Origin of the sequence: Streptomyces sp. SID13726, from assembly GCF_010548375.1 — a bacterium.
In the GTDB taxonomy this organism is placed as follows: domain Bacteria; phylum Actinomycetota; class Actinomycetes; order Streptomycetales; family Streptomycetaceae; genus Streptomyces.
In genome coordinates this window covers 343,016-398,097 of record NZ_JAAGLY010000004.1, presented here as the reverse complement: position 1 = coordinate 398,097, position 55,082 = coordinate 343,016, and the positions used below count along the sequence as shown (strand labels likewise).

General features: G+C 70.4%; 57 protein-coding genes (1 of these 57 cut by a window edge). 47 read left to right on the top strand and 10 right to left on the bottom strand.

Features of this window, described 5'->3' with window-relative positions:
- The 21 genes from rplR to G3I78_RS12935 all read left to right on the top strand — a co-directional run.
- Window positions 1-99: the end of a 50S ribosomal protein L18 gene (rplR, locus tag G3I78_RS13035; RefSeq protein WP_164423745.1), read on the top strand. Its footprint begins 285 nt before the window's first position; 99 of the gene's 384 nt are visible here — the last part of the coding sequence; its start codon lies off the left edge, out of view; it ends in the stop codon at window positions 97-99.
- A 36-nt stretch (window positions 100-135) separates the two neighbouring features.
- Window positions 136-741 (top strand): 30S ribosomal protein S5, encoded by a 606-nt coding sequence (gene rpsE / locus G3I78_RS13030; protein ID WP_164423743.1) that lies wholly within the window; start codon window positions 136-138, stop codon window positions 739-741.
- A 2-nt stretch (window positions 742-743) separates the two neighbouring features.
- On the top strand, window positions 744-926 hold the full coding sequence (rpmD, locus tag G3I78_RS13025; RefSeq protein ID WP_006140898.1) for a 50S ribosomal protein L30: 183 nt from the start codon (window positions 744-746) through the stop codon (window positions 924-926).
- 2 nt (window positions 927-928) lie between these two features.
- The gene (gene rplO, locus G3I78_RS13020; protein ID WP_003974249.1) at window positions 929-1,384 is read left to right on the top strand and encodes a 50S ribosomal protein L15; all 456 of its coding nucleotides are present in this window, start codon (window positions 929-931) and stop codon (window positions 1,382-1,384) included.
- Between the two features lie 176 nt (window positions 1,385-1,560).
- A complete protein-coding gene (secY, locus tag G3I78_RS13015; protein WP_164423741.1) occupies window positions 1,561-2,874 on the top strand; it encodes a preprotein translocase subunit SecY in 1,314 nt (437 codons plus the stop codon).
- Window positions 2,874-3,536 (top strand): adenylate kinase, encoded by a 663-nt coding sequence (locus G3I78_RS13010; protein ID WP_164423739.1) that lies wholly within the window; start codon window positions 2,874-2,876, stop codon window positions 3,534-3,536. The genes secY and G3I78_RS13010 overlap by 1 nt, the downstream gene beginning before the upstream one ends.
- 141 nt (window positions 3,537-3,677) lie before the next feature.
- Window positions 3,678-4,514, top strand: a complete 837-nt coding sequence (gene map, locus G3I78_RS13005; RefSeq protein ID WP_164423737.1) for a type I methionyl aminopeptidase — start codon at window positions 3,678-3,680, stop codon at window positions 4,512-4,514.
- Between the two features lie 188 nt (window positions 4,515-4,702).
- Window positions 4,703-4,924: a translation initiation factor IF-1 gene (infA, locus tag G3I78_RS13000; protein WP_003948620.1), complete on the top strand. Its 222-nt coding sequence runs from the start codon at window positions 4,703-4,705 to the stop codon at window positions 4,922-4,924.
- A 29-nt stretch (window positions 4,925-4,953) separates the two neighbouring features.
- Window positions 4,954-5,067, top strand: coding sequence for a 50S ribosomal protein L36 (gene rpmJ / locus G3I78_RS12995; protein WP_003998809.1), 114 nt, complete (start codon window positions 4,954-4,956; stop codon window positions 5,065-5,067).
- Between the two features lie 223 nt (window positions 5,068-5,290).
- Window positions 5,291-5,671 (top strand): 30S ribosomal protein S13, encoded by a 381-nt coding sequence (gene rpsM, locus G3I78_RS12990; RefSeq protein WP_164423735.1) that lies wholly within the window; start codon window positions 5,291-5,293, stop codon window positions 5,669-5,671.
- Window positions 5,672-5,740: 69 nt separating this feature from the next.
- Window positions 5,741-6,145, top strand: a complete 405-nt coding sequence (rpsK, locus tag G3I78_RS12985) for a 30S ribosomal protein S11 (RefSeq protein WP_003956432.1) — start codon at window positions 5,741-5,743, stop codon at window positions 6,143-6,145.
- 123 nt (window positions 6,146-6,268) lie between these two features.
- A complete protein-coding gene (locus G3I78_RS12980) occupies window positions 6,269-7,291 on the top strand; it encodes a DNA-directed RNA polymerase subunit alpha (RefSeq protein ID WP_003966937.1) in 1,023 nt (340 codons plus the stop codon).
- An 86-nt stretch (window positions 7,292-7,377) separates the two neighbouring features.
- Window positions 7,378-7,887, top strand: coding sequence for a 50S ribosomal protein L17 (gene rplQ, locus G3I78_RS12975; protein ID WP_164423733.1), 510 nt, complete (start codon window positions 7,378-7,380; stop codon window positions 7,885-7,887).
- Between the two features lie 160 nt (window positions 7,888-8,047).
- Window positions 8,048-9,466 (top strand): hypothetical protein, encoded by a 1,419-nt coding sequence (locus G3I78_RS12970; RefSeq protein ID WP_164423731.1) that lies wholly within the window; start codon window positions 8,048-8,050, stop codon window positions 9,464-9,466.
- 64 nt (window positions 9,467-9,530) lie between these two features.
- The gene (gene truA / locus G3I78_RS12965; RefSeq protein ID WP_164423729.1) at window positions 9,531-10,397 is read left to right on the top strand and encodes a tRNA pseudouridine(38-40) synthase TruA; all 867 of its coding nucleotides are present in this window, start codon (window positions 9,531-9,533) and stop codon (window positions 10,395-10,397) included.
- 354 nt (window positions 10,398-10,751) lie between these two features.
- Window positions 10,752-12,167 carry a glycosyltransferase family 2 protein gene (locus G3I78_RS12960; protein ID WP_164424184.1) on the top strand — a complete coding sequence of 472 codons (1,416 nt, stop codon included), beginning with the start codon at window positions 10,752-10,754 and terminating at the stop codon, window positions 12,165-12,167.
- Complete coding sequence (locus tag G3I78_RS12955; RefSeq protein ID WP_164423727.1) at window positions 12,167-13,180, top strand: glycosyl hydrolase; 1,014 nt, start codon at window positions 12,167-12,169, stop codon at window positions 13,178-13,180. The genes G3I78_RS12960 and G3I78_RS12955 overlap by 1 nt, the downstream gene beginning before the upstream one ends.
- Window positions 13,180-14,985: a glycosyltransferase family 39 protein gene (locus G3I78_RS12950; protein WP_164423725.1), complete on the top strand. Its 1,806-nt coding sequence runs from the start codon at window positions 13,180-13,182 to the stop codon at window positions 14,983-14,985. Before G3I78_RS12955 ends, G3I78_RS12950 begins: the two co-directional genes overlap by 1 nt.
- A gap of 53 nt (window positions 14,986-15,038) precedes the next feature.
- Entirely contained in the window at window positions 15,039-16,379 is a 1,341-nt protein-coding gene (locus G3I78_RS12945; protein ID WP_164423723.1) for a UDP-glucose/GDP-mannose dehydrogenase family protein, read from the top strand.
- Window positions 16,376-17,134, top strand: coding sequence for a polyprenol monophosphomannose synthase (locus tag G3I78_RS12940; RefSeq protein ID WP_164423721.1), 759 nt, complete (start codon window positions 16,376-16,378; stop codon window positions 17,132-17,134). Before G3I78_RS12945 ends, G3I78_RS12940 begins: the two co-directional genes overlap by 4 nt.
- 8 nt (window positions 17,135-17,142) lie before the next feature.
- Window positions 17,143-17,652, top strand: a complete 510-nt coding sequence (locus tag G3I78_RS12935; protein ID WP_164423719.1) for a GtrA family protein — start codon at window positions 17,143-17,145, stop codon at window positions 17,650-17,652.
- Between the two features lie 31 nt (window positions 17,653-17,683).
- Here the strand turns inward: G3I78_RS12935 and G3I78_RS12930 are convergent, their stop codons facing one another.
- Window positions 17,684-18,577 carry a hypothetical protein gene (locus G3I78_RS12930; RefSeq protein ID WP_164423717.1) on the bottom strand — a complete coding sequence of 298 codons (894 nt, stop codon included), beginning with the start codon at window positions 18,575-18,577 and terminating at the stop codon, window positions 17,684-17,686.
- Window positions 18,578-18,924: 347 nt separating this feature from the next.
- Between G3I78_RS12930 and rplM the strand changes: the two genes are divergently transcribed.
- The 3 genes from rplM (at window position 18,925) to glmM (ending at window position 21,476) form a co-directional block, all read left to right on the top strand.
- Complete coding sequence (gene rplM, locus G3I78_RS12925; RefSeq protein WP_164423715.1) at window positions 18,925-19,368, top strand: 50S ribosomal protein L13; 444 nt, start codon at window positions 18,925-18,927, stop codon at window positions 19,366-19,368.
- Between the two features lie 41 nt (window positions 19,369-19,409).
- Entirely contained in the window at window positions 19,410-19,931 is a 522-nt protein-coding gene (rpsI, locus tag G3I78_RS12920; protein WP_007384094.1) for a 30S ribosomal protein S9, read from the top strand.
- Window positions 19,932-20,117: 186 nt separating this feature from the next.
- Window positions 20,118-21,476, top strand: coding sequence for a phosphoglucosamine mutase (gene glmM / locus G3I78_RS12915; RefSeq protein ID WP_164423713.1), 1,359 nt, complete (start codon window positions 20,118-20,120; stop codon window positions 21,474-21,476).
- 24 nt (window positions 21,477-21,500) lie between these two features.
- Here glmM and G3I78_RS12910 read toward each other — a convergent pair whose 3' ends face one another.
- From G3I78_RS12910 to G3I78_RS12895, 4 genes are all read right to left on the bottom strand, one after another.
- Window positions 21,501-22,421, bottom strand: coding sequence for a DUF389 domain-containing protein (locus G3I78_RS12910; RefSeq protein WP_164423711.1), 921 nt, complete (start codon window positions 22,419-22,421; stop codon window positions 21,501-21,503).
- A 26-nt stretch (window positions 22,422-22,447) separates the two neighbouring features.
- Window positions 22,448-23,416 (bottom strand): type I pantothenate kinase, encoded by a 969-nt coding sequence (gene coaA / locus G3I78_RS12905; protein ID WP_164423709.1) that lies wholly within the window; start codon window positions 23,414-23,416, stop codon window positions 22,448-22,450.
- 213 nt (window positions 23,417-23,629) lie between these two features.
- Window positions 23,630-24,079, bottom strand: coding sequence for a hypothetical protein (locus G3I78_RS12900; RefSeq protein WP_164423706.1), 450 nt, complete (start codon window positions 24,077-24,079; stop codon window positions 23,630-23,632).
- A gap of 63 nt (window positions 24,080-24,142) precedes the next feature.
- Window positions 24,143-24,655, bottom strand: coding sequence for a hypothetical protein (locus G3I78_RS12895; protein WP_239157786.1), 513 nt, complete (start codon window positions 24,653-24,655; stop codon window positions 24,143-24,145).
- Window positions 24,656-24,762: 107 nt separating this feature from the next.
- Here G3I78_RS12895 and glmS point away from each other — a divergent pair, with 107 nt between their 5' ends.
- The 3 genes from glmS (at window position 24,763) to G3I78_RS12880 (ending at window position 27,650) form a co-directional block, all read left to right on the top strand.
- Window positions 24,763-26,610: a glutamine--fructose-6-phosphate transaminase (isomerizing) gene (gene glmS / locus G3I78_RS12890; protein ID WP_164423704.1), complete on the top strand. Its 1,848-nt coding sequence runs from the start codon at window positions 24,763-24,765 to the stop codon at window positions 26,608-26,610.
- 305 nt (window positions 26,611-26,915) lie between these two features.
- Complete coding sequence (locus G3I78_RS12885) at window positions 26,916-27,269, top strand: hypothetical protein (RefSeq protein ID WP_164423130.1); 354 nt, start codon at window positions 26,916-26,918, stop codon at window positions 27,267-27,269.
- A gap of 9 nt (window positions 27,270-27,278) precedes the next feature.
- Complete coding sequence (locus tag G3I78_RS12880) at window positions 27,279-27,650, top strand: holo-ACP synthase (RefSeq protein WP_164423702.1); 372 nt, start codon at window positions 27,279-27,281, stop codon at window positions 27,648-27,650.
- 69 nt (window positions 27,651-27,719) lie between these two features.
- Here the strand turns inward: G3I78_RS12880 and G3I78_RS12875 are convergent, their stop codons facing one another.
- A complete protein-coding gene (locus G3I78_RS12875; protein WP_164423700.1) occupies window positions 27,720-29,171 on the bottom strand; it encodes an FAD-binding protein in 1,452 nt (483 codons plus the stop codon).
- Between the two features lie 190 nt (window positions 29,172-29,361).
- Between G3I78_RS12875 and G3I78_RS12870 the strand changes: the two genes are divergently transcribed.
- The 6 genes from G3I78_RS12870 (at window position 29,362) to G3I78_RS51170 (ending at window position 35,027) form a co-directional block, all read left to right on the top strand.
- Window positions 29,362-30,915 carry an NAD(P)H-hydrate dehydratase gene (locus G3I78_RS12870; protein ID WP_164423698.1) on the top strand — a complete coding sequence of 518 codons (1,554 nt, stop codon included), beginning with the start codon at window positions 29,362-29,364 and terminating at the stop codon, window positions 30,913-30,915.
- A 68-nt stretch (window positions 30,916-30,983) separates the two neighbouring features.
- Complete coding sequence (locus G3I78_RS12865; RefSeq protein ID WP_164423696.1) at window positions 30,984-31,670, top strand: M23 family metallopeptidase; 687 nt, start codon at window positions 30,984-30,986, stop codon at window positions 31,668-31,670.
- Between the two features lie 74 nt (window positions 31,671-31,744).
- Window positions 31,745-32,914 carry an alanine racemase gene (gene alr / locus G3I78_RS12860; protein WP_164423695.1) on the top strand — a complete coding sequence of 390 codons (1,170 nt, stop codon included), beginning with the start codon at window positions 31,745-31,747 and terminating at the stop codon, window positions 32,912-32,914.
- A gap of 73 nt (window positions 32,915-32,987) precedes the next feature.
- Window positions 32,988-34,238, top strand: coding sequence for an alpha/beta hydrolase (locus tag G3I78_RS12855; RefSeq protein WP_164423693.1), 1,251 nt, complete (start codon window positions 32,988-32,990; stop codon window positions 34,236-34,238).
- On the top strand, window positions 34,210-34,716 hold the full coding sequence (tsaE, locus tag G3I78_RS12850; RefSeq protein ID WP_164423691.1) for a tRNA (adenosine(37)-N6)-threonylcarbamoyltransferase complex ATPase subunit type 1 TsaE: 507 nt from the start codon (window positions 34,210-34,212) through the stop codon (window positions 34,714-34,716). Before G3I78_RS12855 ends, tsaE begins: the two co-directional genes overlap by 29 nt.
- A gap of 140 nt (window positions 34,717-34,856) precedes the next feature.
- Window positions 34,857-35,027 (top strand): hypothetical protein, encoded by a 171-nt coding sequence (locus G3I78_RS51170; protein WP_203614866.1) that lies wholly within the window; start codon window positions 34,857-34,859, stop codon window positions 35,025-35,027.
- Between the two features lie 9 nt (window positions 35,028-35,036).
- Here the strand turns inward: G3I78_RS51170 and G3I78_RS12845 are convergent, their stop codons facing one another.
- A complete protein-coding gene (locus G3I78_RS12845; protein ID WP_164423689.1) occupies window positions 35,037-35,594 on the bottom strand; it encodes a hypothetical protein in 558 nt (185 codons plus the stop codon).
- 175 nt (window positions 35,595-35,769) lie between these two features.
- Here G3I78_RS12845 and tsaB point away from each other — a divergent pair, with 175 nt between their 5' ends.
- From tsaB to G3I78_RS12825, 4 genes are read left to right on the top strand one after another with little or no spacing between them, the layout of a single operon-like run.
- Window positions 35,770-36,426, top strand: coding sequence for a tRNA (adenosine(37)-N6)-threonylcarbamoyltransferase complex dimerization subunit type 1 TsaB (gene tsaB / locus G3I78_RS12840; protein ID WP_164423687.1), 657 nt, complete (start codon window positions 35,770-35,772; stop codon window positions 36,424-36,426).
- Window positions 36,423-36,929 carry a ribosomal protein S18-alanine N-acetyltransferase gene (rimI, locus tag G3I78_RS12835; protein ID WP_164423685.1) on the top strand — a complete coding sequence of 169 codons (507 nt, stop codon included), beginning with the start codon at window positions 36,423-36,425 and terminating at the stop codon, window positions 36,927-36,929. The genes tsaB and rimI overlap by 4 nt, the downstream gene beginning before the upstream one ends.
- Window positions 36,922-38,007 carry a tRNA (adenosine(37)-N6)-threonylcarbamoyltransferase complex transferase subunit TsaD gene (tsaD, locus tag G3I78_RS12830; RefSeq protein ID WP_164423683.1) on the top strand — a complete coding sequence of 362 codons (1,086 nt, stop codon included), beginning with the start codon at window positions 36,922-36,924 and terminating at the stop codon, window positions 38,005-38,007. Before rimI ends, tsaD begins: the two co-directional genes overlap by 8 nt.
- Window positions 38,004-38,261: a hypothetical protein gene (locus G3I78_RS12825; RefSeq protein ID WP_164423682.1), complete on the top strand. Its 258-nt coding sequence runs from the start codon at window positions 38,004-38,006 to the stop codon at window positions 38,259-38,261. Before tsaD ends, G3I78_RS12825 begins: the two co-directional genes overlap by 4 nt.
- 28 nt (window positions 38,262-38,289) lie before the next feature.
- Here G3I78_RS12825 and G3I78_RS12820 read toward each other — a convergent pair whose 3' ends face one another.
- Complete coding sequence (locus tag G3I78_RS12820) at window positions 38,290-40,605, bottom strand: glycoside hydrolase family 3 N-terminal domain-containing protein (protein ID WP_164423680.1); 2,316 nt, start codon at window positions 40,603-40,605, stop codon at window positions 38,290-38,292.
- 143 nt (window positions 40,606-40,748) lie between these two features.
- On the opposite strand from G3I78_RS12820, the gene G3I78_RS12815 reads away from it, so the two are divergent.
- The 6 genes from G3I78_RS12815 to G3I78_RS12790 all read left to right on the top strand — a co-directional run bounded on the left by G3I78_RS12815 (window position 40,749) and on the right by G3I78_RS12790 (window position 48,494).
- On the top strand, window positions 40,749-41,786 hold the full coding sequence (locus tag G3I78_RS12815; protein WP_164423678.1) for a LacI family DNA-binding transcriptional regulator: 1,038 nt from the start codon (window positions 40,749-40,751) through the stop codon (window positions 41,784-41,786).
- Between the two features lie 173 nt (window positions 41,787-41,959).
- Window positions 41,960-43,294, top strand: coding sequence for an endo-1,4-beta-xylanase (locus tag G3I78_RS12810; protein WP_164423676.1), 1,335 nt, complete (start codon window positions 41,960-41,962; stop codon window positions 43,292-43,294).
- A gap of 62 nt (window positions 43,295-43,356) precedes the next feature.
- Window positions 43,357-44,418: an LCP family protein gene (locus G3I78_RS12805; protein ID WP_164423674.1), complete on the top strand. Its 1,062-nt coding sequence runs from the start codon at window positions 43,357-43,359 to the stop codon at window positions 44,416-44,418.
- A 148-nt stretch (window positions 44,419-44,566) separates the two neighbouring features.
- Entirely contained in the window at window positions 44,567-44,923 is a 357-nt protein-coding gene (locus G3I78_RS12800; protein WP_164423672.1) for a YciI family protein, read from the top strand.
- 182 nt (window positions 44,924-45,105) lie between these two features.
- Window positions 45,106-46,314 (top strand): RNA polymerase sigma factor, encoded by a 1,209-nt coding sequence (locus G3I78_RS12795; protein ID WP_203614940.1) that lies wholly within the window; start codon window positions 45,106-45,108, stop codon window positions 46,312-46,314.
- A 137-nt stretch (window positions 46,315-46,451) separates the two neighbouring features.
- A complete protein-coding gene (locus G3I78_RS12790) occupies window positions 46,452-48,494 on the top strand; it encodes a cell wall-binding repeat-containing protein (protein ID WP_239157785.1) in 2,043 nt (680 codons plus the stop codon).
- Here G3I78_RS12790 and G3I78_RS12785 read toward each other — a convergent pair.
- On the bottom strand, window positions 48,472-49,662 hold the full coding sequence (locus G3I78_RS12785) for a class I SAM-dependent methyltransferase (protein ID WP_164423665.1): 1,191 nt from the start codon (window positions 49,660-49,662) through the stop codon (window positions 48,472-48,474). The genes G3I78_RS12790 and G3I78_RS12785 overlap by 23 nt on opposite strands.
- Window positions 49,663-49,753: 91 nt before the next feature.
- Here G3I78_RS12785 and G3I78_RS12780 point away from each other — a divergent pair, with 91 nt between their 5' ends.
- Together G3I78_RS12780 and G3I78_RS12775 are read left to right on the top strand one after the other, a co-directional pair.
- Complete coding sequence (locus G3I78_RS12780) at window positions 49,754-50,773, top strand: polysaccharide deacetylase family protein (RefSeq protein ID WP_203614865.1); 1,020 nt, start codon at window positions 49,754-49,756, stop codon at window positions 50,771-50,773.
- The gene (locus G3I78_RS12775) at window positions 50,770-51,594 is read left to right on the top strand and encodes a polysaccharide deacetylase family protein (protein ID WP_164423663.1); all 825 of its coding nucleotides are present in this window, start codon (window positions 50,770-50,772) and stop codon (window positions 51,592-51,594) included. The genes G3I78_RS12780 and G3I78_RS12775 overlap by 4 nt, the downstream gene beginning before the upstream one ends.
- On the opposite strand, the gene G3I78_RS12770 is transcribed toward G3I78_RS12775, so the two are convergent.
- The gene (locus tag G3I78_RS12770; protein ID WP_239157784.1) at window positions 51,585-51,878 is read right to left on the bottom strand and encodes a hypothetical protein; all 294 of its coding nucleotides are present in this window, start codon (window positions 51,876-51,878) and stop codon (window positions 51,585-51,587) included. The two genes, G3I78_RS12775 and G3I78_RS12770, sit on opposite strands and share 10 nt — an antisense overlap.
- 1,034 nt (window positions 51,879-52,912) lie before the next feature.
- Here G3I78_RS12770 and groES point away from each other — a divergent pair.
- On the top strand, window positions 52,913-53,221 hold the full coding sequence (gene groES, locus G3I78_RS12765) for a co-chaperone GroES (protein ID WP_031477499.1): 309 nt from the start codon (window positions 52,913-52,915) through the stop codon (window positions 53,219-53,221).
- A 113-nt stretch (window positions 53,222-53,334) separates the two neighbouring features.
- On the top strand, window positions 53,335-54,960 hold the full coding sequence (gene groL / locus G3I78_RS12760) for a chaperonin GroEL (protein ID WP_164423661.1): 1,626 nt from the start codon (window positions 53,335-53,337) through the stop codon (window positions 54,958-54,960).
- Window positions 54,961-55,082: the final 122 nt, after the last annotated feature.

Here is a 55,082-nt window from a genome sequence, read left to right as displayed (position 1 = left end):
GGTGTCGAGGCCGTCGTATTCGACCGTGGTGGCAACCAGTACGCCGGGCGCATCGCCGCCCTGGCGGACGCCGCCCGCGAAGCCGGGCTCAAGTTCTGAGCCGCTCGTAGCTAGCGGAAAGAGAGAGGTAATCCAATGGCTGGACCCCAGCGCCGCGGAAGCGGTGCCGGTGGCGGCGAGCGGCGGGACCGTAAGGGCCGTGACGGTGGCGCTGCTGCCGCCGAGAAGACCGCTTACGTTGAGCGTGTCGTCGCGATCAACCGTGTCGCCAAGGTTGTGAAGGGTGGTCGTCGCTTCAGCTTCACCGCGCTGGTCGTGGTGGGCGACGGTGACGGCACCGTGGGTGTCGGTTACGGCAAGGCCAAGGAGGTGCCGGCCGCCATCGCCAAGGGTGTTGAGGAGGCCAAGAAGCACTTCTTCAAGGTCCCCCGTATCCAGGGCACCATCCCGCACCCGATCACGGGTGAGAAGGCTGCCGGCGTCGTTCTGCTCAAGCCCGCGTCCCCCGGTACCGGTGTTATCGCCGGTGGCCCGGTGCGTGCCGTGCTCGAGTGCGCCGGTATCCACGACGTGCTGTCGAAGTCGCTCGGCTCGTCGAACGCGATCAACATCGTGCACGCGACCGTGGAGGCCCTGAAGGGCCTGCAGCGTCCCGAGGAGATCGCGGCCCGCCGTGGTCTGCCCCTTGAGGACGTCGCTCCCGCGGCTCTTCTCCGTGCGCGTGCCGGGGCGGGTGCGTAATCATGGCGCAGCTCAAGATTACGCAGGTCAAGTCCTACATCGGCAGCAAGCAGAACCACCGTGACACCCTGCGTTCCCTTGGTCTCAAGGGCATCAACACGCAGGTCGTCAAGGAGGACCGCCCCGAGTTCCGCGGAATGGTGCACACCGTCCGCCACCTCGTGTCGGTCGAGGAGGTCGACTGATCATGGCGGAGAACAACCCGCTCAAGATCCACAACCTCCGTCCCGCCCCGGGCGCCAAGACCGCCAAGACCCGTGTGGGTCGTGGTGAGGCGTCGAAGGGTAAGACGGCCGGTCGTGGTACCAAGGGCACGAAGGCCCGTTACCAGGTTCCGGAGCGCTTCGAGGGTGGCCAGATGCCCCTCCACATGCGTCTCCCGAAGCTGAAGGGCTTCAAGAACCCGTTCAAGACCGAGTTCCAGGTCGTGAACCTCGACAAGCTGGCCGCGCTCTACCCCGAGGGTGGCGAGGTCACCGTCGAGGGTCTGGTGGCCAAGGGTGCCGTTCGCAAGAACAGCCTCGTCAAGGTCCTCGGCCAGGGTGAGATCTCGGTGGCGCTGCAGGTGACGGTGGACGCCGTCTCCGGCTCCGCCAAGGAGAAGATCACCGCCGCCGGCGGCACGGTCACCGAGCTCGTCTGAGCGCGATGACGTAAAGCAGTACCCACCGGGGATACCTCACAACGGGGTATCCCCGGTTGGTCGTTCCACGGGGGGCAGTGTCGCCGGTAAGGTGGCCTGCACTGCTTTCTCTCATATTCGTCGAACCTCAAGACCGTCACCCTTGACGCAGTAGCGCGGGGGTCGCAGGAGGCACCGTGCTCACCGCGTTCGCCCGGGCGTTCAGGACGCCCGACCTGCGCAAGAAGCTGCTCTTCACGCTCGCCATCATCGTGGTGTACCGCGTGGGTACCCACATTCCGATCCCTGGCGTGGACTACAAGTCCGTCCAGGAGTGCGTGGACCAGGCGTCCGGAAACCAGGGACTCTTCGGTCTGGTCAACATGTTCAGCGGCGGCGCACTGCTGCAGATCACGGTCTTCGCGCTCGGCATCATGCCGTACATCACCGCGAGCATCATTCTCCAGCTGCTGACCGTGGTCATCCCGCGCCTCGAAGCCCTCAAGAAGGAGGGCCAGGCCGGTACGGCGAAGATCACGCAGTACACCCGTTACCTGACGGTGGCGCTCGCCATCCTGCAGGGCACCGGCCTGGTGGCCACCGCCCGCAGCGGCGCCCTCTTCTCCGGCTGCACCGTCGCGTCGAGCATCGTCCCGGACCGCGCGATCTTCACCACGATCGTCATGGTCATCACGATGACCGCCGGTACGGCCGTCGTCATGTGGCTCGGTGAGCTCATCACCGACCGCGGTATCGGCAACGGCATGTCGATCCTGATGTTCATCTCGATCGCCGCCACCTTCCCGTCCGCGCTGTGGGCCATCAAGAAGCAGGGCACCCTGGCCGACGGCTGGATCGAGTTCGGCACCGTCATCGCGGTCGGCCTGGTCATGGTCGGCCTGGTGGTCTTCGTCGAGCAGGCCCAGCGCCGCATCCCCGTGCAGTACGCGAAGCGCATGATCGGCCGCCGGTCCTACGGCGGTACGTCGACGTACATCCCGCTGAAGGTCAACCAGGCCGGTGTGATCCCCGTCATCTTCGCGTCGTCCCTGCTCTACATCCCCGCTCTGATCGCGCAGTTCTCGAGCGGCAACTCCGGCTGGAAGACCTGGATCGAGGCCAACCTCGTCAAGGGCGACCACCCGATCTACATCACCCTCTACTTCTTGCTGATCGTTTTCTTCGCGTTCTTCTACGTCGCCATCTCCTTCAACCCCGAAGAAGTAGCCGACAACATGAAGAAGTATGGTGGCTTCATCCCGGGCATCCGGGCTGGCCGACCGACCGCTGAGTACCTGAGCTACGTACTCAACCGGATCACCTGGCCGGGTTCGCTGTACTTGGGTCTGATCGCTCTTGTGCCAACGATGGCGTTGGTCGGCTTCGGGGCAAGCCAGAACTTCCCGTTCGGCGGGACCAGCATCCTGATCATCGTGGGTGTCGGTCTTGAGACGGTGAAGCAGATCGAGAGCCAGCTCCAGCAGCGCAATTACGAAGGGTTCCTCCGCTGATGCGTATCGTCCTCGTCGGGCCGCCGGGTGCCGGCAAGGGAACGCAGGCCGCGTTCCTGGCCTCGAACCTGTCGATCCCGCACATCTCCACGGGCGACCTGTTCCGCGCCAACATCAGCCGGCAGACGGACCTCGGCAAACTCGCGAAGTCCTACATGGACGCGGGCAACCTGGTTCCGGACGAGGTCACCATCGGGATGGCCAAGGACCGCATGGAGCAGCCCGACGCCGAGAACGGCTTCCTGCTCGACGGCTTCCCGCGGAACGTCTCGCAGGCCGAGTCGCTCGACGAGATGCTCCAGACCGAGGGCATGAAGCTGGACGCGGTGCTGGACCTCGAGGTCCCCGAGGAGGAGGTCGTCAAGCGCATCGCCGGCCGCCGCATCTGCCGCAACGACTCGGCGCACGTCTTCCACGTGTCGTACAAGGCGCCGAAGCAGGACGGCGTCTGTGACGTCTGCGGCGGCGAGCTGTACCAGCGTGACGACGACTCCGAGGAGACGGTCCGCAAGCGTCTTGAGGTCTACCACACCCAGACCGAGCCGATCATCGACTACTACAAGGCCCAGGGCCTGGTGGTCACGATCTCGGCGCTCGGCAAGGTGGAGGACGTCACCGGCCGTGCCATGGACGCGCTCAAGCGCGAGGACGACGCCGCCTAGCGGCTTCCCCTCCCGCCGGTCCGAGCAGGTCAGCCGCGGTTCCCTGGACAGGGGGCCGCGGCTGCTGCGTGGGTGCACGTATCGTTGAGGGCGCCCGTCCCCTTACCCGGTTGTCCCCGGTCCGAGAAAGGCTTCCGCCGCATGGTGCAGATCAAGACCCCCGAGCAGATCGCCAAGATGCGTGAGGCGGGCCTTGTCGTCGCCGCCATCCACGCGGCGACGCGTGAGGCCGCGGTGCCCGGGGCGACGACCAGGGATCTCGACCAGGTCGCGCGCAAGGTCCTCGCGGAGCACGACGCGAAGCCGAACTTCCTCGGGTACGGCGGCTTCCCGGCGACCATCTGCACCTCCGTGAACGAGGTCGTCGTCCACGGCATCCCCTCCGACGAGGTCGTCCTCAAGGACGGGGACGTCATCTCCATCGACTGCGGCGCGATCATCGACGGCTGGCACGGCGACGCGGCGTACACGGCCTTCGTGGGCTCGGGACACGCGCCGGAGCTGATCGAGCTCTCGCGGGTGACCGAGGAGTCGATGTGGGCCGGCATCGCGGCGATGAAGCAGGGCAACCGGCTCGTCGACGTGTCGCGGGCCATCGAGACGTACATCCGCCGGCAGCCGAAGCCCGGCGGCGGGCGGTACGGGATCATCGAGGACTACGGCGGTCACGGCATCGGCACCGAGATGCACATGGACCCGCACCTGCTGAACTACGTCGACCGGCGCCGGGGCAAGGGGCCGAAGCTGGTCACCGGGTTCTGCCTGGCGATCGAGCCGATGGTGTCCCTCGGTACGCCGAAGACGGAGGTCCTGTCGGACGACTGGACGGTCATCACGACGGACGGCACGTGGTCCTCGCACTGGGAGCACTCGGTGGCTCTGACCGAGGCGGGGCCGCTGGTGCTGACGGCTCCGGACGGGGGCAGGGCGAAGCTGGCCGAGCACGGGGTCGTGGCGGCTCCGGATCCGCTGGCCTAGACCGTTCGCCGTCCGCGGGCCCTTCGGGCGCTTAAGGATCTCCCTGTCGGGGCATGAATCCTCGATTCGTCTTTCTGGGTGCGCTGACGTAGACTGACTCGTCGGCTCTCGTGCACCCGCATGTCTTCATGCGGCCCGTGAGGGAAAGCGGGGGAGTCGATCAAGGTAGTCGATTCGAAGGGCGAAGCGTGGCCAAGAAGCAAGGTGCCATCGAGATCGAGGGCACTGTCGTCGAGTCTCTTCCGAACGCCATGTTCAAGGTCGAGCTCCAGAACGGCCACCAGGTCCTGGCACACATCAGCGGCAAGATGCGGATGCACTACATCCGTATCCTCCCTGACGACCGGGTCGTGGTGGAGCTGTCTCCGTACGACCTGACGCGTGGCCGGATCGTCTACCGGTACAAGTAGATCCCTCTGACTCGGAGAACCTCGATCCCATGAAGGTCAAGCCGAGCGTCAAGAAGATCTGCGACAAGTGCAGGGTGATCCGCCGTCACGGTCGGGTCATGGTCATCTGCGAGAACCCGCGCCACAAGCAGCGCCAGGGCTGATCGCAAACAGGCCTCACCCTCTGCATTCGCAGAGACTTCGCGCGACGCGAGCTGAATATGTAATTACGCGGAACCCGGACACCTGGTGTCCGACACCCTCGGTTCGGAGGCCGAGGACCCAGTCGTACCTAATCTTTGGCTGCATCCATTGGACAGCGTGAAGAGGCCGGCGGCTGGGAACCGGTTTCGTGTCAGACCTCCGAAGATCACCAGGAGCCATTGAATGGCACGCGTTTCCGGTGTTGACATCCCGCGCGAAAAGCGCGTGGAGGTCGCCCTGACCTACGTGTTCGGCATTGGCCGGACCCTTGCCCAGCTGACGCTGGCCGAAACCGGTGTCGACCCGAACACCCGCGTTCGCGACCTCTCCGAGGAGCAGCTCGTCGCGATTCGTGAGTACGTCGACAACAACATCAAGACCGAGGGTGACCTCCGTCGCGAGATCCAGGCCGACATCCGCCGCAAGGTCGAGATCGGCTGCTACCAGGGTCTGCGCCACCGCCGTGGTCTGCCCGTCCGTGGTCAGCGCACCAGCACGAACGCTCGTACCCGCAAGGGCCCGCGTCGCGCGATCGCCGGCAAGAAGAAGCCGGGCAAGAAGTAGTCCTCAGCGGACAACGCTTCATCAGCGGTCTTCGCTGTAGGACCGACCACCTCCCCGTAGGAGAAGTAGATGCCCCCCAAGGGTCGTCAGGGCGCTGCCAAGAAGGTGCGCCGCAAGGAAAAGAAGAACGTCGCTCACGGCCACGCGCACATCAAGAGCACGTTCAACAACACCATCGTCTCGATCACGGACCCCTCGGGCAACGTGATCTCCTGGGCCTCCGCCGGCCACGTCGGCTTCAAGGGCTCGCGCAAGTCCACCCCCTTCGCCGCGCAGATGGCCGCCGAGTCGGCCGCCCGCCGCGCGCAGGAGCACGGCATGCGCAAGGTCGACGTCTTCGTGAAGGGCCCGGGTTCGGGTCGCGAGACGGCCATCCGTTCGCTCCAGGCGACCGGTCTTGAGGTCGGCTCCATCCAGGACGTCACCCCCACCCCGCACAACGGCTGCCGTCCGCCGAAGCGTCGTCGCGTCTGACGCGTCGCCTTCACAGGCAGTGCTTTCGGGCGGTACGGCTCTGTAAGGGTCGTATCGCCCGTACCCTTGTAGTACCTCAGGGCATCAAATAGTGGGTGCCCCTGAACTGAAGGATCTCCACACATGCTGATCGCTCAGCGTCCCTCGTTGACCGAAGAGGTCGTAGACGAGTTCCGGTCCCGGTTCGTGATCGAGCCGCTGGAGCCGGGCTTCGGCTACACCCTCGGCAACTCCCTCCGCCGCACCCTCCTGTCGTCGATCCCCGGTGCCGCTGTCACCAGCATCCGCATCGACGGCGTCCTGCACGAGTTCACCACGGTGCCGGGCGTCAAGGAGGATGTCACCGACCTGATCCTCAACATCAAGCAGCTGGTCGTCTCCTCGGAGCACGACGAGCCGGTCGTGATGTACCTGCGCAAGCAGGGCCCGGGTCTGGTCACCGCCGCCGACATCGCGCCCCCGGCCGGTGTCGAGGTGCACAACCCGGACCTCGTCCTCGCCACGCTCAACGGCAAGGGCAAGCTGGAGATGGAGCTGACGGTCGAGCGTGGCCGCGGTTACGTCTCCGCCGTGCAGAACAAGCAGGTGGGCCAGGAGATCGGCCGTATCCCGGTCGACTCCATCTACAGCCCGGTGCTCAAGGTCACGTACAAGGTCGAGGCGACCCGTGTCGAGCAGCGCACCGACTTCGACAAGCTGATCGTCGACGTCGAGACGAAGCAGGCCATGCGTCCCCGTGACGCCATGGCGTCGGCCGGTAAGACCCTGGTCGAGCTGTTCGGTCTCGCCCGCGAGCTGAACATCGACGCCGAGGGCATCGACATGGGCCCGTCCCCGACGGACGCCGCCCTTGCCGCTGATCTGGCGCTGCCGATCGAGGAGCTGGAGCTCACCGTTCGGTCGTACAACTGCCTCAAGCGTGAGGGCATCCACTCCGTGGGTGAGCTGGTCGCGCGCTCTGAGGCCGACCTCCTCGACATTCGCAACTTCGGTGCGAAGTCCATCGACGAGGTCAAGGCGAAGCTGGCCGGCATGGGCCTGGCCCTCAAGGACAGCCCGCCCGGATTCGACCCCACGGCCGCTGCCGACGCCTTCGGCGCCGACGACGACGCGGACGCGGGTTTCGTGGAGACCGAGCAGTACTGATCGGTCGTATGCCGGTGGGCATCCGCCCACCGGGTTCCTGACCCCGGTACCTGATACGGCCGGGGCAGACACACAGGAGAAACACCATGCCGAAGCCCACCAAGGGTGCCCGTCTGGGCGGCAGTGCCGCGCACGAGAAGCTGCTCCTCGCGAACCTCGCGAAGTCGCTGTTCGAGCACGGCCGCATCACCACCACCGAGGCGAAGGCCCGCCGTCTGCGGCCCTACGCCGAGCGTCTGGTCACCAAGGCGAAGAAGGGCGACCTTCACAACCGCCGTCAGGTGCTCCAGGTGATCACGGACAAGAGCGTCGTCCACACGCTCTTCACCGAGATCGGCCCGCGGTACGAGAACCGCCCCGGCGGTTACACCCGTATCACCAAGATCGGTAACCGCCGTGGCGACAACGCGCCCATGGCTGTCATCGAGCTGGTCGAGGCCCTGACGGTCGCCCAGGAGGCCACCGGCGAGGCCGAGGCCGCCACCAAGCGTGCCGCCAAGGACGCCGAGGCCGCTCCGGTCGCCGAGGAGACCAAGGTCGACACGACCAAGGCCGCCGACGCCGACGAGGCTGCCGAGGAGTCCAAGGACGCCTGACGCCTCCGCGTTGTGACGGGCCCGTTCCTTTCGAGGAGCGGGCCCGTTCGCATGTCGGCGAAAGGTGTGGGCGAGGCAGGGCAACCTCACAGCGGACTCACAGGTCATGTACATGCGTCACCGATCCGGTGCGCGTGATGTCCGAGTCACGGGGGGTCCCATGCCTTACCTCGCCGCTGCGCGGCGCAGTGTCTCCGCGTTCGCGCTGGCCGCGCTGGCCGCCGGCGCGCTCGTCGGTCCCGCTCAGGCCCAGGAGGAGCCGCTGCCGGTCTCCGTCACCGGGCCCGACAGTGTCAACCTCTCGCTGCACCCCGAGCCCGGTGAGCCGGGTGAGCCGGGCGAGCCGCAGATCGAGCTGGGGCTCCGGGCTCCCGGTGAGCCGGTGCCGGACGAGAACGGCGTCACCTACCCGATCCACCAGGGCGAGTACACGGTCACCGTGGACGCCAGCTCCCTGGCCGGGGTCGCCGCCGTGGACTTCTCCCGGCTCGGCGGCTGGCAGGGCTGCTCCGTCGCGGGGCTTGTCGCCACCTGCCGGGGTTACGAGATCTACGCCGGCCGGGACTACAACGACCTGGGCGGCATCAGACTCGACGTGACCGACGAGAGCGCCGCGGGCGAGGTCGGCACCATCGAGGTCACGGCCGCGGGTGAGGGCCTGGCCTTCACCGGGCACAGCGTGGACGTACTGGTCGGCGGCCCCGAGCTGCGGATGAAGCAGCTGGCCGAGCCCGCGGGCTTCCGCGCGGGGGACACCTTCCGGGCACCGCTGGGCTTCCGCAACGTCGGCGGTCTGGGCGGCGACGGCGTGGTCCTGCGGATCTACGGCAGCCGGGGCCTCTCCTTCCCCGGCAACTTCAGGAACTGCTGGTACGACCCGCGCGACCCCGACGAGGTGTTCGGGAGTTCCACGGCACTGTGCGTCTTCGACAGCGAGTTCGCGGCGGAGGCGGCGTACGGACTGAGCGTTCCCTTCCCGATCAGGACGGCGCGCTTCGCGCTCTACGACGTGATGTCCTACAGCTTCAGCGCGGTGCCCGCCGACCAGGTGGACGAGCTGCTGGCCGAGGGCGACTACCGGGCGGGCACCGGTCCCCGGCTGGGGCTGGTCCGGCTGCCGGACGCCGATCCGGCGGACTACGCGCGGTTCGCGGAGGCGGACCTCCCGACGAAGAACACCTTCGACCTCGACCTGACCGGCGAGCGGCTGCGGGCCCGCAAGGGCGAGACGGTCTCGGTGGACGTCGGCTTCGCCAACCACGGCCCGGCCTGGCTGGCGCTGCTGCGCTCCGGCGGCGAGCCGATCTCGTTCTGGGTGGACCTTCCTCCGGGCACCACGGTCACCGAGGCCCCCGAGAACTGCCGGGCCGCCGACTGGGAGGACCCCCAGGGCGACTACCTCTGCGACATCGACACCCCGATCCTGGAGGACGCCTCGCGCACCTTCACGTTCGGGCTGCGCGTCGACGAGGTGATCAAGAACGCCACCGGCCGGGCGTTCTTCGCGTACACGATGCCGAACGAGGGCAACCCGGCGAACGACTCCGGCACGATCGTGCTGAACCCGGGCCGCCACTGATCGTCACCAGTGCGGGCCCGCCCCTCGGGGCGGGCCCGTTCCGCGTTCCTGAGAGGATCTGGGGGTGAGCGACGAAGTACAGCCCGGCCATGTCCGCGTCCGCCTGGACCTCTCCTACGACGGCAGCGACTTCTCCGGCTGGGCCAAACAGGCCGGCGGCCGGCGGACCGTACAGGGCGAGATCGAGGACGCCCTGCGGACCGTGACGCGGTCGGGCGACGTGACGTACGAGCTGACCGTGGCCGGGCGCACCGACGCCGGGGTGCACGCGCGGGGGCAGGTGGCGCACGTGGATCTGCCGGAGGCGGTGTGGGGGGAGCACCGCGAGAAGCTGCTGAAGCGGCTGGCGGGGCGGTTGCCGCGGGATGTGCGGGTGTGGGGGGTGGGGGAGGCGGCGGAGGGGTTCAACGCGCGGTTCTCCGCGATGTGGCGGCGGTACGCCTACCGCGTCACCGACAACCCGGGTGGCGTCGACCCGTTGCTGCGGGGGCACGTCCTGTGGCACGACTGGCCGCTGGACGTCGACGCCATGAACGAGGCCGCGGCCCGGCTGCTCGGGGAGCACGACTTCGCCGCGTACTGCAAGCGACGTGAGGGCGCGACGACCATTCGCACGCTCCAGCGGCTGAGCCTCGTACGCGGCGACGACGGCATCATCACCGCGACGGTCCGCGCCGACGCCTTCTGCCACAACATGGTGCGCTCGCTCATCGGCGCGCTGCTGTTCGTGGGGGACGGGCACCGGGGCCCCGACTGGCCGGCCAAGGTGCTGGCCGCCGGCGTACGGGACTCGGCTGTCCACGTCGTACGGCCGCACGGGCTGACCTTGGAGGAGGTCGGATATCCGGCGGACGAGCTGCTGGGGGCACGGAACAAGGAGGCGCGGAACCGGCGGACGCTGCCCGGGACGTCCGGTTGCGAAACCTGTTAGTTACCCCTCATTTGCCTTCACTCAGGGGACATAGCGCCACTTTTTGGACTTACTTCTCCACTTGACCCTTACATCTCTCACACAACTCGGATAATCTTTCGCGGCTCGGTCATTGGTTCGAAAGAGGATGACCGGGCACAGGGTGGGGGTCAACGGGCCAGAGGGCCCAAGGGTGGATTTCGCATGAGTTCAGTTGGTCCGGTACGGACCGGGGGACGTCGAAGGGCCAGGCGAGGTGACGGAGTTCCGTTGGGGCTGTTGCCGCTGCCGCCGTCGGACAGGGAGAAGTACTCCTACGCGCATCGGTATCTGTGGATCCTGACGATCAGCTCGCTGGTCAGCTTCTGCTGCCTGGTGGTGAGCCAGTTCAAGCTCGCCCAGTCCACTCCGGTGCTGTGGATCTACACACCGCTGCTGGTCTTCACGGTCGTGTACTACCTGGTGTCGCTCCGGGTGAACGGTTTCACCAGGGACTTCGACATCGCGCACCACAAGAAGCTGGTCCATGACTGGCGGCCCGAGGTCTATCCGACGGTGGACGTGTTCCTGCCGGTGTGCGGTGAGCCCATCGAGGTGCTGCACAACACCTGGCGGCATGTGCGGGAGATGGCCGACCGCTACCCGGGCGTCTGTGTGCCGTTCGTGCTCGACGACGGCGCCAGTCCCGAACTGGAGGCGATGGCCCGCGACTTCGGGTTCCGCTACGGCACCCGGGAGAACCGCGGCTGGTTCAAGAAGGCCGGCAACCTGCACTTCGGGTTCGGGCAGTCGGACGGCAAGTACATCCTCATCCTGGACGCCGACTTCACCCCGCGTGCCGACCTGCTCGAAGAGCTGCTGCCGTACATGGAGGCCGACCCGGCCATCGGCATCGTCCAGTCCCCGCAGTACTTCCGGGTGCTCGACTCGCAGAACTGGATCGAGCGCGGCGCGGGCGCGGTCCAGGAGCTGTTCTACCGGTCCGTGCAGGTCTCCCGGCAGGGCAGCGACGGGGCGATCTGCGTCGGTTCCTGTGCCGTGTACCGGCGGGCCGCACTGGACACCAACGGCGGTACGACGCTGATCGAGCACTCCGAGGACGTGCACACCGGGTTCGACCTGCGTGGTCTCGGCTGGGACCTGCGCTATGTCCCGGTCGCCGTCTCCACGGGCGTGTGCCCGGACACCGCCGGCGCCTTCTTCAACCAGCAGTACCGCTGGTGCTCCGGCTCGATGAGCCTGCTCGGCAGCAGGAAGTTCTGGCAGCGCAGGATCAAGCTGTCCAGCCGCCTGTGCTACATGTCCGGGTTCTTCTACTACATCCACACGGCGCTGTTCACCTTCGCGGCGCCGGTCATCCCCATCGTGCTGCTGATCATGATGCCGGAGAAGCTGCGGGTCGAGCATCTGCTCCTGGTGGCCCCCAGCGTCATCTACACCACGATCGTCTTCCCGATGTGGCACCGGGCGCCCTACCGCCTGGAGGCCTGGGCGGCCCGCATGATGTACGGCTGGGCGCACGTCTTCGCCATCTGGGACATCCTCCGCAAGAACCGCATGGGCTGGCAGCCGACCGGCTCCTCCGGGGCCAAGAAGAACAAGACCCGCCGCTTCTGGATCGGGATGTGGGTCTGGAGCGGTGGCACCGCGCTGATCTGGGTCGTGGGAGCGGTCTACCGGACGTTCACCATGGACGCCCCGAACTTCGCCCTGATCCTGTCCTCCGGACTCTTCTACGCCCTCGTCGTGGGCCGTGTGCTGGTCCAGCCCCGGGAAAAGGCGGTCGCCTGATGCAGTTGCTCACCCGCACCCGCGGCGCGGTCTCCGCCGTCCTGCTCGCCGCACTCGCCCTCAGCGGCTGCTCTGTGCTCGACGGGTCGAACAATGCTTCATCCTCTGGACAGAACAAAAGCGGAAACGTTTCTTCCGGTGATGCGGACTCGAACGTCCCCTACGACGTCGTACCGCTGATCAAGCCTGCGAAGAAGTACTTCGGAGCCGCCGTCGACGGTGCGCCGACCTCCATGAAGGGCGTCGACGCGTACACGAGGATGGTCGGCAAGCAGCCCAACCTCGTCGAGTACTACGCGGCCTGGGGCGACGGCTTCGACGCCAGCGGCGTGCGCCGGGCCTGGAGCCAGGGCGCCATGACACTGATGTCCTGGGAGCCCTTCGACACCAGCCTCGCCGACATCGCGGCGGGCAAGTCGGACGCGTACCTCAAGGAGTACGCGACCGCGGTCCGCAGACTGAACCTGCCCGTCGTGATCGACTTCGCCGACGAGTTCAACGGCCACTGGGAGAAGTGGGGCACGAAGTACGTCACCCCCGAGCAGTACGTGGCTGCCTGGCGGCACATCCACGACACGTTCATCGAGCTCGGCGCCTCGAACGTGATCTGGTCCTGGTCGCCCAACATCATCAATCCGGTCAAGAACGTCGAGCTGAAGCCCTACTACCCGGGCGACGGCTACGTCGACTGGGTCGGCCTGGTCGGCTACTGGACCATCGAGCAGGACAACGCCTTCAGCAGTGTCTTCGGACCGACCATGGACGAGATCCGGGCCTTCACCAAGAAGCCCATGATCCTCGTCGAGACCGCGGCCGAGCCCGGTGAGCGGCGGCGGGCCGACATCCGCAACCTCTTCGAGGGCGTCGAGGACGACGACAGCCTGATCGGCTTCATCTGGTTCAACCACAGGAAGCGTGCCGACTGGCGGTTGGAGGCGAGCCCGCTGGCCCTGAAGGAGTTCAAGCGCCTGGCCGCCGACGACAGCTTCGGCTTCGACGTACGGAAGCCGTGATGACCTCCAGAAACGATCACTACACGCCACAGCCCTACGATCCGTACGCGGAGGACGACGGCGGCTGGTTCAACTCGGACGGCTGGGCCCCGCAGCAGTACCAGCAGCAGGAGTACGGGTACGCCAACCCGCAGCAGCCGCAGCAACAGCCGTACGCGCCGGCCGTCCCGGAGCAGCCCCGCAGCGGCTTCGACGACCAGCCGACGTACGCCCTGCGCACGGTTCAGTACCAGCAGGTGCCGGACGACACGGACGTGGCGCCCGGGTACCACATTCCCGAGACGCCGGACGCCGGATGGGACGACGCCCCCAGCAGACGGCGTGCCTGGGTCAGCCGGGGTGTCCTCGCCGTCGTCCTGCTCGTCCAGGCCGTGCTGTCGCTCAGGCTGTCCAACACCGCGTTCCAGGACGAGGCCCTGTACCTGGCGGCGGGCCACAACATCATCGATCACTGGATGAACGGCACCCCGCTGCACAGCGGGTACGAGACGTACTTCTCCGGATCGCCGATGCTGTACCCGGTCGCCGCGGCCGTGATCGACGGCACCTTCGGGCTGTCCGGCGCCCGGGCGCTGAGCCTGCTGTGCATGCTGGGCGCGACCGCGCTGCTCTACTCCTTCACCCGGCGCATGTTCAACGAGCGGGTGGCCCTGGTCGCCGCCGCGCTGTTCGCGGTCACCCAGCCGACGATCGTGCTCGGCTGGTTCGCCACCTACGACGCTCCCGCGATCTTCCTCCTGGCGCTGGCCGCGTGGATCGTCGTCCGCACCAACCGCGCCCCCGCGATCACCGTGCTGCTCGCCGCGCCGGTGATGGTGCTGGCCGTCGCGGTGAAGTACGCGTCCGCGCTGTACGTGCCCACCCTCATCGTCCTGGCCGCCCTGACGGCCTGGCACCACAAGGGCTGGCGCTGCCTGGTGCGGGCCTTCCTGCTCGGCCTCGGCACCGCCGCGCTGGCCGGCGTGGGCCTGCTCTACACCGACGTGCTCGCCGGTGTGCGGGCGACGACCACCAACCGTGCCCACGGCACCGACACCGCGATGTCGCTGGTGGAGAAGTCGGTGGAGTGGGGTGGCCTGATGACCGCGGCCGCCGCCGCGGGGGCCGTCGCCTACGCGCTGCGCGGCCGTATGAACGAGTCGCCGCGCTCCCACGGCCTGGCGGGCCCCGGCTGGCGCTGGCGTGCCCTGCTCGGTCTGGTGCTGGCCGGTACCGCGCTGCTCGCCCCGGCCTACCAGATCCACCTCAGCACGTCGGTCTCGCTCTACAAGCACCTCGACTTCGGTCTGCTCTTCGCCGCCCCGATGGCCGGCGTCGGTGTGATCCGGCTGGTCGGCAAGCACTTCCGCTATCCGCAGCTCGGCATCATGATCTGGGTCACGGCCCTGTGCCTCGGTGTCTCGCAGTCCGAGTGGCGGTTCGGTCTGTGGCCGGACTCCACCCCGCTCGTGAAGGCGATCGAGCCGTACATGAAGCCCAAGGGCCGCTATCTCGGCGCCACTTACGAGGTGCCCGTCTACTACCTCCAGGACAAGACGAACCACGACCAGTGGACGTCGACGTACGGCATCGGCTACTCGGACCGGAAGGGCGAGATCCACCACGGCCGGGAGGGGTACCGGCTCGCCATCGAGGCCGGCTACTTCGACCTCATCGTGCTGGACGGGGTGGCGACACCGGATCTCGAGAAGTACCTCGCGCGGCAGGTCACCGCGAGCGGCCACTACCGCATGGTCGGCACGATCCCCTTCGAACTCAGCGGAGGCGGCACCGGCTCGTACCGGATCTGGGCGAAGACCTCCTGAGCCGTCGCCCACCCGTCTCCTTCCTCCAACCTGTTCATGAAAGGCCGTACCGCATGCGGCTCACTGTCATCGGCACCGGCTATCTGGGTGCCACCCACGCCGCCTGCATGGCGGAACTCGGACACGAGGTGCTCGGGGTCGACGTGGACCCCGAGAAGGTCGCCGCGCTGCAAGGCGGACAGGTGCCCTTCCACGAGCCCGGGCTGCCCGAGCTGATCGCCCGGCACACGGCGAGCGGGCGGCTCGCGTTCACCACCGACCACGCGGCGGCCGGGGCCTTCGGCGAGGTGCACTTCGTGTGCGTCGGCACCCCGCAGCGCCAGGGCTCGGGCGGCGCCGACCTGACCCACGTCGACGCGGCCTTCGCGGCGATCGCCGGGCACGCGGCCGAGGGCTCGCTGATCGTCGGCAAGTCGACCGTGCCGGTCGGCACGGCGGAGCGGCTGGCCGCCCGGCACGGGGCCGAGATCGCCTGGAACCCGGAGTTCCTGCGCGAGGGCCACGCCGTCGAGGACACGCTGCGTCCGGACCGGCTGGTGTTCGGGGTGCGGTCGGCACGCGCGGAGGGACTCCTCCGCGAGGTGTACGCCCCGGTCCTCGGCGCGGGCACCCCGGTCGTCAGCACCGACTTCCCGACCGCCGAACTGGTCAAGACGGCGGCCAACGCCTTCCTCGCCACCAAGATCTCCTTCATCAACGCGATGGCCGAGGTCTGCGAGGCCGCGGGCGGCGACGTAGGCGTCCTGGCCGAGGCGATCGGGTACGACGACCGGATCGGCGGAAAGTTCCTGCGGGCCGGCGTCGGCTTCGGCGGCGGGTGCCTGCCCAAGGACATCCGGGCCTTCGCGCACCGCGCCGACGAACTCGGGGTCTCGCTCGCGTTCCTGCGCGAGGTGGACGCGATCAACATGCGCCGCCGCGACAAGGTCGTCGGGCTGGCGCGGGAGCTGTGCGGCGGATCGGTGCTGGGGGCCCGTGTCGCCGTACTCGGGGCGGCCTTCAAGCCCGGCTCCGACGACATCCGTGACTCACCGGCGCTCAACGTGGCCGCCAGGTTGCGCCTGGATGGCGCCGACGTGACGGTCTACGACCCCGAGGCGCTGGACAACGCCCGCAAGGCATATCCGCTGCTCGGATACGCGCTGTCGGCCGAGGAAGCGCTGGAACGCGCCGATCTCGTCCTGCATCTGACCGAGTGGCCGCAGTTCCGGGAACTCGATCCGGAGCGGGCCGCAGAGCTGGTGAGCCGCCCACGGATCGTGGACGGCAGGGGAACGCTCGACGCGGGCCGTTGGACCGTGGCGGGCTGGCATTTCCGGGCGCTGGGCAGACCCGCGCCCGTCGGGGAGGGAACCCTTGAGGGCCTCCAGGGGAGGGGAAGAGAAAGACAATGACGGCCTACGACAGACACCCCGGCGTACCGGTCACCATCGTGATGCCGACCTACAACGAGGCGGCGAACCTGCCCCGCATGGCTGAGCTGGTCCTCGGGCTGCCCATCGACGGGCTGCACCTGAAGATCGTCGACGACTCCAGCCCGGACGGCACCGGGCGGATCGCCGAGGAGCTCGCCGAGAAGTACAACTCGGACGGGCACCGGATGAGCGTGCTGCACCGGACCGAGAAGGACGGGCTCGGGCGGGCGTACGTGGCCGGCATGAGCGCCGCGCTCGACGAGGGCGCCGCGTACGTCGTCCAGATGGACGCCGACGGCAGCCACCCCGTGGAAGCGGTACCACGGATGCTCGGTACGGCCGTGGCGTCCGGGGTCGGCCTGGTCGTCGGCAGCCGGTACGTGGAGGGCGGCTCGCTGGACGAGGAGTGGGGCAGGCACCGCGTCCTGCTGTCCCGGTTCGCCAACCGGTACGCCAGGACCGTGCTCGGCACCAAGATCCGGGACATCACCGCGGGCTTCAACCTGTGGTCGGCCGCCACCCTGCGTGACATCGACCTCACGACTCTGGACAGCGCGGGCTACAGCTTCCAGGTCGAGCTGAAGTTCAAGGCCGTGCGGGCCGGGCACAGCGCCGTCGAGATCCCGATCCGCTTCGAGGAGCGCACCGAGGGCGAGTCCAAGATGAACCTCGCCACACAGATCGAGTCGGCGGTGATGCCCCTGCGGCTGCGACTGCGCAACCGGCGGGGCTGAACGGGACGGTGAGCAGCGGACGTCACGCGCTTCCCTCCCGGTTCGGGAAGCTGTACCGCGAGATCGCGAAGTTCGGCATGGTCGGTGCGTCGGGCTTCGTGGTCAACCTCGCGGTCTTCAACCTCATCAGGACCGCCACCGAGTGGCAGACCGTCCGGGCGAGCGTCCTGGCCACGGTCGTGGCCATCCTGAGCAACTACCTCGGGCTGCGGTACTTCGCGTACCGGAACCGCGACGAGGAGGACCGGGGCAGCCGCAGGAAGGAGCTGACCCTCTTCCTGTTCTTCAGCGGTATCGGCCTGGTCATCGAGAACTCGGTGCTCTACACGACCACCTACGGGCTCGGCTGGGACGGCACGCTCGCCACCAATGTCAGCAAGTTCCTGGGCATCGGCGTCGCCACGCTCTTCCGGTTCTGGTCCTACCGCACTTGGGTCTTCCGGACGGCGGGCAGCCGTCCGGAACCCGTCGCGCCCTACCCGGAGCCCGCCCTGAGCGGTTCCTGGGAGCAGGGCTGAGAGTCCCCGGCGCGCCGCACCGCGCGCCGGGTCACTCGCTCGCCGCCGTGGACGCCTGGAGCTCGCCCCGCCGGTGGATCTGGCGGAACGTGAACTCGGCCAGGTTGTCGCCGATGCCGAAGACCGCGGTGTCCTTCTCCGTGACGTTCTTGCCGTTGGCGAAACCGGCGATGGTGAAGTAGGCGTAGCGGCCGTAGGAGTTGGAGGTCGTACGGCAGATCGCGGAGTTGCAGAAGGGCTTCACCGCGCCGCCGGACAGCGACCTGACGATGTCCTTCTTGGTGTCGACCTGGCTCTTGGCCTTGGCCGCCTTGGCCTCGGTGTCGAAGACGGCCACGCCGACCGTCACCGAGACGCCGTCCTTGGTGTAGCTGACCCGCATGAACTGGGTGCAGTCGTCGGCCTTGAGGATCTTGCCGAGACTGGCCTGGACGGTGTCGGCGGCGGCGCAGTTCTTCGTGTCGGAGGTCGTGCCCTTCTTGTACACGGTCGTGCCCATGGTCAGCTGCGTGCCCGGGAAGAGCCGCTGCGCGCTCAGCGGCGCCGTGTCCTTGACCTTGCTGGAGATGAAGTCCTTCGGGTCCAGCGGCGGCGGCGCGCTGGTCGGCGCGAACGACGGCGCGGTCCCGGTGGCGCTCGGGATGTCGGCGGTCGCCGGCAGCGACGAGGTCGGTTTGTTCGCCTCGTCGTCGCCGTTGTTCGCCGATACGACGGCCATCGCCACGGCGGTGCCTATCGCGACGGTGGCGAGCGCGCCACCGCCGATGAGGAACAGCCGGCGCCGTCTGTTGCGGGTCTCGGAGGCCTCGGCGAGCGCGGCCCAGTCCGGGGTCTGCTCGCCCCCGTCGCTGCCCCACGGCTGCTGCGACTGCGGTTTCCAGGGATCCCACTGGGACGGGGGTCCCCCCTGCTGCCCAAAGCTCATGGGGCGCATCTTAGACGGGGTACGGAAGGTGCCGTCGGGCCTGTGGACACTGGCTTCGGGGACCTTTCCGGCACTGCCGCACATCTCGGCCGCCGAGCCGGCGTCACGGTGTCGTCACGGCGCCTCCGTGACCCCGTTTTGACCCGTCCGGGGTACCCCGGTATCCTGCTGGTTCATTGTGTATTGGCTCGCTCGTTCTCACGCGAGAGACCGGTACCTAGGTTCCCTGGAGCAGTTACCAGTGGGCGGCATACGGGCAGCGTCCCCGGCATTGTCGTCCCCAGCTGCACGATCGCTTCAGTGATGCCATGTGTCAGCACCCATCCACTGAAGAAGAAGGCTGCGAAGTGCGTACGTACAGCCCCAAGCCCGGCGATGTGACTCGCCAGTGGCATGTCATCGACGCTCAGGACATCGTCCTGGGCCGTCTCGCCACCACCGCCGCGTCTCTTCTGCGCGGCAAGCACAAGCCGATCTACGCCCCTCACGTCGACACCGGTGACTTCGTCATCATCATCAACGCCGACAAGGTGCACCTGTCCGGCAACAAGCGGACCCAGAAGATGGCGTACCGCCACTCCGGCTACCCGGGTGGTCTGCGCTCCGTCCGCTACGACGAGCTCCTCGACAAGAACCCCGAGAAGGCCATCGAGAAGGCCGTCAAGGGCATGCTCCCCAAGAACACGCTGGGCCGTCAGATGCTCTCGAAGCTGAAGGTCTACAAGGGTGACCAGCACCCGCACGGCGCGCAGCAGCCGCAGCCGTTCGAGATCACCCAGGTCGCGCAGTAGTTCCGGCCACCCCCAAGACTGAAGAGAAGCTGAGGAAAATCGTGGCCGAGACCACCGTCGAGACGCCCGTCGAGGGCGAAGAGATCGTCGACATCGACAGCTACACCACCGAGTCCGAGGTCCCCGTCGAGGGCGAGTACACCTCGGAGTCGCTCGCCGGCCGCTTCGGCGACCCGCAGCCGGCCGCCGGCCTGGGCCGTCGCAAGAACGCCATCGCCCGCGTCCGGATCGTCCCGGGCACCGGCAAGTGGAAGATCAACGGTCGCACCCTTGAGGACTACTTCCCCAACAAGGTGCACCAGCAGGAAGTCAACGAGCCCTTCAAGGTGCTCGAGCTCGAGGGCCGCTACGACGTCATCGCCCGCATCGCGGGTGGCGGTGTCTCCGGTCAGGCCGGTGCCCTGCGCCTCGGCGTGGCCCGCGCGCTGAACGAGGCCGACGTGGACAACAACCGCGGCGCCCTCAAGAAGGCCGGCTTCCTCCGCCGCGACGACCGTGCGGTCGAGCGCAAGAAGGCCGGTCTCAAGAAGGCCCGCAAGGCTCCGCAGTACAGCAAGCGTTAAGCTTCGCTGCCTGCTCGTACTCGCACGTCAGCAGTACGTCCGACGTACGTCCGTTCGCCCCGGCGGCACGCCACAGTGCCGCCGGGGCGTTCGTTTATCACAGCCTTAGGCGTATAACGGCACAAGGCGCTCAAAGGCTCATGTGATCGGATGATCTCCGTAACTGACGCTTCTTCAGGAGGACAAGTGGGACGACTCTTCGGCACGGACGGCGTGCGCGGTGTCGCCAACGCGGATCTGACGGCCGAGATGGCGCTCGGTCTGTCGGTCGCGGCGGCGCACGTGCTGGCCGAGGCGGGTTCGTTCGAGGGCCACCGGCCTACGGCGGTCGTCGGACGTGATCCCCGCGCGTCCGGGGAGTTCCTGGAGGCGGCCGTGGTCGCCGGCCTCGCGAGCGCCGGCGTGGACGTGCTGAAGGTCGGTGTCCTGCCCACCCCCGCGGTGGCGTATCTCACCGGCGTGCTCGGCGCCGACCTCGGCGTCATGCTCTCCGCCAGCCACAACGCCATGCCGGACAACGGCGTCAAGTTCCTCGCCCGCGGCGGGCACAAGCTCGACGACGAGCTGGAGGAGCGGATCGAGACGGTCTACGACTCGCACCGGCACGGCGAGCCGTGGGAGCGGCCGACCGGCGCCGGGGTCGGCCGGGTGCGGTCCTACGGCGAGGGGTTCGACCAGTACGTGGCGCACCTGATCGCCGTACTGCCGAATCGGCTCGACGGGCTGAAGATCGTCCTCGACGAGGCGCACGGCGCCGCGGCCCGGGTGTCGCCGGAGGCGTTCTCGCGGGCCGGTGCCGAGGTGATCACCATCGGGGCCTCCCCGGACGGGCTCAACATCAACGACGGCTGCGGGTCGACGCACCTCGGTCTGCTGAAGGCCGCGGTCGTCGAGCACGGGGCCGCGCTCGGTATCGCGCACGACGGGGACGCGGACCGGTGTCTCGCCGTCGACCACACCGGTGAGGAGGTCGACGGCGACCAGATCATGGCGGTGCTGGCGCTGGCGATGAAGGAGCGGGGGGCGCTGCGCGCCGACACCGTGGTGGCCACCGTCATGTCCAACCTCGGGTTCAAGCTGGCGCTGGAGCGGGAGGGGCTGCGGCTCGTCCAGACCGCGGTGGGGGACCGGTATGTGCTGGAGGCGATGAAGCAGCACGGGTACGCGCTCGGGGGTGAGCAGTCCGGGCACGTCATCATCCTCGATCACGCGACCACGGGGGACGGCACGTTGACCGGGCTGATGCTGGCGGCCCAAGTGGCGTCCAGTGGGCGGTCGTTGCGCGAACTGGCCGCTGTGATGGAGCGGTTGCCGCAGGTGCTGATCAACGTGCCTGACGTGGACCGGAGTCGGGTGTCGACGTCCGCGGACCTGGCTTCCGCCGTTGCCGACGCGGAGCGGGAACTCGGTGAGACCGGGCGGGTGTTGTTGCGGCCCTCTGGGACCGAGCCGTTGGTTCGGGTGATGGTCGAGGCGGCCGATATCGATCAGGCCCGGTCTGTGGCGGGGCGGCTCGCGGATGCGGTGAAGTCGGCGCTGGGCTGACTTCGCGGATGTGGGGCCCGGGCGTCAGGCGCGCTTCCGCCAGGCCCACTTCTGGAGCAGCAGGGTCGTCGTTCCCGCCAGGACGATGCCCAGGAGGTTCAGGAGGAGTTGCTCCGTCGAGCCCCAGGTCTGCTTGGTGTCGCCGTAGCTGAGGGCCACCGCCGCGTTGGCTGCCGCCGGGACCGTGGTGACCGAGATGGCCACGCCCACCAGGGCACCGGACTTGGCCGAGGTCAGGGAGAGGGTGCCGGCGGCGCCCGCGAGGACGGCGACGATGAAGGAGAAGTAGTCCGGCGCGTAGACGAAGCCGGTCTGCGGGCGGTCGCCCTCCAGCTTCTGCTCGCTGAACAGCTTCACCGCGTCCATGAAGAGACTGAAGCCCACCGTCACGGCGATCGCCACGGCGAAGCCGACCAGGAGGGCGATCAGGGAGCGCAGGGCCAGGCGGGGGGCCCGCTGCACTATCGACGTGGAGATGCCGGCGAGCGGGCCGAACTCCGGGCCGACCGCCATGGCGCCGACGATGAGGACCGCGTTGTCGAGCACCACACCGCAGGCCGCGATCATCGTGGCCAGCGTGATGAAGGCGAGGTAGGTGACGGAGAGTGTCGACTCCTCGTGCGTGGCGTCGGTCAGGTGCTCCCACAGGACAGCGTCCGCTCCTTCGCCTGGAGCCTCCGCCTCGGCCTTGTCGGCGCGTTTCGACAGGGACAGGTCGATGTTCTCCACCGCGATGGAGCCGTTGGTGTCGAGGCCCAACCCCTGGAGATCGGTGAGGAGTTCGTCACCGGCCTCGCGGGCCACGTCACACATCACGACGTCGCCCTCGGGGTTGCGGGCGGCACCCCGCAGCACGACGAGGTGGGTGGTGCCGACCGTCCCCTCGATCAGACGGACCACGTCGTCGGTCTGGTGGGTCGGCGTGATCAGGCGCAGATGCAGCATGACGCCTTTTTAACAGGCGCGGTCCTCTAGAGCTTGCGGAGGCTGAGCTTGCGGACCTTGTGGTCCTGGCCCTTGCGGATGACGAGGGTGGCGCGGCCGCGGGTGGGGGCGATGTTCTCGACCAGGTTGGGCTTGTTGATGGTGCGCCAGAGGTGGCGGGCGTAGTCCACGGCCTCCTCCTCGGAGACCTGGGTGTACTTCCTGAAGTACGAGTCGGGGTCCTGGAAGGCGGTCGCGCGGAGCTTGCGGAAACGGTTCAGGTACCAGCGCTCGATGTCCTCGGCGCTCGCGTCGACGTACACGCTGAAGTCGAAGTAGTCCGCGAGACCGACGCGGGTGCGGCCGTCGGTGCCGGGGAGGGCGGGCTGGAGGACGTTCAGCCCCTCGACGATCAGGATGTCGGGGCGGCGGACGGTGAGCCGCTGGTCCGGGATGATGTCGTAGATCAGGTGGGAGTAGACCGGCGCGGTGACCTCGTCCTTGCCCGCCTTGATGTCGGCGACGAAACGGGTCAGCGCCCGGCGGTCGTACGACTCCGGGAAGCCCTTGCGGGACATGAGCCCGCGGGCCTCCAGTTCCCGGGTGGGCAGCAGGAACCCGTCGGTCGTGACCAGCTCCACGCGCGGGTGTTCGGGCCAGCGGGAGAGCAGGGCCTGGAGGAGCCGGGCGACGGTCGACTTCCCTACGGCGACCGATCCGGCGACCCCTATGACGAACGGGGTGCCGGACTGGGAGCCCTGCTCGCCGAGGAACGTGTTCAGCGCCCCTCTCAGCCCGTCCGTGGCACCGACGTAGAGATTCAGCAGCCGGGACAGCGGAAGGTAGATGTCCCGCACCTCGTCGAGGTCGATCACATCACCGAGACCGCGCAGCTTCTCGACCTCCTCGGCGTTCAGCGGCAGCGGCGTCTTCTCACGCAGCGCGCTCCACTCGGAACGGGTGAGGTCGACGTAGGGAGTCGCCTCCGGCTTGTGCCGGTGGGCGCTCCGGGGCATCGAGGAGACCGGAGAGATCACAGTCCATTGTTAACGGAGTTTGAACGGGGTGGGGGGTGGGGTGCGTCACGCGGCGGCCTTCTTGCGGTACGTCCCCCTCGATGCCGTCGGCGAACGTGGCGCCGTGGCGCTCGGTGGCTGTGCCGGAGGGGATGCGGTACGGGCGGATACCGCCGTTCGGGGGATCGGGGGAGTGGAGGGAGCCGGTGGCCGTCAGGTCCGGGTGGGTGGGGAGGGCGGGGCGCTCGCGGGTTCCGGCTGGGGTGCGATGAGCAGCTGGAGCGTCCGGCCGGTCAGGGCCTCGGGCGCCACGACGATCGCCTCCGCGCGGAAGGCCTCCGGGAGGTGTCTCCGGTCGGCCTCGCTCGTGACGACCATCGGACAGTCGTCGGGCATGACGGCCGCGCCGGTGCGGCGGGCGAGTTCCGCGATCAGGTCGAGGATCCGGCCGGGGGAGCAGTGGGTGAACATGAGCTCCTGGGCGCCGCCGTACACCGTCGCTTCTCCACCGTCCTCGGCCTCCAGGTCACCCCAGTCCTCGGGGAGACCGGTGTTCGGTATGCCGCCGACGGTGACGGGGCCGAGGACGGCGCGTATCGCGGTCTCGTCCATGGGGACGGGTTCGCCGTCGACGAACCGCCAGATGTGCAGGCTGTAGCTCACGTCGCTCCATGATTCGTCCGCGCTCCCCGTCGACGCCGGCGGCCGGTCGGGGCTCGGCCCCGTTCAGTCGTCCTCGCAGGCCTTGGCCTTGAACTCCGCCATGGGGACCGTGACTTCGGTGTCGTCCGAGTAGCGGACCATACCGGGGGAGAGCCTGTCCGTGTCGGCGGGGGTGAAGGAGACGCTGCTGGACGACCAGGAGTTGTCCTCGGTCCAGCCGTAGAGGGCGTAGGTGGCACCGGGTGTGAGGGAGCCCAAGGGCGTGTCGGTGGTCCAGCCGGCGGCGGGGGCGTCGAGGGGCCAGGTGGTGAGGCCCGGCTCCAGGTGGGGTTCGGCGCTCCAGGAGCCGAGCGTCTGATCACGGTCGGGGTCGTCGCTGTCCCGGTAGAGGGTCGCCCCGTCGATCCGGTGTCCGCAGACCATCATCACGCCGAGCAGATGACCGTCCGCGGTGACGGATATACCGGCGACGGCGTCGATGGGAACCGTGCATCCCGAGGCGGCCGCCAGAGCCACCACGGCGACGGCCACGCTGAGGCGGCGCCGGTACGGCGACCGCGGAACACTCAAGGGCATGACCCGGATGGTAGAGCCGTTCGAGGCGCTCGTACCCCCGCGTGAATATCCGGATTCGGGCACGAAGTGCCGTGTTCCGGCGCCCTCCGCCCCCTAGGCTGCCGCGCATGTGCGGAATCGTGGGATACGTGGGGTCGCAGTCGGCGCTCGATGTCGTGATGGCCGGACTGAAACGGCTGGAGTACCGGGGGTACGACTCGGCCGGTGTCGCCGTGCTCGCGGACGGCGGGCTGGCGGCGGCCAAGAAGGCCGGGAAGCTGGTCAATCTGGAGAAGGAGCTGGTGGACCGGCCGTTGGCGGCGGGTTCGACGGGGATCGGGCACACGCGATGGGCCACGCACGGGGGCCCGACCGACGCGAATGCCCATCCGCATCTCGACAACGCGGGCCGGGTCGCCGTGGTCCACAACGGGATCATCGAGAACTTCGCCGCGCTCAGGGCCGAGTTGGCGGAGCGCGGGCACGAGCTGGGGTCGGAGACCGACACCGAGGTCGTCGCGCATCTGCTCGCCGAGGAGTTCTCCTCCTGCGCGGACCTCGCGGAGGCGATGCGGCTGGTGTGCCGGCGGCTGGACGGCGCGTTCACGCTGGTGGCCGTGCACGCCGACGAGCCGGACGTGGTGGTGGGCGCGCGCCGCAACTCTCCGCTGGTGGTGGGCGTCGGGGAGGGTGAGGCCTTCCTGGCGTCCGACGTCGCCGCGTTCATCGCCCACACGCGGTCGGCGATCGAGCTGGGCCAGGACCAGGTGGTGGAGCTGCGGCGCGAGGGCGTCGTGGTGACCGGCTTCGACGGCGCCCCCGCCGACGTCCGCTCCTACCACGTCGACTGGGACGCCTCCGCCGCCGAGAAGGGCGGCTACGACTACTTCATGCTCAAGGAGATCGCCGAGCAGCCGAAGGCGGTCGCCGACACGTTGCTGGGCCGTATCGACGCGGCCGGTTCGCTGACCCTCGACGAGGTGCGGATCAGCGCCGCCGAACTGCGGGAGGTGGACAAGGTCGTCATCGTCGCCTGCGGTACGGCCTTCCACGCGGGCCTCATCGCCAAGTACGCCATCGAGCACTGGACCCGTATCCCCTGCGAGGTGGAACTGGCCAGCGAGTTCCGTTACCGGGACCCGATCCTCGGCGCGCGGTCCCTGGTGATCGCCATCTCCCAGTCCGGCGAGACCATGGACACCCTGATGGCGCTACGGCACGCCCGTGAGCAGGGTTCCAAGGTGCTGGCGATCTGCAACACCAACGGCTCCACGATCCCCCGGGAGTCGGACGCGGTCCTGTACACGCACGCGGGGCCCGAGGTCGCCGTAGCGTCGACGAAGGCGTTCCTGACGCAGCTCGTGGCGTGTTACCTGGTCGCGCTGTATCTCGGGCAGGTGCGGGGCACCAAGTGGGGGGACGAGGTCGGGGCCGTGATCCGGGATCTGTCGCAGATCTCCGGGGAGGTCGAGCGCGTACTGGAGACCATGGAGCCGGTGCGGGCACTGGCACGGTCGCTCGCCACGAAGGACACGGTGCTCTTCCTCGGGCGGCACGTCGGATACCCGGTCGCCCTGGAGGGCGCGCTGAAGCTCAAGGAGCTCGCCTACATGCACGCCGAGGGCTTCGCGGCGGGCGAGCTGAAGCACGGGCCGATCGCGCTCATCGAGGAGGACCTGCCGGTGGTCGTGGTCGTCCCCTCACCCCGGGGACGGTCCGTCCTCCACGACAAGATCGTGTCCAACATCCAGGAGATCCGGGCCCGGGGCGCGCGCACGATCGTCATCGCGGAGGAGGGCGACGAGGCGGTGGCCCCGTACGCGGATCATTTGATTCGCATTCCTGCGACACCGACATTGCTTCAGCCGCTGGTGGCGACGGTTCCCTTGCAGGTGTTCGCCTGCGAGCTGGCGACGGCTCGGGGGAACGAGGTGGATCAGCCTCGGAACTTGGCGAAGTCGGTGACGGTGGAGTAGGGGCGGGTACTGTCTGCCGCGGGTGGCCCGGCGCAGGCGGCCGGCTGTTCGTCGGCGCCCGCGTGGGGTGCGGTGCTCGGGGCGGGCCGGCAGGGGTACGACCACGGAGGCGGGGTCGGCCTCGTCCAGTACGGCGATCCGCTCGACCGCGATGTCCCCGTAGAGCGTCGGCTCCACACCCTGGGTCGCCACCTGGAGCAGGCCGGCGACGGTGACCGAGGCCTCCGTGCCCGAGGGGACGACGAGCCGTGGATCTGCCGTGCCGTCACGGAATCGGACGAGAACGGCGTGCTTGACGGTGAGAGATGGCTCCCGACGACGGAGATCCGCCCGGCAATGACGATGTGTGGCTGGAACTGGCTCGGACCTGTGCAGCCAGTTGGTTGGCGGTGACCTCCGGTCGCAACAATCCGCTGACGTTGAAGGCGGAGCCCGTGGGGGATGGCTTCGCCTTCTTCGTGCGCCTGACTCCCCATGGCGACGACGACGTGTGTCATCTGCAGATGGAGATCGATCCGATCGCTACGTCGGAGCTTCGTGAGACCTTCAGTGCTCTGCAGACTGTGAGTGAACGGATCACCAGCTGTACCGATCTGGAGCGTTCCCGGACGGTGGAGCGGGCCGAGGAGCTGTTCGTCGGGGAGGGGGAGGTTCCGTAAAGTGCGGGGATGAGCATCATCGGGGTCGGTATCGACGTTGCCGAGATCGAGCGGTTCGCGGTGGCGTTGGAGCGTACGCCTGGGCTGGCGCAGCGGTTGTTCGTGGAGGGGGAGTTGTTGCTGTCCGGTGGGGAGCGGCGGGGGATCGCGTCGCTTGCTGCTCGTTTCGCTGCCAAGGAGGCTCTCGCGAAGGCGCTCGGGGCGCCCGGGGGGCTGCACTGGACGGATGCCGAGGTGTATGTCGAGGAGAGTGGGCAGCCTCGGTTGCGGGTGAGCGGGACCGTGGCGGCGCGGGCCGCCGAGCTCGGGGTGCGGTCCTGGCATGTGTCGCTCAGCCATGACGCCGGGGTCGCGTCGGCGGTGGTGATCGCCGAGGGGTGAGCGGGCCGGCGCCGTGGCCAGAGACTTCACCGGGCCGGGAGGTATTCCCCGGCCCGGTTGTCTACCGGGTCAGAAGATTCCCTGGCCCGGTACCAGGATTCCCCTCGGGTCGTACGTGCGCTTCGCCGTCCTCAGGCGGGCCCACTCCTGGCCGAAGTGGGTGCGCCAGTCCTCGGGGGTGAAGGGGACGCTGCCCACCGGGTAGTGCGTGCCGCCGGCCGCCGCCGTGGTGTCGTAGGCCGTGCGGTTGGCGGTCAGGAGGCGGTCGACCGTCTCCGTGTCGTCCGGGGGTGTGGCGCGCAGGACGGCGAAGAGGTACGGCGTCGGGTCGTCCGGTGTGCGCAGCAGCGGGGTGGTGAGGTGCTCGCGCAGGAGCGGGTAGATCAGGACCACGCCCGGGCCCAGGTCGTTCTGGGTCAGCTTGGCCAGAACCTCGGCCGTGACCGTGGCCGCCTTCGTCGACGGCAGCAGGAGGTTGAGCCAGGGGTGGGCGTACGACCACAGGCCCGCCTCCTTCAGGGCCGCGACCGCCGGGGCTATACGGTCCAGGAAGTCGTAGTAGGGGCGGGTCGTGGCCTGGACGCCGGAACGGGTGTGGCGCAGGCCCCTCAGGAGGGCCGTGTCGTCGGGGGCGGGGGCGTACGTCACCGCCTCCAGGGTGTAGACGGCGAAGGCTCCGTCGGCGTTCGCGGAGACCTGGCCCTCGACGTAGTCGAAGCGGCCCTCCCGGACCAGGGTGCGCTGGTCGTCGAGGAAGGTCTCCAGGTCGTCGTACGGCAGCAGGTAGTGCCGTACGTTCTCCGGCGCCGGCATCAGGCGCAGCGTGGCGGCGACGATGATCGCGCACTGGCCGAGGCCGGCCAGGACGGCGTGGAAGAGGTCGGGGCGCCGGGTGGCCGAGCAGCGTACGAACTCGCCCGTGCCGGTGACCACTTGGAGCTCGGTGACGTTGTCGGCCTGGGCGCCGTGCCGGTGGGTCTGGCCGCCGAGGCCGCCCACGGAGAGGGTGCCGCCGACGGAGAGTTCGAGGTAGTCGGTGAAGACGGGTGGGGTGAGGCCGTGGGCGATCGTGGCCCGGGCGACCTCGCTCCATCTCGCGCCGGCGCCGACGGTGACCGTCCTGCTGTGCGGGGTCAGGGGGCCGATGTCGGCCAGGGGCGAGGTCTCGATGACCAGGCCGCCCGCCACCTGGGCCTGGCCGTTGGTGGCGTGTCCCTGGCCGCGCGGGGCGACCGGCAGCCGGTGCTCGCCGCAGAACCGGACCATGGCGACGACGTCACGGACCGAGCCGGGGCGCAGGACGGCCACCGGGCGGCGGTGCACGATGTGGCCGTAGTCGTCGGAGGCGGCCGTGAGCGACGCCTCGTCCATGACGAGCGTGCCGTCCAGGGCGGGGATGCCCGCGAGGCCGGGGCCGCCGGTCGTCGCCCAGCTGCGGGCGGCCGGATCGAAGCCGATCACGGCGACGCCGGTCGCGGTGATTCCTCGCAGAACGGTACGGCGTGACGGAGTTCGGGACATGTGCGCTACCACCTCATACTCGTACAAGATCCGGAATGATCAATTCCAGGGCATCCTAGGGGAGTTGTTGTGGGTTTGGTCGCGTCTGCGGGGAGCGGGGAGCGGGGAGCGGGGAGCGGGAGTCCGGGGGCGGGGGAGAAATGTGCCGGGGGTCCGACGAGGTCGGGCGGGGACGGGGGAGACTCGGGCCATGCGTACTGCGTACAGCGTGGAGACGGTCAGGGCGGCGGAACGTGAGCTGATGGCTCGGCTGCCGGAGGGCGCGCTCATGCAGCGGGCGGCGGCCGGACTCGCCGCCGCCTGCGCGGACTTGCTGGGGCGGGTGTACGGGCGGCGGGTCGTGCTGCTCGTCGGGAGCGGGGACAACGGCGGGGACGCCCTCTACGCCGGGGCCCGGCTCGCCCGGCGCGGGGCCGGGGTCGCCGCCGTGCTGCTCGCGCCCGAGCGGGCCCACTCCGGCGGACTGGCCGCGCTGCGGCGGGCCGGTGGGCGGGTCGTCGGTGTCGACGGCCGTGGCGGCCCCGGTGACTCCGGCGGCCCCGTCGATTCCGGCAGCGCCCAAGGCAGCGGCGGCAGCGGCGGCAGCGCCGGGGGCACCCGCGGCACCGGCGACTCCCCCGACCCCGACCGCGTCGACGAGCTGATCCACCGGGCGGACCTGGTGCTCGACGGGATCGTCGGGATCGGCGGCAAGGGCGGGCTCAGGCCCGACGCGGCCCGGCTCGCCGAGGTCGCCGGACGGGCCCGGGGCGCCGTCGTCGCCGTGGACCTGCCGAGCGGGGTCGACGCGGACACCGGGGAGGTGCACGGGGTCGCCGTGCGGGCCGACCTCACCGTCACCTTCGGGACGCACAAGCCGGGGCTGCTGATCGATCCGGCGCGGGAGTACGCCGGGTCGGTGCGGCTCGTCGACATCGGGCTGTCGCTGCCCGCGTCGGCCGAGCTGGAGGCGCTCCAACACGCCGACGTACGGCGGCTGTTGCCCGTGCCCGGCGGGGAGAGCGACAAGTACCGGCGGGGTGTCGTCGGGATCGCCGCCGGGTCCGCGCGCTATCCCGGGGCCGCCGTGCTCGCCGTGGCCGGGGCGCTGCGGGGCGGCGCCGGGGCCGTGCGGTACGTCGGGCCCGCCGCGGACGCCGTGCTCGCCCGCTTCCCCGAGACGCTCGTCTCCGACCAGGGGCCCGCGCGTGCCGGGCGGGTGCAGGCGTGGGTCGTCGGGCCGGGGGCCGGGGACGACTCCGCGGCCGTGGGCGAGGTGCTGGCCTCCGACGTGCCGGTGCTCATCGACGCGGACGGGCTGCGGCTGGCCGACCGGGACGCCGTACGCGCGCGTACCGCCCCGACCCTCATGACCCCGCACGCCGGAGAGGCCGCCGCGCTCCTCGGAGTGGCCCGCGAGGAGGTCGAGGGCGCACGGCTGGCCTCGGCCCGGGAACTCGCCGCGCGCTACTCCGCGACCGTGCTGCTCAAGGGCTCGACGACGCTGGTGGCGGACCCGGCGGACGGCCCGGTCCGCGTCAACCCCACCGGCACCGCCTGGCTCGCCACCGCGGGCAGCGGGGACGTGCTGTCGGGCCTCGCGGGCTCCCTGCTCGCCTCCGGACTGAGCGCGCTCGACGCGGGCAGCGCGGCGGCGTACCTGCACGGGCTGGCGGGACGGTTCGCGGCGGACGGGGCGCCGGTGGGGGCACACGACGTGGCCGAGGCGGTGCCGGGGGCCTGGCGGGACGTCCGGGAGGAGTGACTACCTGATGGGACTAATCCCCCTCGGCCGAATATGCGGAGCCGAAAGGGCGATGTTTCGCTGACTGCATGGATGAGCCACATATACGCGGCACCACCCGGCGGGAATTGCTCGGCGGAGCGGCGGTCGTTCTGGGGAGTCCCGTTCTCGGACTGCACGGCGACCCGCAGAGCCCACAGGACCCGCAGAACCCGCAAAGCCCACGGGACCCACAAGACCCGCAGGACCCATCGGCCCAGCTCCCCGCAGGGACCTGCGGCGGCGACTACGACCCCGAGTACGAGCAACTGCTCGCCGCGGCCGAGGACGTGGAGGTCGACGAGACCGCCGACCGCTCCCTCGCGCCGGCCAAGTGGACCCGTCCCATTCGCAAGCGGGCCAAGGTGACGATGCGTTACCGGGTGCGCGGGAACTGGCTGGTCGGCTACCACACCGGTGTCGACCTCGCCGTGCCGAAGGGGACCCCGGTCTACGCGGTCGGCTCCGGAGTCGTCGTACTGGCCAGCTGGTCGGGGTCGTACGGGAAGGCCGTGACGATCAAGATGAGCGACTCCCGGTACGTCGTCTACGGCCATCTCTCGCGCATCTCCGTCGCGCGCGGAGCGAAGGTCAAGGCCGGTACGCGCATCGGGAGCAGCGGCAGCACCGGCCGGACCACCGGCCCTCATCTGCACTTCGAGGTGCGCGCCAGGCGCCAGTACGGATCGGACGTCGACCCCGTGAAGTACCTGGCCCGGCACGGCCTGCGGCTGTGACACGCGCACGCGTGCGCGCCGCGGGGGACGTGCTCATCGGTGGTGTCAGTCCCCTCTGAGACACTGGGGACGCCATGAACGAGACAGCCACCGCCCCGACCGCACCGCTCCGCGCCCGCGCCGAGATCGACCTGGCCGCGCTGCGGGCCAACGTGCGTACCCTGCGCGCCCACGCGCCGGGGGCCGCCGTCATGGCCGTGGTCAAGTCCGACGCGTACGGCCACGGCGCGGTGCCGTGCGCCCGCGCGGCCGTGGCGGCGGGGGCCGGCTGGCTCGGGACCGCCACCCCCGAGGAGGCGCTCGCGCTGCGGGAGGCCGGGCTGCCGGGGCGGATCATGTGCTGGCTGTGGACGCCCGGCGGCCCCTGGCGGGAGGCGATCGAGGCCGACCTCGACGTGTCCGTCAGCGGGATGTGGGCCCTGCGGGAGGTCATGGCGGCGGCCCGGCGAGCCGGCCGCCCCGCGCGCGTGCAGCTCAAGGCCGACACCGGCCTCGGGCGGAACGGCTGCCAGCCGGGCGAGGACTGGACCGAGCTGGTCGAGGCCGCCCTGGGAGCCGAGGCCGACGGCCTGCTCCGGGTCACCGGCCTCTGGTCGCACTTCGCCTGCGCCGACGAGCCGGGCCACCCCTCCATCGCCGCCCAGCTGACCCGCTTCCGGGAGATGCTGGCGGACGCCGAGGTCCGGGGCGCGCGTCCCGAGGTCCGGCACATCGCCAACTCGCCCGCCACGCTCACCCTTCCGGAGAGCCACTTCGACCTCGTCCGCACCGGGATCGCGGTCTACGGCATCTCGCCGAGCCCCGAGATCGGCAGCCCCGCCGACTTCGGACTCCGACCGGTGATGACGCTGTCCGCGTCGGTCGCCCTGGTCAAGCAGGTCCCCGGCGGCCACGGCGTGAGCTACGGCCATCACTACGTCACCCCGGGCGAGACCACCCTCGGCCTGGTGCCCGTCGGCTACGCGGACGGCGTCCCGCGGCACGCCTCCGGGGCCGGACCGGTGCTGGTCGACGGCAAGTGGCGGACCGTCGCCGGACGGATCGCGATGGACCAGTTCGTCGTCGACCTCGGCGGCGACCGGCCCGCGACCGGCACGCGCGCGGTGCTCTTCGGACCCGGTGACGGCGGCGAGCCCACCGCCGAGGACTGGGCGCAGGCGGCGGGGACCATCGCGTACGAAATTGTCACCCGCATCGGAACACGTGTTCCTCGCGTCTATGTGAACGAGGAACAAGCGGGGTAATCGCACAAGTAGGTGCGAGAACAACCAGTCCCGCCACACCGGTATCACCCGACCCAGCGAACAGGAGCGGTACGTGAGCGAGAGCAGTGCGGAGGCCGTCGTGGACGCCGCGTCGGTGGCCCTCGCCTCCGCCACGGGGGCGGGCGGCGGCTGGCGGCGGGCGACCGGGATCGCGGGCGCCGCGATAGGGGTCGTCGCCGCGGGCGCGGCGGCCGGGGTCGCCATCGAGCGGCTCACCGTCGGCCGGGGCATGCGCAAGAAGGCACGGCTCGCCCTGGACTCGACCGGCCCGTACGGCTCCCTGCGCGGCACCCCCGGCAAGGCGTACGCCGACGACGGCACCGAGCTGTACTACGAGGTCGACGACGTCGACCCGGAGGCCGTGCCCGCGCTGTCCCCGCGCCGGCGCCGGCTGTTCGGCCGCAAGGCCCCCGCCCCCGTCACCGTCGTCTTCAGCCACGGCTACTGCCTCAGCCAGGACTCCTGGCACTTCCAGCGCGCCGCCCTCAGGGGTGTCGTACGGACCGTGCACTGGGACCAGCGCAGCCACGGCCGGTCCGGGCGGGGCGTACGGCAGGTGCAGGACGGGGTGCCGGTCGACATCGAGCAGCTCGGACGCGACCTGAAGGCCGTCATCGACGCGGCCGCCCCGCAGGGACCGATCGTGCTCGTCGGGCACTCCATGGGCGGGATGACCCTCATGGCGCTGGCCGACCAGTACCCCGAGCTGATCCGCGAGCGGGTGGTGGCGGTGGCCCTGGTCGGTACGTCGTCCGGGCGGCTCGGCGAGGTCAACTTCGGGCTCCCGGTCGCGGGCGTCAACGCCGTACGGCGGGTGCTGCCGGGCGTGCTCAAGGTGCTCGGGCAGCGGGCCGACCTGGTCGAGAAGGGACGGCGGGCCACCGCCGACCTGTTCGCCGGGATCATCAAGCGCTACTCCTTCGCGTCCCGGGACGTCGACCCGGCCGTCGTCCGGTTCGCCGAGCGGATGATCGAGTCCACCCCGATCGACGTGGTCGCCGAGTACTACCCGGCGTTCGACAGCCACGACAAGACCGCCGCGCTCGCCCACTTCGCCGACCTACCGGTCCTGGTGCTGGCCGGGGTGCAGGACATGGTCACGCCCAGCGAGCACAGCGAGGCCATCGCCGGGCTGCTGCCCGAGGCGGAGCTGGTGCTGGTGCCCGACGCCGGGCACCTGGTCATGCTGGAACACCCGGAAGTGGTCACCGACCGCCTCGCCGACCTCCTCACCCGCGCGGGTGCCGTACCCGCAGGGGCTACGGTGGGCGGTTATGGAAGCAGTACCGCACAGCCCGGTTGAGACCCGGCTGACCGTCACCTCGCCCGAGCAGATGCGCGCACTGGGCCTGAAGCTCGCCAAGCTGCTGCGCGCCGGTGACCTCGTGATGCTCAGCGGCGAGCTCGGCGCGGGCAAGACGACGCTGACCCGCGGACTCGGCGAGGGGCTCGGGGTGCGGGGGGCGGTGACCTCGCCGACCTTCGTGATCGCCCGGGTGCACCCCTCCCTCGGGGACGGGCCGCCGCTCGTGCACGTCGACGCGTACCGCCTGGGCGGCGGGCTCGACGAGATGGAGGACCTCGACCTCGACGTGTCCCTGCCGGACTCGGTGATCGTCGTGGAGTGGGGCGAGGGCAAGGTCGAGGAGCTGACCGACGACCGGCTGCACGTCCAGATCCACCGCGCGGTCGGTGACACCACGGACGAGGTACGGCACGTGACGCTGACCCCGCTCGGGGAGCGGTGGGCCGCGGCCGATCTCGGTGTGCTCACGGCCTGAGGGCCGGCGGCGGATCGTATGAACGTTCCGACAAGACGTCGGCAAGATATTGCGTTCGGCGTCTTGTGCGTGGTCACATGGTACCCAGCTCGTAGTTAGGTGTACCTAACTACGCCGCCCCCGAACTTCAGGAGGCGTCCATGTCGGCCACCGAGAACCGGCCCCAGCCGCAGCCGTACGCGATCGTCGGCGGTGTGTCCATGCGTGATCTGCTGGCGTCCTGCGCGGCGGCGGAAGCCGTCTCCACACCGCCGCGACTGCCCGATCCCGGCACGCTCCCGGCCGCCGTCGAGCGTCCGAAAGCGGCCTGAGCCGCAGCTCTAGCGGATCACCACGACCTTCGCGCCGATCGTCGCGAAGGACCACATCGCGTCGCCGTCCTCGCGGGACTCCCGGATACCGCCCGTCCGTACGGTGGTCGTCGTGGTGGAGGCCGGGGGTGCCGTGTCCTTCATCGCCGCGCTGAAGCCGATGGCCACGCCGTCGACGCCGGTGAAGCGGACGACGTGCTCGATGGGGATGCCGTCGGTGCCGGTGACGGTGTTGGAGCGGGAGGTGACCGCGTAGACGCCGGGGGTGGGGTCGATGGTGCCGGGGGTGACCTTGAAGGTGCGGGTCACCTTGGCGCCCGGTCCGACCAGCCAGACCCGGTTGTCGTCGAGGGAGTAGACGACTCGTTCGCCGGTTCCGGAGCCGTGGGGCAGGGCGGTGGGGTTCCGCTTGTCGCGGGGGGCCTTCGAGGTGACCGCCGCCGGTACCGCGGTGGCGGTGTGGGCTTTCGTGGGGACCGTCGCGGAGGCCTGGTAGGCGAGGAAGCCGACGGTTGCGAGGGCCGCTGTGGTGAGGCCGGTCACGAAAGCTGCGTTGCTGGGGGCCACCGCTACCTCTTGAGTGCTTGGTCCTGATTTGTGGTGACCGTAGCAGGTTGTCTCTCGGGTGCTGCGCCGCTGGGGCTTGTCGCGCCCACGCGGCGGAGCCGCATGTCGATACAGCCCCGCGCCCCTAAAAGCCGCCTGAGGCCGCACATCCCCTCAGGACCCGTAGGCTGTTTGCGTGCTCTTGCTCGCTCTGGATACCGCCACTCCCGCCGTGACCGTCGCCCTGCATGACGGGGGAGACGTAGTCGCCTCCTTCAGCCAGGTCGACGCGCGCCGGCACGGGGAGCTGTTGTTGCCGGCCGTCGACCGGGTGCTCCGGGACGCGGGGGTGAAGCTGGACGCCGTCACCGGGGTCGTCGTGGGGACCGGGCCCGGGCCCTACACGGGGCTCAGGGTCGGACTGATGACCGCGGACACCTTCGGGCTCGCGCTCGGGGTGCCCGTGTACGGGGTGTGCACCCTGGACGGGCTCGCGTACGCGGCCGGTGCCGGCACCGGGCCCTTCGTCGTGGCGACCGACGCGCGGCGCAAAGAGGTCTACTGGGCGCGGTACGAGGACTCCCGTACCCGTACCGGTGAACCCGCCGTCGACCGGCCCGCCGACATCGCCGAGCGGGTCGCGGGACTGCCCGCCGTCGGCGCCGGGGCGCTGCTCTACCCCGAGACCTTCACCGACGTACGCGAGCCGGAGCACGTGTCGGCCGGTGCGCTCGCCTCGCTCGCCGCCGAGCGGCTGGCGGCCGGGGAGGAAATGCCCGCGCCGCGGCCGCTGTACCTGCGGCGGCCGGACGCCCAGGTCCCCAAGAACTACAAGGTGGTCACCCCCAAGTGACCACACCCGTGAATCCCGTACTGCGTGAGATGCGCTGGTGGGACATCGATCCCGTCCTGGAGCTGGAGAAGGACCTCTTCCCCGAGGACGCCTGGTCCCGGGGCATGTTCTGGTCCGAACTGGCGCACGCCCGGGGCGCCGAGGCGACCCGGCGCTATGTCGTGGCCGAGGCCGGCGAGCGGCTCGTGGGGTACGCCGGGCTCGCCTCCGCCGCCGAGCTGGCCGACGTCCAGACCATCGCCGTGGCCCGCGACCAGTGGGGCACCGGGCTCGGCGCGCTGCTGCTGACCGAACTGCTGCGGGCCGCGACCGCCTTCGAGTGCGCCGAAGTGATGCTGGAGTGCCGGATCGACAACCTCCGGGCGCAGAAGCTGTACGAGCGCTTCGGCTTCGAGGCCATCGGGTTCCGGCGCGGCTACTACCAGCCGGGCAATGTGGACGCCCTGGTCATGCGGCTGACCGACCCTTCAACTTCCGTACGAGGAACCGAGATCAATGGCTGACGAACCGCTTGTCCTGGGCATCGAGACCTCCTGTGACGAGACCGGCGTCGGCATCGTCCGGGGCACCACCCTGCTGGCCGACGCCATCGCGTCCAGCGTGGACGAGCACGCCCGGTTCGGCGGTGTGGTGCCGGAGGTGGCCAGCAGGGCGCACCTGGAGGCCATGGTGCCGACCATCGAGCGCGCCCTGAAGGAGGCCGGGGTGAGCGCCAGGGACCTCGACGGCATCTCCGTCACCGCGGGTCCCGGCCTCGCCGGTGCCCTCCTGGTCGGGGTCTCCGCCGCGAAGGCGTACGCCTACGCCCTCGGCAAGCCCCTCTACGGCGTCAACCACCTCGCCTCCCACATCTGCGTGGACCAGCTGGAGCACGGCCCGCTGCCCGAGCCGACGATGGCCCTGCTGGTCTCCGGCGGGCACTCCTCGCTGCTGCTGTCCAGCGACATCACCTCCGACGTACGGCCGATGGGCGCGACCATCGACGACGCGGCCGGCGAGGCCTTCGACAAGATCGCCCGGGTGCTCAACCTCGGCTTCCCCGGCGGTCCGGTCATCGACCGGTACGCGAAGGAGGGCGACCCGAACGCGATCTCCTTCCCGCGCGGACTGACCGGGCCGCGCGACCCGGCGTACGACTTCTCCTTCTCCGGCCTCAAGACGGCGGTCGCCCGCTGGATCGAGGCGAGGCGGGCCGCGGGGGAGGAGGTGCCGGTGCGGGACGTGTCGGCGTCCTTCCAGGAGGCGGTCGTGGACGTGCTGACCCGCAAGGCCGTGCGGGCCTGCAAGGACGAGGGCGTCGACCACCTGATGATCGGCGGCGGGGTCGCCGCCAACTCCCGGCTGCGGGCCCTCGCCCAGGAGCGCTGCGAGGCCGCCGGCATCCGGCTGCGGGTCCCGCGCCCCAAGCTGTGCACCGACAACGGCGCGATGGTCGCCGCCCTCGGCGCGGAGATGGTAGCCCGCAACCGCCCCGCCTCCAGCTGGGACCTGTCGGCCGACTCCTCCCTGCCGGTGACCGACCCGCACGTCCCGGGCCACGACCACGTCCACGAGGTCAGCAAGGAGAACCTCTACTCGTGACGGTCGCGTTGATGTGGGAGGCCCGGGCGGTCGAGGGCAGGGGCGAGGAGCTGCTCGCCTGGGCGCGTCGACAGGAGCTTCCTGTACGGCCGTTGCGGCGCGAGACCTTCAAGGCGGCGCAGGACCGCGTCCTCGTCATCACGTGGTGGGACGCGGCCTACGACGCCGAGCTGCCCGAACTCCCGGAGCCGGGCGGCGAGTTGGCCATGCGGGCGGTGCACCGGTGGCGGTTCGAGTCGCTGGGCTCCGACTGAGATCGGCCCCGTACCGCCCCGGCCGATTTCACCCCGCCCCCGACACCTCCGTCTCGCAGCGAAGCAGCCGGTCCGGGCCCAACTCCCGTACCGGCCCCGCGAGACGCAGCCGTGCCGTGTGCCGGACATCCGCGCTCGACACCGCCAGCCGTAGCTCCAGGTCGCCCGGTTCCACGATCCGGCGGCCCTTGCGGTCGGTGAAGGCGGACAGGTCGGCGTGGAAGCGGAAGGCGACCCGGCGGGACTCGCCCGGGTCCAACTCCAGCCGCTGGTAACCGATCAGGCGGACGTCCGGGCGGGTCACCGAGGCCACCGGGTCGTGCAGATACAGCTGGACGACCTCGGCGCCCGCGCGGTCGCCCGCGTTGCGCACGGTCAGCGAGACGTCGTAGGTGCCGTCCGTGGTGATCTCGGGGGCCGTTCCGCCGAAGTCCTCCCACGCGAACTCCGTGTAGGAGCGCCCGTGTCCGAAGGCGTACAGCGGGGTCGGGTCGAGGTTGCTGACCTCGCCTGCGAGGCCGAGCGGGGGCTGGAGGTAGGTCCAGGGCTGGCCGCCGGGGACCTGGGGGACGCTGACCGGGAGGCGGCCGGAGGGGTTGACCCGGCCCGACAGGACCCCCGCGACCGCCGGGCCGCCCTCCTCGCCGGGGAAGAAGGCCTGGACGACCGCGCCGAGCCGGCCCTGCCAGCGGCCCAGCGCGTAGGGGCGGCCGGTCAGCAGGACCAGGACGACCGGGACGCCGGTCGCGACCAGCGAGTCCAGCAACTCGCCCTGCACGCCCGGCAGCTGAAGGTCCGTCACATCGCAGCCCTCGCCGGAGGTGCCCCGCCCGAACAGGCCCGCGCGGTCGCCCAGCACCGCCACGCACACGTCCGCCTCGGCGGCCCTGGCCACCGCCTCCTCGAAGCCGCCGGTGTCCGGGTCGTCGACTCCGCAGCCCTCGGTGAACGTGACCTTGGCGTCGGGGAGTTCGGCGCGCAGGGCATCGATGACCGTGGGGATCTCGATGCCCATCGGGACGTCCGGGTGGTGGGTGAGGACGTGGGAGGGGAAGGAGTAGCAGCCCAGCATCGCCAGGGCGTCGGCGGCGCGTGGGCCCACGACCGCGATCCGGGTGTCGGGGGCCAGCGGGAGCAGGCCGTCCGGGTTGTCGAGGAGGACCACCGACTCCTCGGCCAGGCGGCGGGCCAGGGCGCGGTTCGCCGTCGAGTCGAGGTCGATCCGCTCGGCGGGCTCCGGGTCCCAGTCCTCGTCCAGGAGGCCCAGTTCGCACTTCTGGAGCAGGACCCGGCGGGCCGCCCGGTCGATCAGGGACTCGGGGATCTCGCCCGCGCGGACGGCCTCGATCAGGGGGGTGCCGTAGCACTTGAGGGTGGGCAGTTCGACGTCGAGGCCCGCCGCGAGGGCCGCGTGCGCCGCGCCCGCCTCGGTGCCGGCGATCCGGTGCTGGGTCTGGAGGAAGCCGACGCCGAAGTAGTCGGCGACCACCGTGCCGGTGAACCCCCAGTCCTCGCGCAGGAGTTCGGTCAGCAGGCCGGGGTCGGCGGAGGCGGGGACGCCGTCCGTGTCGGTGTAGGCGGCCATCACCGAGCGGGCGCCGCCCTCGCGCAGGGCGAACTCGAAGGGCGGCAGGGTGATGTCGGCGAACTCCCGCACGCCCGCGCGTACCGGCGCGAGGTTGCGGGCGCCGGCCGAGGAGGCGTACCCGGCGAAGTGCTTGAGCGTGGCGACGATCCCGGCCGACTCCAGGCCCCGGACATAGGCGGCGCCGATCGTGCCCACCAGGTACGGGTCCTCGCCGATCGTCTCCTCGACCCGTCCCCAGCGCGGGTCGCGGACCACGTCCAGGACGGGGGCCAGGCCCTGGTGGACGCCGACCGTGCGCAGGTCGCGGCCGATGGCGCCGGCCATCTCCTCGACCAGGGCGGCGTCCCAGCTCGCGCCCCAGGCGAGCGGGACCGGATAGGCGGTGGCCCGCCAGGTGGTGAAGCCGGCCAGGCACTCCTCGTGGGCGAGCGCGGGGATGCCGAAGCGGCCCGCGGCGGCGATACGGCGCTGGGCGCGGGCCAGCGCCTGCGCGCCCAGCGCCGGGTCCACGGGGGCGGTGCCGAAGGGGCGGGTGAGCTGGCCCAGGCCCCGGGTGATCAGCTCGGACCACTCGGGGACGGAGGAGGCGGCGGTCATCTCGCGTTGCAGCGGGGCGACCCCGTCCCCGTCCGTGCTGGCGCCCACCCACACGCCGTAGAGCTGGGCGGTCTTCTCCTCAAGGGTCATCCGGGAGATGAGGTCGTCGACGCGGGCGGAGGAGGTCAGGGCGGGGTCACGCCAGGGCGCGGTGGTCATGTAACTCCTGTCGGGCTCGACTGTCGGGTCGACGACGACCCCCAGGGCCTGCCGAATGTTTCGACACTAAATCCGAATGTTTTGGGAACCTAGGGCCGTCAAGAGGGTTCGTCAAGAGGTCGCGCAGGGATACGATCGCCGCCATGACACCCCCGGAGCCCCTTGGAACACGGCAGACCGCGACCCTCGCCGAGATCGCCCGCGAGGCCGGCGTATCGGCGCCGACAGTTTCGAAGGTCCTCAACGGCCGTGCGGATGTCGCGCCCGCGACCCGCAGCCGCGTCGAGGACCTGCTGCGCGCGCACGGCTACCGGCGCCGACGTGCCGAGGCGAGCCGTTCGCCCCTGATCGACCTGGTCTTCCACGAACTGGAGAGCGCGTGGGCGATGGAGGTCATCCGGGGCGTGGAGAACGTGGCGCGCGATGCCGGTCTCAGCGTCGTGCTCAGCGAGAGCGCCGGGCGGCTCACCCCCGGGCGCACCTGGGCCGACCAGGTCGCCGCCCGCCGCCCCTACGGCGTGGTCCTCGTGCTGTCCGGGCTCGACGAGTCCCAGCGCGCGCTGCTCAACAGCAGGTCGATCCCGTTCGTGGTGATGGACCCGGCCGGCGACCCGGGCGCCGACGTGCCCTCGATCGGTGCCACCAACTGGCAGGGCGGGCTCGCCGCGACCCGGCATCTGGTCGAGCTGGGCCACCGCAGGATCGGCGCGATCACCGGCCCGTCCCGCATGATGTGCAGCCGCGCCCGCATCGACGGCTACCGGGCCGCCCTGGAGACCGCCGGGCTGCCCGTCGACCCCGAGCTGATCATGGCCGGCGACTTCCACCACGAGACCGGTTACCGCCAGGGCCTCGAACTCCTGCGCCGCCCGGACCGCCCCACCGCGGTCTTCGCCGGCAACGACCTCCAGGCGCTCGGCGTCTACGAGGCCGCGCGCGAGCTGGGGCTGCGCATTCCGGAGGACCTCAGCGTGGTCGGCTTCGACGATCTTCCGGTGGCTCCCCTGGTGGGCCCGCCGCTGACGACCGTACGGCAGCCGCTGACCGAGATGGCCGAGGCGGCGGCGAAGCTGGTGCTGGATCTGGGGCGGGACGCGGACAACCCCGCGGCGACGCGGGTGGAATTGGCGACGAGCCTGGTCGTGCGCAGCAGCTGCGCTGAGCTGGAGCGGGGCGCCTAGCGGGGTGCCGGGCCGGGTGCGGGTCCGGCGGGGCTGGTCGCGCCCCGTGGCGGAGCCGCACATCGATACAGTCCCGCGCCCCTTTGGGCGGGTGACCTTGACGACCCGGATGCCTGCCCCCACACTCCTCCGAGCCAATCGGTTGTACGACCGAAACTTTCGGAGGCACCCGTATGAGATCTCTGAGAACCGGCTTGCCCCTGCTCCTCGTCGGCGCGCTCCTGGCCATGGCCCCCGCCGCGCACGCGGCCGACACCCCGCTGCGTGACCTCGCGGCCGCCAAGGGCAAGGTCATCGGTACGGCCGTCACCGGGTCCAAGCTCACCGGCACGTACGGCGACATCGCGGGGGCGCAGTTCAACTCGCTGACCCCCGGCAACGCCATGAAGTGGGGCTCGGTCGAGCCGACCCGGGGCACGTACAACTGGGCCGAGGCCGATCAGATCGTGGACTTCGCCGAGGCGCACGGTCAGCAGGTGCGGGGGCACACGCTGGTCTGGCACAGCCAGAACCCGAGCTGGCTGACGAACGGCACCTGGACCCAGCCCCAGCTCAGCCAGCTCCTCAACGACCACATCGCGCTCGAAGTGGGCCGGTACAAGGGGCGGTTGGCGGCCTGGGACGTCGTCAACGAACCCTTCAACGAGGACGGCACCTACCGCCAGACCCTCTGGTACAACGGCCTCGGCACCGGCTACATCGCCCAGGCCCTCACCGCCGCCCGCGCCGCCGACCCGGCAGCCAGGCTGTACATCAACGACTACAACGTCGAGGGCGTCAACGCGAAGAGCACGGCCCTCTACAACCTGGTCAAGTCCCTGAAGGAGCAAGGCGTTCCGATCGACGGCGTCGGACTCCAGGCCCATCTGATCGTCGGCCAGGTGCCCTCGACGCTCCAGCAGAACATCCAGCGCTTCGCCGACCTCGGCGTCGACGTGGCGATCACCGAGCTGGACATCCGGATGGCGCTGCCCTCCGACACCGCGAAGCTGACCCAGCAGGCCGCCGACTACAAGGCCGTCATGAACGCCTGCGTGGCGGTCGCGCGCTGCGCCGGTGTCACCGTGTGGGGCTTCACCGACTCCGACTCCTGGATCCCGAGCACCTTCCCGGGACAGGGCGCGGCGACGCCGTACGACGAGAACTACGCGCCGAAACCGGCGTACCACGCCATCGCGGAGGCGCTCGGCGGTACGACCACCCCGCCGCCGACGGGTGCCTGCACCGCCGCCTACAGCGTGACCAGCCAGTGGAACACCGGCTTCACCGGCCAGGTGACGATCTCCTGCTCGGGTGCCGCGCTGTCGTCCTGGAAGGCCGTGTGGACGTACGGCGCCGGGCAGCAGGTCACCCAGGCGTGGAACGCGAACTGCACCCAGTCCGGGGCGGCGGTCAGCTGCTCGAACGCCTCCTACAACGGGACCGTGCCGGCCGGCGGCTCGGTGACGTTCGGGTTCAACGCGTCCTGGAGCGGGAGCAATCCGGTGCCCACGGTGACGCTGGGCTGAGAAGTCTGAGAATTTCCGAAGTAATGCGGTCTCGAGGTTCCTGCCCGTAATAATTCGGACTTATGTTCTTCCCTGTGACGGGACAGGACGAGAACGGGGACGCGGGCAGAAGACCGGGCCGGCGACCGAGAGCGCTGAAGGTCGCCGGCCTCACTCTGGCGGGTCTGCTGGTGCTGGGCGCCGGTACGGCCGGCTGGGTCTACTGGCATCTGAACGCCAACATCAAGAGCGTCGACATCAACAGCGCGCTCGGCGACGACCGCCCCGCCAAGGCGGTCACCACGCCCACCCCCTCCGGGACCGCCACGCCCCTGCCGACCGAGGCCGTGAACATCCTCGTGCTGGGCTCGGACTCGCGCAGCGGCAAGGAGAACCAGGCGCTCGGCGGCGGCAGCAGCACCGGGGCCCGCTCGGACACCGCGATGGTCGTGCACATCGACGCGGGGCGGACCGCGGCCACCGTCGTCAGCATCCCGCGCGACACCCTCGTCACCCGCCCCTCGTGCCCGCTCAAGAGCGGGGGGTCCACGGCGGTGGCGTACGGCGCGATGTTCAACAGCGCCTACTCGGTGGGCGGTCCGGTGTGCGCGGTCAAGACGGTCGAGTCGATCACGAACGTCCGCATGGACCACTACATCGAGATCGACTTCTCGGGCTTCGCGAAGCTGGTGAACGCCCTCGGCGGGGTCACCGTCACCACGGACGAGGACATCGACGACGCCGACAGCCACCTCGACCTCAAGGCGGGCACCCACCACCTGGACGGCAAGACCGCTCTCGCGCTCGCCCGCACCCGGCACGGCATAGGCGACGGCAGCGACCTGGGCCGGATAGGTCTCCAGCAGAAGCTGGTGAAGGCCCTGCTGGAGCAGATCTCCTCGACGAACCTCCTCACCAGCCCCACCCAGCTGTACTCCGTCGCCGACGCCGTCACCGGCAGCCTCACCACCGACACCGGCCTGGACTCCCTCCCCGAACTGACGAGCCTCGGCGAAAGCCTGAAGGCCCTCTCGGCGGCCGACGTGAAGACGATCACCATGCCGGTGGTGACGGCCCCGTCCGATCCCAACCGGGTGGTGGCGGACGAGCCGGCCGCGGGCAAGCTGTGGAAGTCGCTGCGCTAAGCCGTGACCTGCGGAAACGGCGGGATCGACCCGCCCCGGAAAAAAACTTCGAGATTTTCCGGCGAGCCTGTCGAACGCCCCGCCCCCCGATCGACGCACTGGTGAGAGGCCGGGAAGGACCGGCCTCCGCAGCGATCGAGGAGTCACCATGCCGCGTTACCTGTCGATGGTCCGGATCGACGAGCAGACCGCTCCCGCCGAGGGGCCCAGCGAGGCGCTGATGCAGCGGATGGGCGAGCTGATCGAGGAGATGACGAAGGCCGGGGTGCTGCTGGACACCGCCGGGCTGACGCCCACCTCGCAGGGGACCCGGGTGCACTGGGAGAAGGGGCAGCTGTCGGTGACCGACGGGCCGTTCACCGAGGCCAAGGAGGTCGTCGGCGGTTACGCGATCGTGCAGGCGAAGGACAGGGCCGAGGCGATCGAGTGGACCAAGCGCTTCCTGAAGGTGCACGAGGAGCACTGGACGGTCACCTGCGAGGTGCGGGAGATCATGGAGGGCTGAGCCCGCTTCCTTGGCTGTACGGCCGTACAGGTGTCGAATGGGGGGCTGTGACCACCTCGCAGCCCCCCGACAGCGATGCCCGCGCCACGGATGCCCGCGCCACGGATGCCAGTGCTGCCGATGCCCGCGCCACCGATGCCCGTGCCGCCGAGGCGCGCTCCTCCGTCGAGACCGTCTTCCGCATGGAGTCGCCGCGCATCATCGCCGGTGTCACCCGGGTCGTGCGGGACGTCGGCATCGCCGAGGAGCTCGCGCAGGACGCCCTGGTCGCGGCGCTGGAGCAGTGGCCGCGCGACGGCGTGCCGGACAACCCCGGCGCCTGGCTCATGGCCATCGCGCGGCGCCGGGCCGTGGACCTGGTCCGCCGCCGCGAGAACTACGCCCGCAAGCTCGCCGAGATCGGCCGGGAGCTGCCGGAGAGCGCCCCGCCGGAGGAGCCGTCCGACCCCGAGGACATCGACGACGACCTGCTGAGGCTGGTCTTCACCACCTGCCACCCGGTGCTCTCCGCGGAGGCCCGCACCGCGCTCACCCTGCGCCTGCTCGGCGGTCTGGCCACCCCCGAGATCGCCCGCGCCTTCCTCGTCCCGGAACCGACGGTCGCCCAGCGCATCGTGCGCGCCAAGCGGACCCTCGCCACCAGGAACATCGCCTTCGAGGTGCCCTACGGCCCCGACCGCGAGGCCCGCCTCGGGTCCGTCCTGGACGTCATCTACCTGATCTTCAACGAGGGTTACGCCGCCACCGCCGGCGACGACTGGCTGCGCCCCTCCCTCTGCGAGGACGCCCTGCGGCTGGCCCGGCTGCTCTCCGCGCTGATGCCCAAGGAACCCGAAGTGCACGGCCTCACCGCCCTGTTGGAGTTCCAGGCCGCCCGCACGGCCGCCCGCACCGGACCGGACGGCGAGCCCGTCCTCCTCAAGGACCAGAACCGCAGCCGGTGGAACCGCATGCTGATCGCCCGCGGCATCAAGGCCCTCGGCCGCGCCGACGCCACCGCCACCGGAGTTCCCGGCCCCTACGCCCTCCAGGCCGCCATCGCCGCCTGCCACGCGCACGCGTACTCCTACGCCGAGACCGACTGGAAGGCCATCGCGACCCTCTACGGCCTGCTCGCCGCCCGCGCCCCCTCGCCGGTCGTCGAACTCAACCGCGCGGTCGCCGTCTCCATGGCCGAGGGCCCGGACCCGGCCCTCGCGATCGTCGACGCGCTCACCGCCGAACCCGCCCTGTTCGAGTACCACTTGCTGCCGAGCGTGCGCGGCGACCTGCTCGCGCGCCTCGGGCGTACGACGGAGGCGCGGGCCGAGTTCGAGCGGGCGGCCGCGCTGACGCGCAACGAACGGGAGCGGGAGCTGCTGCTCGGCCGGGCGCGGGAGTGCGGTCAGTGATTCACCGTCGGACGGTTGTCCCTGAGTGAAGCCGAACGGTTGTCCTTGGGTAAATTTGTTCCCCTTGTGTCCCGACGCGCTTTACAGTGACTCGGCCTCTGTGTGGAGGCTGTGAAACATGCGTGGGGGATGACCACTTGAGACTGTTCACGCGCCGCCGTGCCGCGGCGCTCGCGACCGCGGCGGCACTCGCCGCGGTCGGCACCCTGGCCACCGCGCCCGGCGCCGCCGCCGACGACGCGGGGCCCTGGCCGGGTACCGAGGGCAAGATCCTCACCGACGGCCCGGTGCTCGTCGACCCGGCCACCGGCAAGGCCGCCGCGGTCGCCAACGTCTACGGCGACTACGCCGCCTGGGCCCCGGACGGCAGCCGTCTGATCAGCGCCGCCAGCCAGATCTCCAGCATCCGCCCCAGCGGCAGCTCGAAGATCACCCTGCCCTGGGCGGAGGGCGTGCGCTCCAGCGCGTCGTACGAGGACCTGACGTTCTGGTGGGGCGGCCGCTACGTCGTCCTCTCCACCGGCGGCCAGCTCGCCTACGGCCCCTCCGACGGCTCATGGGCGCCCCGCCCGCTGCTGACGGCGGCCCAGGAACCGGCCGATGTCTGCGACAACGACCCGACGGTCAGCCCGTCGGGGCCGATCGCCTTCGAGCGCCGCGTCAACTACGGCTGCTACGACAACGCCGGCGTCTACGTCTACGACCCGGCCGCGAAGACCGTCAAGCGGGTCCTGACCAACGCCGAGCAGCCCGCCTACTCGCCCGACGGCAGCAGGCTGGCGTTCGTCCGCAAGGACACCGACGGAAAGTTCCAGATCTTCACGGCGAAGGCCGACGGCACCGACGTCAAGCAGGTCACCACCGGCCCGCGCTACTACCTCAACCCGTCCTGGTCGCCCACCGGTACGCGCATCCTCTTCGACGCGCACACCACGGGCGACAGCGCCGACACGCACACCACCGAGTACGTCGACCTGGCCACCGGCGCGCTCACCGCGGTCCCGGGCACCCCGCAGGGCAGCAACCCCAGCTGGCAGCCGCTGCGCAAGAACGCCACCGCCAGGATCTGGGGCTCCGACAGCTACGCCACCGCCGTCGCCGCCTCCCGCTGGACCTGGAACAAGGTCGGCGGACACGTGGCGGGCCTGATGGACGCCAAGGCCGCGGTGCTCACCAACCGGGACAACGCCGAGTACTCCCTCGGCGCGCCCGCGCTGGCCGGCAAGAAGCAGGGGCCGGTCCTCACGACCCCGAGGACCGGGCTGTCCGCCGCGGTGAAGGCCGAGCTGAAGCGGGTGCTGAAGCGGGGCGCCAACGTCTACCTCGTCGGCGGCACCCCGATCCTCAGCGACTCCGTCGTCTCCCAGGTCAAGGCCCTCGGCTTCGTCCCGAAGCGGGTGTCGGGCGCGGACCGCTACGCGACCTCGGTGGCCGTCGCCAAGAACATCACCACCAGCCCGAAGTACGTCTTCCTGGCCTCCGGTTCCGACGCCTACGGTGCCCTCGCGGCCTCCGCCGCGGCCGGCGCCGACGGCACCGCGAGCTCGGGCGGGGTCGTCCTCACCAACGGCAAGAAGCTGACCGCGTCGGTGAAGTCGTACCTCAACGCCCTCAACCCCAAGAAGACGATGGTCATCACGGTGGGCGCGGACGCCAAGTACGCCCTCACCCACACCGCGTTCTCCCGCTGGCCCTCCTCGTACTCGTACTACCCGATCTCGGGCAGCACGAAGGAGGCCCTCGCGGTCAACATCGCCAAGTTCTGGTGGAGCGCGCCGAGCAACGTCGCCCTCGCCTACTCCGGTTCCTGGCGCGACGGCCTCGCCGCGGCCGCGGCGATGAACGTCTTCGGGCCCGTGCTGTGGACCAACCGCCCGGCCCTGTCCAACGATCCCAAGAACTACCTGCTGCGCGAGTCCGCGAGCACCAACTCCGCGATCGCCTTCGGCGCCACGGGCGCGGTCACCGCGGACGCGCTGAACACCGCGGGCGCGGCGATCAGCGCGAGCAGCAGCCAGTTCGTCTACACCGCGTACCGCAACGGCGACGAGCCCGCGAGCGCGCGCATGAGCAGTTACGCCCTGCGCAGCAACGACGGCCAGCCCGCCACCGTGGCGCGCACCGGCCCGGTCGGCGCCGATCCGCACCTGGAGCAGCTCAGGACCGTCCAGCACCAGTGACGGCCCGCGCGGGGGCGCCGATCAGCATGGTCGGCGCCCCCGCGACCCGGGTCAGGAACACGGTCGCCGAGTGCGGCCCCTGCGGCTTGACCTTCTTCCGCAGCTCCTCCGGCTCGACGGCCGACCCGCGCTTCTTCACGGTCAGGATCCCCACCCCCCGCTCCCGCAGCAGCGCCTTCAACTTCTTCACGTTGAAGGGGAGTTGATCGGTGATCTCGTAGGCGGTGGCGTACGGCGTCGGAAGCAGGGAGTCCGCCGTCACGTACGCGATGGTCGGGTCGACGAGCCCGCCCCCGACCTCCTCGGCCACCTCGGCGACCAGATGGGCCCGGATCGCGGCGCCGTCCGGCTCGTACAAGTACCGCCCGACGGACCGGACTCCGGGATCGGGCAGGCCCCGGCCGCGCAGGGTCCGCGGTCCCGGCAGCAGGGTGGCCCGTACGGCACCCGGCTCCGTGCCGAACCAGAGCACCGCCTCCTTCACGTCCCCGCCGTCGGAGATCCACTCCGCCTCGGCCTCCCCGGGCACCGCCTCGTGCGGGATGCCGGGAGCGACCTTCAGCGCGGCGTGCGGGGCGTCCAGGGCCGCCCGCACCGCCCACGACAGCGGCGGCGAGTAGGCCTCCGGGTCGAAGATGCGCCCACGCCTGCCGGAGCGCCGGGCGGGGTCCACGAACACGGCGTCGTACCCGGCCGTGTCGACCTCCGTGACGTCCGCCTCCCGTACGTCGATCAGGTCGGCGAGCCCCAGTGCGTCCGCGTTCGCCCGTGCCGCCGCCGCGGTCAGCGGGTCCCGGTCCACCGCGAGGACCCGGATGCCGGCCCGGGCCAGCGCGATCGCGTCCCCGCCGATGCCGCAGCACAGGTCGGCGACGGACCGCACGCCCAGCGCCCGGAACCGCTCCGCCCGGTGGGCGGCGACACTCGCCCGCGTCGACTGCTCGACCCCGTTCGGCGTGAAGAACATCCGCCCCGCGTCCCCGTCCCCGAACTTCGCCGCCGCGCGCTGCCGCAGCCGGGCCTGGCCGAGCGCCGCGGAGACCAGTTCGGCGGGGTGCTCGCGGCGCAGCCGGGTGGCCACGGCGAGTTCGTCGGCGGGGGCGGTGCCGCGCACTTCGTCGAGGAGGGCACGGCCCTCGGGGGTGAGGAGGGGGGCGAGGTCGTTCACCGGGTCATTGTGGGCCAGTCGGTGGACCGTACGCCTCCGGCGGCGGTGTCGACCCGGGACCGGGGGGTGTGACCTGCGAGGATCCGGCCTCATGCGGACAGTAGGACAAACTTACAAAAACAGTCTTTTGGGTCGTACGGGGGTCTCGGGTGGGCGCCGGGCACGGGGCGCGTTCGTCCTGCTCGCCGTCGCCGCCCTCGTCGCCGGGTGCGCGCAGCCGGACGGCGGCGGAGAGCGGGGAGTGCGGGGAGTGCGGGGAGAGCAGGGAGAACGGGGAGAACGGGGAGAACCGGGGAGGCCCGGTGGGCAGCCCTTGAAGGCGCCCCCGGCCCCCGCCGGTGACCTCCAGGCCGACAAGATCCGTATCCAGGCCGCCAGGCTCCGCGCCGAGCAGGCCAGGTTCGCGGCCGCCAAGCGCTGGGGGCTGAAGAGGGTCCCGCTGACGGCCCCGCCGGCGCCCGCGACGAAGCCCCGCATCACCACGCGCCGCGGCTTCGAGGTCGACGGCCACGAGGAGAAGGGGCTGCCGCCGGTCTTCACGACCGTCCCCACCGACCAGAAGATCGTCTTCCTCACCATCGACGACGGCGCCGAGAAGGACCCCGCGTTCCTGCGGATGATGAGCGACCTGAAGATCCCGTACACCGCCTTCCTCAGCGACTACCTGGTCAAGGAGGACTACGGCTACTTCAAGAAGATGCAGGACCGGGGGGTCGTGCTCAACAACCACACCCTGCACCACCCCTATCTGCCGGGGCTGTCGTACGCCCGCCAGAAGCGCGAGATCTGCGGGATGCAGGACGTCGTCGAGAAGCACTACGGCAAGCGGCCCACGCTGTTCCGCCCGCCCTACGGCAACTACAACGAGGACTCCCTGCGGGCCGCCAAGTCCTGCGGCGTGAAGTACGCGCCGATCTGGAACGAGGAGGTCTTCGTCGACCACTGGGAGTACCGCGAGTGGGACCGCCGGATCCACCCCGGCGACATCGTGCTCAGCCACTTCCGGGGCCGCGAGGACTGGAAGGGCACGATGCCCGACATGGTCCGGCGCTTCCTGGACAAGGTCACGGCCGACGGGTACGCCGTCGCCCGTCTCGAGGACTACCTGTGAGACCACGGGCCCTGGTGGGCGCGGTCCTGGTGGGCGCGCTGCTCACCGGCTGCGCCCAGTCCGTCGACCCCATCGAGCGGCTGGGCAAGAAGGCGGCTCAGCGGGTGGGGTCGTACGGCCCCGGCGAGGGCCAGGGTTCCTACGGGCCGGCGGGGCAGCGGCCGTACCGTCGCTGGGGGCTCGCGACACCCCTGGCCGCGCCCCCGCGCCCGCCCGCCCGCACGGCGCCGGGCCGGGGTCTGCCGCCCGTCGTGAAGCGGGTCGCGACCACCGACAAGGTCGTCTTCCTCACCTACGACGACGGCGCCGAGAAGGACCCGCGGTTCGTCGACATGGTCCGTGAACTGCGGCTGCCCGTCAGCATGTTCCTCACGGACAGCGTGGTCGGCCCTGGCTACGGCCACTTCGCGCGCCTCCAGTCGGTCGGCGCGAGCATCCAGAACCACACCCTCGACCACCCCGCCCTGCGCGGCCTGCCCTACGCGGGCCAGCGCGCCGAGATCTGCGGCCAGCAGGAAAAGGTACGGTCCCGCTTCGGCATCCGCCCCCGCCTGCTCAGGCCCCCCTACGGCACGTACGACACCACAACCCTGCACGCGGCAGCCGACTGCGGCCTCTCGGCGATCGTGCTGTGGAGCGTGTCCCTGGAGGGGAACGGCACGCCGGGGCGGGGGCTCAGGGCGGGGGACATCGTGTCGGTGGCGGCGGGGGAGGGGACGGGGACGGGGACGGGGCGGACGTTGACGGAACGGACGGTGGGGGTGTTGCGGGAGATCGAGCGGCGGGGGCTGACGGTGGGGCGGTTGGAGGACTATCTGTAGGGGGCTGGGGGCTGGGGGCTGGGGGCTGGGGGGTTGTGCTGTGAGGGCGGGGCCGTTTCACGGACCGGGAGTGCCGCCGCGAGGGCGGTCGCCGTGGAGACGGTGAGGGTCGGGGCCGGTACGCGAGTGGGGGCGCCGGAGGTCTCGTGGCGGCTGAGCGTGGTGAGGGTGCAGGTGTGGGCGGCGGCGAGGGCGGCGGGGGCCGCGCCCCGGCGCAGCGCCGTGGCCGTGGGGGCCGCGTTGAGCGCGCCGGACAGGACGTCCACGGTACGGGCCGCCGCCATGGTCGCCGGGCCCGCGGGGAGGGAAGCCGGGGTGCTGTGAGGGCGCGGGGAGGGCAGGGCGGGGTGCTGTGAGGGTGAGGGGAGCGAGGGTCGGGGGTGCAGTGAGGACGGGGGAGTTCGGCAAGGGGCGTGGTGAGGGCGGGCGAGGCAGGCCGGGGTCGCTGTGAGGGTGAGGGAGTGAGGGCTGGGGGTGCAGTGAGGGCAGGGGGAAGTAGGCCGGGGTCGCTGTCAGGGTGAGGGGAGCGAGGGCTCGGGGCACAGCGAGGACGGGGGAGACAAAGCCGGGGTGTCGTGAGGGCGAGGGTGGAGCCCGGGCCGTCGCCCCGCGCCTCCGTACCCGACGTGCTGCCCACCCCACGGAATCACCGCCGACCTCTCCGCGCACGGCCGCGGGCCCGACCGCCGCGCCTGCCCCGGTGAGAGACCTCAGCGCGGCGGTCGCCGGATCGGCCCCGGGGTCCCGGTCGGCTACGTCCCTGTCCTCGGCGTTCCGCCCTCCGGCGTCCCGGCCCTCGGCCGACCCCGGTGTCCTGGTCGGCTGCGGCCTGACCCCCGGTGTCCCGACCCCCGGCGTCCCGGTCGGCCATGTCCCAGCCACCGGTGTCCTGGCCTCCGCCGTCCCAGTCGGCCACGCCCCGGCCGGGCACCCGTCGACCAGCCACGCCCCCGCGGCCCAAGGGCTCCCGCCCCCACGTCCGACGGCAGAGCGACCGGTCACTCCGTGGGCGGTCGGAGAGGCAGGCCGGGGCATGGAGCGCCGGGAAAGGGCGCCCAGGGTTCAGCTCGCGGCGGCGAATCGGTGTTTCCCGGGCAGGTCACCGGAGTCGCGGCCGGAAAAACCGGGCGCCGCGCCACCGTCAATTGGCACTCCGCTTGACCGAGTGCTAATCACGGTCATAGTCTCGGGTCTGGCACTCCCCACTGGAGAGTGCCAACACAGCGACGGGCAGGTCCGGCACCCGCGACGACGGATCGACCTGGTCGCCACCTCAGACAGTTAACCCCGTGAGATCTCCGAAGGGGGAGGTCGGATCGTGACGACCGCCAGCTCCAAGGTTGCCATCAAGCCGCTCGAGGACCGCATCGTGGTCCAGCCGCTCGACGCCGAGCAGACCACGGCCTCTGGCCTGGTCATTCCGGACACCGCGAAGGAGAAGCCCCAGGAGGGCGTCATCCTCGCCGTCGGTCCGGGCCGCTTCGAGAACGGCGAGCGCCTGCCGCTCGACGTGAAGGTCGGCGACATCGTGCTGTACAGCAAGTACGGCGGCACCGAGGTGAAGTACAACGGCGAGGAGTACCTCGTCCTCTCGTCCCGCGACGTGCTCGCGGTCATCGAGAAGTAAGACACCTCAGAAGTTTTTCGAGCTGCGCCCCTGGCCCCCGCCACCACTGACAAGCCGGGCGCCCGGGGCGCAGTTTCTTTTACCCCTAGATTTCCGAGAGGGCTCACGCTCCCATGGCGAAGATCCTGAAGTTCGACGAGGACGCCCGTCGCGCCCTCGAGCGCGGCGTCAACAAGCTTGCCGACACGGTGAAGGTGACGATCGGCCCCAAGGGCCGCAACGTCGTCATCGACAAGAAGTTCGGCGCCCCCACCATCACCAACGACGGTGTCACGATCGCCCGCGAGGTCGAGATCGACGACCCGTACGAGAACCTCGGCGCGCAGCTGGTGAAGGAGGTGGCGACCAAGACCAACGACATCGCGGGTGACGGTACGACCACCGCCACCGTGCTGGCCCAGGCGCTGGTCCGCGAGGGCCTGAAGAACGTCGCCGCGGGTGCCTCCCCGGCCGCCCTGAAGAAGGGCATCGACGCCGCCGTCGCCGCCATCTCCGAGGACCTGCTCGCGACGGCCCGCCCGATCGACGAGAAGTCCGACATCGCCGCCGTGGCCGCGCTGTCCGCCCAGGACTCGCAGGTCGGCGAGCTCATCGCCGAGGCGATGGACAAGGTCGGCAAGGACGGTGTCATCACCGTCGAGGAGTCCAACACCTTCGGTCTGGAGCTGGACTTCACCGAGGGCATGGCCTTCGACAAGGGCTACCTGTCCCCGTACATGGTGTCCGACCAGGAGCGTATGGAGGCCGTCCTCGATGACCCGTACATCCTGATCAACCAGGGCAAGATCTCCTCGATCCAGGACCTGCTGCCGCTCCTGGAGAAGGTCATCCAGTCGGGCGCCTCCAAGCCGCTGCTGATCATCGCCGAGGACGTCGAGGGCGAGGCCCTGTCGACCCTGGTCGTGAACAAGATCCGCGGCACCTTCAACGCGGTCGCGGTCAAGGCCCCCGGCTTCGGCGACCGCCGCAAGGCGATGCTCCAGGACCTGGCGACCCTCACCGGCGCCGAGGTCATCTCCGAGGAGGTCGGCCTCAAGCTCGACCAGGTCGGCCTGGAGGTGCTGGGCACCGCCCGCCGCGTCACGGTCACCAAGGACGACACCACGGTCGTCGACGGTGCCGGTGACTCCGCCGCGGTCCAGGGCCGGGTCGCCCAGATCAAGGCCGAGATCGAGAACACCGACTCCGACTGGGACCGCGAGAAGCTCCAGGAGCGCCTCGCGAAGCTGGCCGGCGGCGTGTGCGTGATCAAGGTCGGCGCCGCCACCGAGGTGGAGCTGAAGGAGAAGAAGCACCGTCTGGAGGACGCCATCTCCGCGACCCGCGCCGCGGTCGAGGAGGGCATCGTCTCCGGTGGTGGCTCCGCTCTGGTCCACGCCGCCAAGGTCCTGGACGGCGGTCTGGGCAAGACCGGCGACGAGGCCACCGGTGTCGCCGTGGTCCGCAAGGCCGTCGTCGAGCCGCTGCGCTGGATCGCCGAGAACGCCGGCCTGGAGGGCTACGTCATCACCTCCAAGGTCGCCGAGCTCGACAAGGGCCAGGGCTTCAACGCCGCGACCGGCGAGTACGGCGACCTGGTCAAGGCCGGCGTCATCGACCCGGTCAAGGTCACCCGCTCCGCCCTGGAGAACGCCGCCTCCATCGCCTCCCTCCTCCTGACGACCGAGACCCTGGTCGTCGAGAAGAAGGAAGAAGAGGAGCCGGCCGCCGCCGGGCACGGCCACGGCCACGCCCACTGAGCCCACGCTCACAAGGAGGCCCCCGTCCCCTCACAGGGAACGGGGGCTTTCCCCTTCGCGGGCTTCGCAGCAACCGTAGGCTTCGCGGCAACCGTGCGCGTCGCGGTAATCGTGCGCGTCGC

Excerpts from the sequence above, each read along its gene's own strand:
- rpsE (WP_164423743.1), top strand. The coding sequence starts at position 136 with ATGGCTGGACCCCAGCGCCGCGGAAGCGGTGCCGGTGGCGGCGAGCGG.
- rpmD (WP_006140898.1), top strand. The coding sequence starts at position 744 with ATGGCGCAGCTCAAGATTACGCAGGTCAAGTCCTACATCGGCAGCAAG.
- rplO (WP_003974249.1), top strand. The coding sequence starts at position 929 with ATGGCGGAGAACAACCCGCTCAAGATCCACAACCTCCGTCCCGCCCCG.
- G3I78_RS13010 (WP_164423739.1), top strand. The coding sequence starts at position 2,874 with ATGCGTATCGTCCTCGTCGGGCCGCCGGGTGCCGGCAAGGGAACGCAG.
- map (WP_164423737.1), top strand. The coding sequence starts at position 3,678 with ATGGTGCAGATCAAGACCCCCGAGCAGATCGCCAAGATGCGTGAGGCG.
- rpmJ (WP_003998809.1), top strand. The coding sequence starts at position 4,954 with ATGAAGGTCAAGCCGAGCGTCAAGAAGATCTGCGACAAGTGCAGGGTG.
- rpsM (WP_164423735.1), top strand. The coding sequence starts at position 5,291 with ATGGCACGCGTTTCCGGTGTTGACATCCCGCGCGAAAAGCGCGTGGAG.
- rpsK (WP_003956432.1), top strand. The coding sequence starts at position 5,741 with ATGCCCCCCAAGGGTCGTCAGGGCGCTGCCAAGAAGGTGCGCCGCAAG.
- G3I78_RS12980 (WP_003966937.1), top strand. The coding sequence starts at position 6,269 with ATGCTGATCGCTCAGCGTCCCTCGTTGACCGAAGAGGTCGTAGACGAG.
- rplQ (WP_164423733.1), top strand. The coding sequence starts at position 7,378 with ATGCCGAAGCCCACCAAGGGTGCCCGTCTGGGCGGCAGTGCCGCGCAC.
- G3I78_RS12970 (WP_164423731.1), top strand. The coding sequence starts at position 8,048 with ATGCCTTACCTCGCCGCTGCGCGGCGCAGTGTCTCCGCGTTCGCGCTG.
- G3I78_RS12955 (WP_164423727.1), top strand. The coding sequence starts at position 12,167 with ATGCAGTTGCTCACCCGCACCCGCGGCGCGGTCTCCGCCGTCCTGCTC.
- G3I78_RS12950 (WP_164423725.1), top strand. The coding sequence starts at position 13,180 with ATGACCTCCAGAAACGATCACTACACGCCACAGCCCTACGATCCGTAC.
- G3I78_RS12945 (WP_164423723.1), top strand. The coding sequence starts at position 15,039 with ATGCGGCTCACTGTCATCGGCACCGGCTATCTGGGTGCCACCCACGCC.
- G3I78_RS12940 (WP_164423721.1), top strand. The coding sequence starts at position 16,376 with ATGACGGCCTACGACAGACACCCCGGCGTACCGGTCACCATCGTGATG.
- G3I78_RS12930 (WP_164423717.1), bottom strand. The coding sequence starts at position 18,577 with ATGAGCTTTGGGCAGCAGGGGGGACCCCCGTCCCAGTGGGATCCCTGG.
- G3I78_RS12910 (WP_164423711.1), bottom strand. The coding sequence starts at position 22,421 with ATGCTGCATCTGCGCCTGATCACGCCGACCCACCAGACCGACGACGTG.
- coaA (WP_164423709.1), bottom strand. The coding sequence starts at position 23,416 with ATGCCCCGGAGCGCCCACCGGCACAAGCCGGAGGCGACTCCCTACGTC.
- G3I78_RS12895 (WP_239157786.1), bottom strand. The coding sequence starts at position 24,655 with ATGCCCTTGAGTGTTCCGCGGTCGCCGTACCGGCGCCGCCTCAGCGTG.
- glmS (WP_164423704.1), top strand. The coding sequence starts at position 24,763 with ATGTGCGGAATCGTGGGATACGTGGGGTCGCAGTCGGCGCTCGATGTC.
- G3I78_RS12885 (WP_164423130.1), top strand. The coding sequence starts at position 26,916 with ATGGCTCCCGACGACGGAGATCCGCCCGGCAATGACGATGTGTGGCTG.
- G3I78_RS12880 (WP_164423702.1), top strand. The coding sequence starts at position 27,279 with ATGAGCATCATCGGGGTCGGTATCGACGTTGCCGAGATCGAGCGGTTC.
- G3I78_RS12875 (WP_164423700.1), bottom strand. The coding sequence starts at position 29,171 with ATGTCCCGAACTCCGTCACGCCGTACCGTTCTGCGAGGAATCACCGCG.
- G3I78_RS12870 (WP_164423698.1), top strand. The coding sequence starts at position 29,362 with ATGCGTACTGCGTACAGCGTGGAGACGGTCAGGGCGGCGGAACGTGAG.
- G3I78_RS12865 (WP_164423696.1), top strand. The coding sequence starts at position 30,984 with ATGGATGAGCCACATATACGCGGCACCACCCGGCGGGAATTGCTCGGC.
- alr (WP_164423695.1), top strand. The coding sequence starts at position 31,745 with ATGAACGAGACAGCCACCGCCCCGACCGCACCGCTCCGCGCCCGCGCC.
- tsaE (WP_164423691.1), top strand. The coding sequence starts at position 34,210 with ATGGAAGCAGTACCGCACAGCCCGGTTGAGACCCGGCTGACCGTCACC.
- G3I78_RS51170 (WP_203614866.1), top strand. The coding sequence starts at position 34,857 with ATGTCGGCCACCGAGAACCGGCCCCAGCCGCAGCCGTACGCGATCGTC.
- tsaD (WP_164423683.1), top strand. The coding sequence starts at position 36,922 with ATGGCTGACGAACCGCTTGTCCTGGGCATCGAGACCTCCTGTGACGAG.
- G3I78_RS12820 (WP_164423680.1), bottom strand. The coding sequence starts at position 40,605 with ATGACCACCGCGCCCTGGCGTGACCCCGCCCTGACCTCCTCCGCCCGC.
- G3I78_RS12815 (WP_164423678.1), top strand. The coding sequence starts at position 40,749 with ATGACACCCCCGGAGCCCCTTGGAACACGGCAGACCGCGACCCTCGCC.
- G3I78_RS12810 (WP_164423676.1), top strand. The coding sequence starts at position 41,960 with ATGAGATCTCTGAGAACCGGCTTGCCCCTGCTCCTCGTCGGCGCGCTC.
- G3I78_RS12805 (WP_164423674.1), top strand. The coding sequence starts at position 43,357 with ATGTTCTTCCCTGTGACGGGACAGGACGAGAACGGGGACGCGGGCAGA.
- G3I78_RS12800 (WP_164423672.1), top strand. The coding sequence starts at position 44,567 with ATGCCGCGTTACCTGTCGATGGTCCGGATCGACGAGCAGACCGCTCCC.
- G3I78_RS12795 (WP_203614940.1), top strand. The coding sequence starts at position 45,106 with ATGGAGTCGCCGCGCATCATCGCCGGTGTCACCCGGGTCGTGCGGGAC.
- G3I78_RS12780 (WP_203614865.1), top strand. The coding sequence starts at position 49,754 with ATGCGGACAGTAGGACAAACTTACAAAAACAGTCTTTTGGGTCGTACG.
- G3I78_RS12770 (WP_239157784.1), bottom strand. The coding sequence starts at position 51,878 with ATGGCGGCGGCCCGTACCGTGGACGTCCTGTCCGGCGCGCTCAACGCG.
- groL (WP_164423661.1), top strand. The coding sequence starts at position 53,335 with ATGGCGAAGATCCTGAAGTTCGACGAGGACGCCCGTCGCGCCCTCGAG.